At 66.8% G+C, this 55,825-nt stretch carries 53 protein-coding genes (2 of these 53 cut by a window edge); 29 read left to right on the top strand and 24 right to left on the bottom strand.

Annotation, left to right across the window (positions count from 1 at the left end; translation table 11 throughout):
* Nucleotides 1-541, top strand: partial view of a ShlB/FhaC/HecB family hemolysin secretion/activation protein gene (locus RXV90_RS00555; RefSeq protein ID WP_316646277.1) — the 3' end only. The gene continues 635 nt to the left of window position 1, outside the view; the window shows 541 of its 1,176 coding nt (coding positions 636-1,176); its start codon lies off the left edge, out of view; the stop codon is at nt 539-541.
* A 363-nt stretch (nt 542-904) separates the two neighbouring features.
* On the opposite strand, the gene RXV90_RS00550 is transcribed toward RXV90_RS00555, so the two are convergent.
* Nucleotides 905-2,458 (bottom strand): winged helix-turn-helix domain-containing protein, encoded by a 1,554-nt coding sequence (locus RXV90_RS00550; protein ID WP_316646276.1) that lies wholly within the window; start codon nt 2,456-2,458, stop codon nt 905-907.
* A 75-nt stretch (nt 2,459-2,533) separates the two neighbouring features.
* Complete coding sequence (locus tag RXV90_RS00545) at nt 2,534-3,463, bottom strand: aminotransferase class IV (protein ID WP_316646275.1); 930 nt, start codon at nt 3,461-3,463, stop codon at nt 2,534-2,536.
* Nucleotides 3,464-3,615: 152 nt separating this feature from the next.
* On the opposite strand from RXV90_RS00545, the gene RXV90_RS00540 reads away from it, so the two are divergent.
* The 5 genes from RXV90_RS00540 (at nt 3,616) to RXV90_RS00520 (ending at nt 9,182) form a co-directional block, all read left to right on the top strand.
* The gene (locus RXV90_RS00540) at nt 3,616-5,286 is read left to right on the top strand and encodes a cytochrome D1 domain-containing protein (RefSeq protein ID WP_316646274.1); all 1,671 of its coding nucleotides are present in this window, start codon (nt 3,616-3,618) and stop codon (nt 5,284-5,286) included.
* Between the two features lie 82 nt (nt 5,287-5,368).
* Nucleotides 5,369-7,177: a NapC/NirT family cytochrome c gene (locus tag RXV90_RS00535; protein WP_316646273.1), complete on the top strand. Its 1,809-nt coding sequence runs from the start codon at nt 5,369-5,371 to the stop codon at nt 7,175-7,177.
* Between the two features lies 1 nt (nt 7,178).
* Complete coding sequence (locus RXV90_RS00530; protein ID WP_316646272.1) at nt 7,179-7,583, top strand: cupredoxin domain-containing protein; 405 nt, start codon at nt 7,179-7,181, stop codon at nt 7,581-7,583.
* A gap of 316 nt (nt 7,584-7,899) precedes the next feature.
* Nucleotides 7,900-8,613, top strand: coding sequence for a Crp/Fnr family transcriptional regulator (locus tag RXV90_RS00525; protein WP_316646271.1), 714 nt, complete (start codon nt 7,900-7,902; stop codon nt 8,611-8,613).
* Nucleotides 8,598-9,182, top strand: a complete 585-nt coding sequence (locus RXV90_RS00520) for a DUF4202 domain-containing protein (protein ID WP_316646270.1) — start codon at nt 8,598-8,600, stop codon at nt 9,180-9,182. Before RXV90_RS00525 ends, RXV90_RS00520 begins: the two co-directional genes overlap by 16 nt.
* On the opposite strand, the gene RXV90_RS00515 is transcribed toward RXV90_RS00520, so the two are convergent.
* The 6 genes from RXV90_RS00515 to RXV90_RS00490 are packed head-to-tail and all read right to left on the bottom strand — an operon-like array spanning nt 9,183 to nt 14,544.
* The gene (locus RXV90_RS00515) at nt 9,183-9,428 is read right to left on the bottom strand and encodes a cytochrome C oxidase subunit IV family protein (RefSeq protein ID WP_316646269.1); all 246 of its coding nucleotides are present in this window, start codon (nt 9,426-9,428) and stop codon (nt 9,183-9,185) included.
* A complete protein-coding gene (locus tag RXV90_RS00510) occupies nt 9,425-9,952 on the bottom strand; it encodes a cytochrome c oxidase subunit 3 (protein WP_316646268.1) in 528 nt (175 codons plus the stop codon). Before RXV90_RS00510 ends, RXV90_RS00515 begins: the two co-directional genes overlap by 4 nt.
* Entirely contained in the window at nt 9,949-11,892 is a 1,944-nt protein-coding gene (locus RXV90_RS00505) for a VWA domain-containing protein (protein ID WP_316646267.1), read from the bottom strand. Before RXV90_RS00505 ends, RXV90_RS00510 begins: the two co-directional genes overlap by 4 nt.
* Nucleotides 11,893-11,896: 4 nt before the next feature.
* Nucleotides 11,897-12,709, bottom strand: coding sequence for a CbbQ/NirQ/NorQ/GpvN family protein (locus RXV90_RS00500; protein ID WP_316646266.1), 813 nt, complete (start codon nt 12,707-12,709; stop codon nt 11,897-11,899).
* Nucleotides 12,706-14,079 (bottom strand): cbb3-type cytochrome c oxidase subunit I, encoded by a 1,374-nt coding sequence (locus RXV90_RS00495; RefSeq protein ID WP_316646265.1) that lies wholly within the window; start codon nt 14,077-14,079, stop codon nt 12,706-12,708. The genes RXV90_RS00500 and RXV90_RS00495 overlap by 4 nt, the downstream gene beginning before the upstream one ends.
* Nucleotides 14,080-14,091: 12 nt before the next feature.
* Nucleotides 14,092-14,544, bottom strand: a complete 453-nt coding sequence (locus tag RXV90_RS00490) for a c-type cytochrome (protein ID WP_316646264.1) — start codon at nt 14,542-14,544, stop codon at nt 14,092-14,094.
* 361 nt (nt 14,545-14,905) lie between these two features.
* Here RXV90_RS00490 and cobA point away from each other — a divergent pair, with 361 nt between their 5' ends.
* The 12 genes from cobA to RXV90_RS00430 all read left to right on the top strand — a co-directional run bounded on the left by cobA (nt 14,906) and on the right by RXV90_RS00430 (nt 24,792).
* Complete coding sequence (gene cobA, locus RXV90_RS00485; protein WP_316646263.1) at nt 14,906-15,691, top strand: uroporphyrinogen-III C-methyltransferase; 786 nt, start codon at nt 14,906-14,908, stop codon at nt 15,689-15,691.
* Nucleotides 15,684-16,001, top strand: a complete 318-nt coding sequence (locus RXV90_RS00480) for a c-type cytochrome (protein WP_316646262.1) — start codon at nt 15,684-15,686, stop codon at nt 15,999-16,001. The genes cobA and RXV90_RS00480 overlap by 8 nt, the downstream gene beginning before the upstream one ends.
* On the top strand, nt 15,998-17,146 hold the full coding sequence (locus tag RXV90_RS00475; RefSeq protein ID WP_316646261.1) for a cytochrome D1 domain-containing protein: 1,149 nt from the start codon (nt 15,998-16,000) through the stop codon (nt 17,144-17,146). Before RXV90_RS00480 ends, RXV90_RS00475 begins: the two co-directional genes overlap by 4 nt.
* Before the next feature lie 9 nt (nt 17,147-17,155).
* A complete protein-coding gene (ahbB, locus tag RXV90_RS00470; RefSeq protein WP_316646260.1) occupies nt 17,156-18,136 on the top strand; it encodes a siroheme decarboxylase subunit beta in 981 nt (326 codons plus the stop codon).
* Complete coding sequence (locus tag RXV90_RS00465; RefSeq protein ID WP_316646259.1) at nt 18,133-18,582, top strand: Lrp/AsnC family transcriptional regulator; 450 nt, start codon at nt 18,133-18,135, stop codon at nt 18,580-18,582. The genes ahbB (RXV90_RS00470) and RXV90_RS00465 overlap by 4 nt, the downstream gene beginning before the upstream one ends.
* Complete coding sequence (ahbB, locus tag RXV90_RS00460; protein WP_316646258.1) at nt 18,579-19,067, top strand: siroheme decarboxylase subunit beta; 489 nt, start codon at nt 18,579-18,581, stop codon at nt 19,065-19,067. Before RXV90_RS00465 ends, ahbB (RXV90_RS00460) begins: the two co-directional genes overlap by 4 nt.
* Nucleotides 19,067-20,281: a heme d1 biosynthesis radical SAM protein NirJ gene (gene nirJ / locus RXV90_RS00455; protein ID WP_316646257.1), complete on the top strand. Its 1,215-nt coding sequence runs from the start codon at nt 19,067-19,069 to the stop codon at nt 20,279-20,281. Before ahbB (RXV90_RS00460) ends, nirJ begins: the two co-directional genes overlap by 1 nt.
* Nucleotides 20,256-21,791: a cytochrome D1 domain-containing protein gene (locus RXV90_RS00450; RefSeq protein ID WP_316646256.1), complete on the top strand. Its 1,536-nt coding sequence runs from the start codon at nt 20,256-20,258 to the stop codon at nt 21,789-21,791. The genes nirJ and RXV90_RS00450 overlap by 26 nt, the downstream gene beginning before the upstream one ends.
* The gene (locus RXV90_RS00445) at nt 21,748-22,482 is read left to right on the top strand and encodes a CbiX/SirB N-terminal domain-containing protein (RefSeq protein WP_316646255.1); all 735 of its coding nucleotides are present in this window, start codon (nt 21,748-21,750) and stop codon (nt 22,480-22,482) included. The genes RXV90_RS00450 and RXV90_RS00445 overlap by 44 nt, the downstream gene beginning before the upstream one ends.
* On the top strand, nt 22,479-22,706 hold the full coding sequence (locus RXV90_RS00440) for a hypothetical protein (RefSeq protein WP_316646254.1): 228 nt from the start codon (nt 22,479-22,481) through the stop codon (nt 22,704-22,706). The genes RXV90_RS00445 and RXV90_RS00440 overlap by 4 nt, the downstream gene beginning before the upstream one ends.
* A gap of 72 nt (nt 22,707-22,778) precedes the next feature.
* Entirely contained in the window at nt 22,779-23,993 is a 1,215-nt protein-coding gene (gene hemA / locus RXV90_RS00435) for a 5-aminolevulinate synthase (RefSeq protein ID WP_316646253.1), read from the top strand.
* 118 nt (nt 23,994-24,111) lie between these two features.
* Nucleotides 24,112-24,792: a Crp/Fnr family transcriptional regulator gene (locus RXV90_RS00430; protein WP_316646252.1), complete on the top strand. Its 681-nt coding sequence runs from the start codon at nt 24,112-24,114 to the stop codon at nt 24,790-24,792.
* Between the two features lie 7 nt (nt 24,793-24,799).
* Here RXV90_RS00430 and RXV90_RS00425 read toward each other — a convergent pair whose 3' ends face one another.
* From RXV90_RS00425 to chvE, 15 genes are all read right to left on the bottom strand, one after another.
* Nucleotides 24,800-25,975 (bottom strand): NnrS family protein, encoded by a 1,176-nt coding sequence (locus RXV90_RS00425; RefSeq protein ID WP_316646251.1) that lies wholly within the window; start codon nt 25,973-25,975, stop codon nt 24,800-24,802.
* A gap of 9 nt (nt 25,976-25,984) precedes the next feature.
* Entirely contained in the window at nt 25,985-26,362 is a 378-nt protein-coding gene (locus tag RXV90_RS00420) for a c-type cytochrome (protein ID WP_316646250.1), read from the bottom strand.
* A gap of 26 nt (nt 26,363-26,388) precedes the next feature.
* Nucleotides 26,389-27,303, bottom strand: a complete 915-nt coding sequence (locus RXV90_RS00415) for an FAD:protein FMN transferase (protein ID WP_316646249.1) — start codon at nt 27,301-27,303, stop codon at nt 26,389-26,391.
* Complete coding sequence (locus tag RXV90_RS00410; protein WP_316646248.1) at nt 27,300-27,821, bottom strand: nitrous oxide reductase accessory protein NosL; 522 nt, start codon at nt 27,819-27,821, stop codon at nt 27,300-27,302. The genes RXV90_RS00415 and RXV90_RS00410 overlap by 4 nt, the downstream gene beginning before the upstream one ends.
* A complete protein-coding gene (locus RXV90_RS00405; protein WP_316646247.1) occupies nt 27,818-28,648 on the bottom strand; it encodes an ABC transporter permease in 831 nt (276 codons plus the stop codon). Before RXV90_RS00405 ends, RXV90_RS00410 begins: the two co-directional genes overlap by 4 nt.
* Nucleotides 28,645-29,541, bottom strand: a complete 897-nt coding sequence (locus RXV90_RS00400) for an ABC transporter ATP-binding protein (RefSeq protein WP_316646246.1) — start codon at nt 29,539-29,541, stop codon at nt 28,645-28,647. Before RXV90_RS00400 ends, RXV90_RS00405 begins: the two co-directional genes overlap by 4 nt.
* Nucleotides 29,538-30,779 carry a nitrous oxide reductase family maturation protein NosD gene (locus RXV90_RS00395; RefSeq protein WP_316646245.1) on the bottom strand — a complete coding sequence of 414 codons (1,242 nt, stop codon included), beginning with the start codon at nt 30,777-30,779 and terminating at the stop codon, nt 29,538-29,540. Before RXV90_RS00395 ends, RXV90_RS00400 begins: the two co-directional genes overlap by 4 nt.
* Before the next feature lie 3 nt (nt 30,780-30,782).
* On the bottom strand, nt 30,783-32,672 hold the full coding sequence (nosZ, locus tag RXV90_RS00390; protein WP_316646244.1) for a TAT-dependent nitrous-oxide reductase: 1,890 nt from the start codon (nt 32,670-32,672) through the stop codon (nt 30,783-30,785).
* On the bottom strand, nt 32,669-34,864 hold the full coding sequence (locus tag RXV90_RS00385) for a 4Fe-4S binding protein (protein WP_410482328.1): 2,196 nt from the start codon (nt 34,862-34,864) through the stop codon (nt 32,669-32,671). Before RXV90_RS00385 ends, nosZ begins: the two co-directional genes overlap by 4 nt.
* Nucleotides 34,865-35,034: 170 nt before the next feature.
* Nucleotides 35,035-36,165, bottom strand: coding sequence for a fumarylacetoacetate hydrolase family protein (locus RXV90_RS00380; RefSeq protein ID WP_316646243.1), 1,131 nt, complete (start codon nt 36,163-36,165; stop codon nt 35,035-35,037).
* A gap of 26 nt (nt 36,166-36,191) precedes the next feature.
* Nucleotides 36,192-37,106, bottom strand: coding sequence for a dihydrodipicolinate synthase family protein (locus RXV90_RS00375; RefSeq protein ID WP_316646242.1), 915 nt, complete (start codon nt 37,104-37,106; stop codon nt 36,192-36,194).
* Between the two features lie 24 nt (nt 37,107-37,130).
* Complete coding sequence (gene araD, locus RXV90_RS00370) at nt 37,131-38,873, bottom strand: L-arabinonate dehydratase (protein ID WP_316646241.1); 1,743 nt, start codon at nt 38,871-38,873, stop codon at nt 37,131-37,133.
* Nucleotides 38,873-40,036 (bottom strand): multiple monosaccharide ABC transporter permease, encoded by a 1,164-nt coding sequence (gene mmsB / locus RXV90_RS00365; protein WP_316646753.1) that lies wholly within the window; start codon nt 40,034-40,036, stop codon nt 38,873-38,875. Before mmsB ends, araD begins: the two co-directional genes overlap by 1 nt.
* Before the next feature lie 91 nt (nt 40,037-40,127).
* Nucleotides 40,128-41,648, bottom strand: coding sequence for a multiple monosaccharide ABC transporter ATP-binding protein (gene mmsA / locus RXV90_RS00360; protein ID WP_316646240.1), 1,521 nt, complete (start codon nt 41,646-41,648; stop codon nt 40,128-40,130).
* Nucleotides 41,649-41,715: 67 nt separating this feature from the next.
* Nucleotides 41,716-42,783 (bottom strand): multiple monosaccharide ABC transporter substrate-binding protein, encoded by a 1,068-nt coding sequence (chvE, locus tag RXV90_RS00355; protein ID WP_316646239.1) that lies wholly within the window; start codon nt 42,781-42,783, stop codon nt 41,716-41,718.
* Between the two features lie 140 nt (nt 42,784-42,923).
* On the opposite strand from chvE, the gene RXV90_RS00350 reads away from it, so the two are divergent.
* From RXV90_RS00350 to RXV90_RS00305, 10 genes are all read left to right on the top strand, one after another.
* Entirely contained in the window at nt 42,924-43,850 is a 927-nt protein-coding gene (locus RXV90_RS00350) for a LysR family transcriptional regulator (protein ID WP_316646238.1), read from the top strand.
* An 80-nt stretch (nt 43,851-43,930) separates the two neighbouring features.
* Nucleotides 43,931-45,004, top strand: a complete 1,074-nt coding sequence (locus tag RXV90_RS00345) for a C45 family peptidase (protein ID WP_316646237.1) — start codon at nt 43,931-43,933, stop codon at nt 45,002-45,004.
* A gap of 44 nt (nt 45,005-45,048) precedes the next feature.
* Nucleotides 45,049-46,023, top strand: a complete 975-nt coding sequence (locus RXV90_RS00340) for a sigma-54 dependent transcriptional regulator (protein ID WP_316646236.1) — start codon at nt 45,049-45,051, stop codon at nt 46,021-46,023.
* A gap of 150 nt (nt 46,024-46,173) precedes the next feature.
* Complete coding sequence (locus RXV90_RS00335) at nt 46,174-47,547, top strand: acyclic terpene utilization AtuA family protein (protein ID WP_316646235.1); 1,374 nt, start codon at nt 46,174-46,176, stop codon at nt 47,545-47,547.
* Nucleotides 47,547-47,867: a DUF4387 domain-containing protein gene (locus RXV90_RS00330; protein WP_316646234.1), complete on the top strand. Its 321-nt coding sequence runs from the start codon at nt 47,547-47,549 to the stop codon at nt 47,865-47,867. Before RXV90_RS00335 ends, RXV90_RS00330 begins: the two co-directional genes overlap by 1 nt.
* 85 nt (nt 47,868-47,952) lie before the next feature.
* Nucleotides 47,953-49,485 (top strand): ABC transporter substrate-binding protein, encoded by a 1,533-nt coding sequence (locus tag RXV90_RS00325; protein WP_316646233.1) that lies wholly within the window; start codon nt 47,953-47,955, stop codon nt 49,483-49,485.
* Nucleotides 49,486-49,565: 80 nt separating this feature from the next.
* Entirely contained in the window at nt 49,566-50,573 is a 1,008-nt protein-coding gene (locus RXV90_RS00320) for an ABC transporter permease (RefSeq protein WP_316646232.1), read from the top strand.
* Nucleotides 50,570-51,475 (top strand): ABC transporter permease, encoded by a 906-nt coding sequence (locus RXV90_RS00315; protein WP_316646231.1) that lies wholly within the window; start codon nt 50,570-50,572, stop codon nt 51,473-51,475. Before RXV90_RS00320 ends, RXV90_RS00315 begins: the two co-directional genes overlap by 4 nt.
* A gap of 8 nt (nt 51,476-51,483) precedes the next feature.
* Entirely contained in the window at nt 51,484-52,482 is a 999-nt protein-coding gene (locus tag RXV90_RS00310) for an ABC transporter ATP-binding protein (RefSeq protein ID WP_316646230.1), read from the top strand.
* Nucleotides 52,475-53,464: an ABC transporter ATP-binding protein gene (locus tag RXV90_RS00305; protein WP_316646229.1), complete on the top strand. Its 990-nt coding sequence runs from the start codon at nt 52,475-52,477 to the stop codon at nt 53,462-53,464. Before RXV90_RS00310 ends, RXV90_RS00305 begins: the two co-directional genes overlap by 8 nt.
* 9 nt (nt 53,465-53,473) lie before the next feature.
* On the opposite strand, the gene RXV90_RS00300 is transcribed toward RXV90_RS00305, so the two are convergent.
* Nucleotides 53,474-55,081, bottom strand: a complete 1,608-nt coding sequence (locus RXV90_RS00300) for an FAD-dependent monooxygenase (protein ID WP_316646228.1) — start codon at nt 55,079-55,081, stop codon at nt 53,474-53,476.
* 160 nt (nt 55,082-55,241) lie between these two features.
* Here RXV90_RS00300 and RXV90_RS00295 point away from each other — a divergent pair, with 160 nt between their 5' ends.
* Nucleotides 55,242-55,825, top strand: the 5' portion of a protein-coding gene (locus RXV90_RS00295) for a class II aldolase/adducin family protein (RefSeq protein WP_316646227.1). It continues 151 nt past the right edge of the window; only the first 584 of its 735 coding nucleotides appear in the window; its start codon is at nt 55,242-55,244; its stop codon lies beyond the right edge, outside the window.

Below are 55,825 nucleotides of genomic sequence, written 5' to 3'. Positions count from 1 at the left end.
GGGGGTGGACGGGTTCGGCGCCTCGCCTGCGGGCAACCTGCAGGGATCGGTGCCGGGGGCGGAGACCGGGTTTCTGCGCCTGTCTTTCGCCGCCGAAGCCTCGGTTCCGCTGTCGCGGGACTGGGTGGTGAACGCGGGCGTGATCGGGCAGTGGACGGAGGACAGCCTGCCCGCCTCGCAGCGGTGCGGGTTCGAGACCAACAGCTATGCGCGGGGCTTCGATTACGCGGTGGTGAGCGGGGACCGGTGCCTGGGATCGCGGGTGGAGATCGCGCGGAACCTCGAACTGCCGGTGCCGGGGGCGGAGCGGATGGTGTTCACCCAGGCCTTTGCGGGGATCGATGGCGGGCAGATCGACAATGTGGGGAACGCGGTGACGCCGGGCGGGCGGGACGGCTGGTCGAGCCTGTCGGCGGGGGTGCGGACGCTGAGGGGGAATTTCCTGGGCGAGGTCGCGGTGACGCGGATCCTAGACCGGCCGGCGGTGGCGGCAGGGCAGGATCAGACGCGGCTGTGGTTCCGCGCCGCTGTTCAGTTCTGAGGCGGAGTAGCGGATAAAAACGGGGCGCGGCTGACCTTGCGGTCATCGGCTGGCCAGGACAGTGGCACGTTCGCCCTATAGCCAGGCCGACCGGGGTAAAAGCCCCGAACCGACAGCCCCTAGTGGAGAAATAGAAAGCCCCAGGATGAGGCGACACCCCCGGACGGTCCGGGCGCGACCGGCCCGCCGGAGATCTCTTGAAATCGCAGGGCAACGGGGGTGGCGCCGTGATGCCGGGGATATCCGGTATGTGTGGTGGGAGTGGACATTGAACCGGCGACGCCTTTGACCCTCGTTTGACCCTGCGTCAAATGTCGCGCGGAAATGTTGCACGAATATTTGCGCAGGCCGGGTTTTCTAGCGTCAGAGGCGGAGGCCGGGCACGCCCTCGGCGATCTCGGGCGGCACCACGTCGCGCCCGAAGCGGCGGACCGCTAGGGTGACCGGGGCGCGGAGCGCGTTTGCGCGGTGTTCTGGGGCCTCGTAGAGCCGGGCCCAGGCGTAATGCAGGTGGCTGAGAAGCGCGTTGGCCCTGGCCCTCGGCGTCACCAGCATCGCCCCCTTGGCGCGCATCGAGGGGCGTTCGGGATCGGTGAACATCGGTTCCAGAAACAGCCGCAGAAGCGGGTGCACGCCGTAGAGGCGGGTGCGGTAGGGATCAAGCTCGTCCCGCCGGTCGGTTGCGATCAGGGCCTGGCAGAGCAGGACGAGCACGTAGCGTTCGAAATTGCTGTCGGGTTCGGCGAGATCGAGCGCCTGCTTGAGATAGTGGATGCCGGTTTCGACATCGCCCACGAAGGTCTGGAGCTGGCCGAGGATGGCGAGCGAGGAACTGACGGAGGTGCCCGCCGCATGGGCGTCTTCGGCGAGTTCGAGGGCGAGGGTCTTGTAGCCCGCATCGACGAAATGCAGGAGCTTCGCCGCCATGAGGGCGAGGTGGGGCCGGGTCTGGGCGTAATCGATGGCGTCGAGGACGAGGCGCTCGATCTCGGCGGCATCGGCGGCGCGGCGGTCGCGGGCCGTCTGGGCGAGTTCCGGCCCGAGGATCACGTATTCGCTGTGGATGTGGGTGGCGTAGATCAGCTTGATATGCGGATCGTCGGGGTAGCGGTCGCGGTAGTCACGCAGCTTCGGCGCCATGGAGCGGACGAAGGCGCGGCTGTCCTCGCGTTCGACCGCCGCGTCCATCATGGCGACGGGCAAGGGCGTGTCGGCGACGAGGTGATCGACGTCGTTGCGCCACTGGTCGTTCAGGATGCGCCGGGCGAGATCGCGCAGCGCGGCGGCGCCGGGCAGGCGCAGGGCCGCGCCGCTGGCCCCGAGTTGCAGCCGTTCGGCGAGGAACACCCGGCGCGACACGCCGGAGCGGCAGGAGACCACGCATTCGGTGCCCGTGCGGTCCTGGAAGAAGACGAGATCGATGCGGACGGGCGGCAGCGGCCCGTCGCGGGCGGGCGCGCTCGAGGCGGGGAGGATGCGGACCTCGCGGCCCGGCCCCAGATCGGCCACGAGCGCGCGTTTCAGCCCCTCGGCGAGCCCGGTGGCGATCCCGGTCTCCGCGCCCAGAAGATCGGTGCCGCGGAAGCCGCCGATCACGACGTAGCTGTCTTCCACCTCGGGTTCGGGTGGGGGGGCGGCTGGGGCGACCCAGACGTAGCCGCCGCCGTAGCGGGTGGCGATGAAGCGGGGATCCTTCGGATCGTCGCCCAGCTTGCGGCGGATCCGGTTGATCAGGAAATCGACCGAGCGGTCGGTGCGGTCGGAGCCGGGATCGGAGACCGCATCGAGGATCTGGCTGCGCGAGAGCACCTGGCCCGGGTGACGGGCGAGGTATTCGATCACGCGGCTTTCGGCCTGCGTGAAGGTCACCACCTCCTCCGCGTTCAGCCGCGCGGCCGTATAGTCCCGTTCGAACACCAGAAATTCCGCCCCAAAGTCGTGCCTTGTCAGGAGTCTAACGCCCCCGGCGGGCGCGTCCAGCGGAGAGTGCGTTCAGCGGCGCGCGGCGACGTATTCGGCCACATCGGCCTTGTAGAGATCGCGGATCCGGGTGGTGACGGGCCGCGTGCCGTCGCCGATCGGCTTGCCGTCGATCGAGGCGACCGGCGTTTGCGCCCCGAAGGTGCCGGTGAGGAAGGCCTCGTCGGCGCCATAGGCCTCGTAGAGTGAATAGTTCCTTTCGAAGACCGGGATGCCGTCGGCGCGGCAGAGATCGATCACCTTCTGCCGGGTGACGCCGTTCATGCAATAATCGCCCGTCGACGTCCAAACCTCGCCCCGGCGGACGATGAAGAAGTTGCAGGCGTTCGTCGTGTTCACGAAGCCATGGGGATCGAGCATCAGCGCCTCGTCGGCGCCCGCCTGTTCGGCCTGGAGGCAGGCGATGACGCAGTTGAGCTTGGAGTGGCTGTTGTACTTGGCGTCCTGGCTCATCGGGAGGCCGCGGACCTGGGGCACGGTGGCGAGGCGGATGCCCGCGGATTGAAGCCGGTCGACCGGTTTCGAATGCTCCATGATGATGACGAGGGTGGGGCCGGAGCGCGAGAGGGACGGGTGTTGGAAGGGCCGCACCTTGACGCCGCGGGTGAGCATGAGGCGGCAGTGAACATCGGTTTCCATGCCGTTCGCGGCGCGCGTCTTTTCCAGCGCGTCGAATATCCCGTCTGCATCCATCCCGACATCGAGGCTGACCGCCTTGCAGGAGTTGAAGAAGCGATCCATGTGCTCTTCGAAGAACGCCCAGACGCCATCGTAGAGGCGCATCCCTTCCCACATTCCGTCGCCCAGCATGAAGCCGCTGTCATAGACCGAGACCATGGCCTCGCTGCGGTGCTTCAGCGCGCCGTTCACGTAGATCTTGATGTCGGCGTTCCGGGGATCTTCGAGGGCGTCGTGGGTTGTGTGGCTGTCGGCTGTGGTCACGGGATGTTCTGCCTTGGATGAGGAGCCTTCGCCGCTTCATAGCAACCCCGCGAGGGCCTGGTCCAGCGCGCCGGAACCTAACGAAAGTCAAGGACCGGGCTTCGGGCCCGCCGCCATAAGGGGCGCGTCTCACCAGCAAACGGAGAGTGGAGATGTCCCTTGGATCAACCTTCTCAGCTTCGGGCCGCGGGCTCGGCGTTGGTGCTGCGATGCTGCTTGCCGGCCTCGCGACGCCCGCCGCCGCGCAGGAGCTGAGCGAAGAGGCCTTCGAGGCCTCGAAGCAATTGTATTTCGAACGCTGCGCGGGGTGCCACGGCGTGCTGCGCAAGGGTGCCACCGGCAAGAGCCTTCTGCCGGTGACCAAGACGAAGGCCGCCGACGGCACGGTGGCCGAGGGCGGAACGCTGAAGCTTGGCCAGGAGCGGCTTGAGCGCATCATCGCCTGGGGCACCGAGGGCGGGATGAACAACTTCTCGGACGTGATGACCGAGGACGAGATTCGCGACATGGCGACCTACATCATGATGGAGCCGCCGAAGCCGCCCGAGATGTCGCTTGAACAGATGATGGCGACCCGGAAGGTCTATGTCGAACCCGAGGATTACCCGACCGAGCCCCTGCATGGCCGGAACTGGGAGAACTTCTTCGTTGTGATCGAGCGCGATGTGGGCAAGGTGGCCGTCGTTGACGGCGACACCAAGGAGGTGCTGGCGCATATCCCGACCGGATACGCCGTGCACGTGCTGAAGGCGTCGGAACACCATTCGATCTCGGAACCCGAGAACCCGGGCCGGTTCTGGTACACCATGGGCCGCGACGGCAAGATGACGAAGATCGACCTCTGGCAGAACCCGGAAAACATGCTCGTGGCCGAGGTGAAGATCGCCTATGACGCCCGCGACGTGGCCGTGTCGGGTGATGGCAAATACGTCATCGGCGGAGGTTACTGGCCGCCGCATTTCGCGATCGTCGATGCCGAGACGATGGAACCCCGGAAAGTCGTGTCGACCCGCGGTGTGAACGTGGATGGCGAATACGTGGAAGAAAGCCGCGTGGCCGCGATCTATACCACCCCGCACGAACCGACCTGGATCGTCGCGGTGAAGGAATTGGGCCAGCTCTGGCAGGTGGACTACACCGATATCGAGAACCTGAGCATCACCAAGATCGACAGCGCGAAGTTCCTGCATGACGGGTTCTTCGATCCCACGGGCCGGTATTTCCAGATCGCCGCCAACGCGTCGAACGCGATGGTTGTGGTCGACAGCGAAACCCAGAAGCTGGAAGCGATCATCGAAACCGATGCGCTGCCGCATCCGGGGCCGGGCGCGAACTGGAACGACCCGAATTGCGGGCCGGTGGCGGGCACGACGCACCTTGGCGTTGGCCTCGTGACGGTCTGGGGCAACGACCCGGCGGGCCATCCCGATAACGCCTGGAAGATCTGTTACGAGGTGGAAACCGACGGGGCGGGCCTGTTCATCCGGACCCATCCGACGAGCGACTACATCTGGGCCGACCAGACGAAGCACCCCGAGCCCGAGATCCAGCAATCGATCCAGGTGATCTCGAAAGAAACCGGTGAGATCGTGAAGACGATCCAGATCACCGAAGAGGAAGGCAACGTGGCCGTCCACTTCGAGTTCAACCAGGCCGGTGACGAGGTTTGGGTGTCGATGTGGAACCGCTCCACCTCGAAGGAGCCCAATGGCGAGATCGTGATCTTCGACGCCAAGACGCTGGAAGAGAAGGCGCGGGTGAAGGGGCTTTATGCGCCCACCGGCAAGTTCAACGTCTACAACCGGTCGAACCACGTGACCTGACGGCAGGGCCGTCCGACAGAAGACGCGAGGGGGCGGGCCGGAACGCCCGCCCCCTCTTCCTTCCCTCCCCGGAGAGTGCGTGATGTCTGAGGCAGAAACCCCCAAAGCGAAATCGTCGTTCTGGAAGCGGACGCTTATCTTCGGAATGCCGCTTCTGGGGGCGACAGGCGCCTTTGCCGCCGGCATCATCTTCTGGGGCGGGTTCAACACCGCGATGGAGGCCACGAACAAGGAGGCCTTCTGCATCGGCTGCCACGAAATGCGGGATTTCGTTTATGCCGAGTACACCGGCACGATCCATGATGTGAACCGGTCGGGCGTGGGGGCGACCTGTTCGGATTGCCACGTGCCGAAGGACTGGACGCACAAGGTGATCCGCAAGATCAAGGCAAGCCGGGAGCTTTACGGAAAGGTCACGGGCTCGATCTCGACCAAGGAGAAGTTCGAGGAAAAGCGGCTTCACCTGGCGATGAACGAATGGACCCGGATGAAGGCCACCGACAGCCGGGAATGCCGGAACTGTCATGACTTTTCGTCGATGATGCCGGAGTTCCAGAAGCCAAGGGCGCGCCAGCAGCACCTGAACGCGATGGAGGCGGGGCAGACCTGTATCGACTGTCACAAGGGGATCGCGCATTCGGATCTGCGCGACCGGGCCGACCCGGATTTCCTGGAGGAGCTGGAGGCGCCGAACCCGGACTTCGCGCGCCCCGTGCCGGCGGAATACCTGGCGAGCCTGGAGCGGATCACCGCGCTCGAGGCCGAGGAGAGCGCCGTGCGCAAGGAGGCGGAGGCGGCCGAGCGGGCGCAGCGGCTGGCCGAGCTTGAGGCGGCGGTGGAGGCCGCCCGCGCCGACGAGCGTGCGAAGATCGACAGCGCGGGGAGCGTGGTTGTCGCCGCATCGGATGGCAGCGGCGCCGGGGGCGGCGCGGATGTGGCGCCCGGGATCGACTGGTCGGCCGCGGCCAGCACCGACCTCACGCTGTTCTACCCCGGCCAGGCGAGTTTCGAATGGGTGCAGAACGGGCGCCAGCACGGCGGCGCGCGCCCGCTGACCAAGGGCGGCGATGCCTGCACCACGTGCCATGCCGCCGAGCTTGAGACGATCGGGGCGAAGATCGTGGCCGGGACGGAAGAGACCGAGCCCACGCCGATCCCCGGCAAGCGCGGCGTGATCAACGCCACCGTGCAGGCGGCCCATGACGGGGAAACCGCCTATTTCCGCATCTCCTGGCCCGATGGCCCCCATGCGCCGGTGCCCTTCGTCGACGGCGGCAAGCTTTACCCCGAGAACCAGATCAAGGTGGCGATGATGATCACCGGCACCGGCATCGAGATGGGCGAGCAGGTGGGATGCTGGGCGTCGTGCCATGCCGACAACGCCTATATGCCCTTCGATCCGGGCGCGGAGGGGATTGCCGCGAACCCCGAGGTGGCCGGGCGGCTGGAGACGGTGGAGATGATCACCAAGTACCTTTCGGAAAGCCGCACGGAGATCGAGATTCGCGGCCGGTCGGGACCGCAGGGCGGCTGGGACAAGCTGAAATCGGAAGACGAGATCGCAGCACTTCTGGAAAACGGCACGTTCCTCGATCTTCTGCGGGTCTATGCGGACGGGTCGTCTTCGAACGGATACCTCCTGGAACGCCGGGTGCAGAACGGCGGCGAGATGGCGGCCTCGGTGGATCTGACCGCCGGGCTCTGGACCGTCACATTCTCGCGCCCGCTTGCGGGCGGGGTGGGCGACGTGCCGCTGGAGCCGGGGCGCACCTATACGGTGGGCTTCGCGATCCACGACGACTATGCCGCCGCGCGGTTCCATCACGTGACGCTGGATACGCGCATGGCGCTCGACGATCCCGAGGCCGCAATCAACATCGTGGGGCAATAGGATGAGACGCTGGATTGCAGGAGCGGTGATCGCCCTCGGGGCCGCGGGCCCCGCACTGGCGGAAGGGGAGGAGGCCGCGGTCTGCGCCGAAGCGGAAGAGCGCTATGTCGAGATGTTCGGCGCGCCGTCCTCCGAGGCCGACGGGGTGCGCGTGGTGAAGATGTACGAATACACCTTCTGCCCGCGCGAGATCACCGTGAAGGTCGGCGAGACCGTGCGCTGGGTGAATGTCGACAAGCGCACGAGCCATTCGGTGATCGTGAAGGGCGAGCCGGAATCGGACCGGGCCTTTCCAGAGGAGCATATCGAGTTCACCTTCATGGTGCCCGGACCGCCCGAGGATTACCTCTGCGGCCCGCACTGGGAACGGCGCGGCATGATCGGTGTCGTGACGGTGGTGGAGTAGCGATTCGAGCAGGCCCGCGCCCGGCCCGCCGCCCGCCCGGCCATTCCGGCGCCGGGCCCTTGCCCGTGGGTTCGGGGCGGCCACTTGTTAAAAATTCTTAACGACAGATTGTCGCAGTTTTACATGTTTTTAACGCCTCTCCGGAGGTCGGTTGACGTTAGTCAAGTACATGCATGAGATGAATCAATACGCTGATCCACAAGGGTAGGTATTTTAAACCCACTGAGAACATATGAGGATTAACCTCACAAAGACAGGGGCTTAGGCCCTCTTGGAAGGGGAGCATCCCTGCGCCTGCGGGGATCATGGAGGCCAAATGACATTGATGACGGAGATTGCGCTCAAGGCGCCGGTCTTTCGATCTGTGCCTGAGGATCACGCCAAGGACTTGCTTTCGAAAGGGCATATGAAAGAGGCCGGAAGGGGAGCGTCGATCCACCTTCAGGGCGAACGCGCGCACAGCATGTTCATCGTTCTGGACGGGTGGGTGAAGCTTTACCGCATGTCGCCCTGCGGGACGGAGGCCGTGGTGGGCGTTCTGACCAAGGGCGACTGTTTCGGAGAGGCGGCGGCGATACGGGGCGAGGTGTATTCGACCGGGGCCGAGGCGGTGACGCAGGCGCATATGCTGCAGCTTGACTGTCACGACCTGTGGTATGCGGTGGAAAACGACGTGGTGCTGTGCCGGTCGATGCTGAACTCCTTCGTGAAGGGCAACACCGCCCTCGTCCACCAGCTTGAACAGCTGAAATCCCATTCCGGTGCGCAGCGGATCGCGGATTTCCTTCTGGGCCTCTGCAAGGACGAGGTGGGGGAAAGTACGGTGGTGCTGCCCTATGACAAGGTGCTGATCGCGGCATGGCTGGGGATGAAGCCCGAGTCGCTGTCGCGTTCGTTCCGGCGGCTCGAGGGCTGCGGGGTGAAGATCGTGAAGGACCGCGCGATCATCCGGTCGGTCGAACGCCTGATGGAGTTCGCCGATGAGGATGCATCCGCCTCGTGGAGTGCCAAGGCATGTCGGATGAACTGAGCGCCGCGCTGGCGGCGATCGACGTGGCGAATGCCGGGGATCCCAACCCAGACCGTGATGCAGACGGCCGCGAGGTGCCCGAGGCGCTTCTTTACGGGCAGCGGATGAGCGCGGAACTGAGCCGGCTGTTCGGCGACGAGGTATCGGACGTTCTGAAGATCGCCGCGCGGGGCCAGCATATCGAGCGCTGGAAGATCCCGCGGGCGGGCTATCCCGAGGGGCGCACGGGATACCTGACATGGCGGCGCGATCAGGGCCGGGCGCATGCCGAGCGGCTGGCCGGGATCATGGCGGCGGCGGGCTACGACGCAGACGCCTGTGCACGCGTCGGGGTTCTTCTGAGGAAAGAGGGCCTGAAGCGCGATGCCGAGGTGCAGATGCTGGAAGACACGATCTGCATGGTGTTCCTGAAGCATTACTTCGCGGCCTTTGCCGAAAAGCATCCGTTCCCGAAGGTCGTGGATATCGTGGCCAAGACCGCGCGGAAGCTTTCGGAAGGCGGGCGGAACCGGGTGTTGATGGAGTTCGACCTGCCCGAGGATCTGGCGAACGCGGTGCGGACGGCCTGATCAGGCGGCGGCGTAGAGGACCATCAGCAAAACGACGAAAAGCGCGAGGCCGAACTGGATGCCGCCGCGCCAGCCCGGGACGTCGTGAAGATCGAGATACCACAGGAAGATGAGCCGGGCCTTGGCCCAGGCGAGCGCCAGGACGAGGAGCCCGCTTATGGGCGCGGGGAGCGCGCCGAGCGCCACCGCCGTCGAGGCGGCGGTGAGAAGCGCGAGGCCGATCCAGGCACGATCCAGCGCCGTCATAGGAGATAGACCACCGGGAAGAGCAGGATCCACACCAGATCGACCATGTGCCAGAAGGCGGCGCCGGTCTGGATATGGGCGGGCACCCGCGTCCAGGCCACGAGCACAAGGATGATGATCCCGGCCACCACATGCGCCGCGTGAAAGCCGGTGAGCAGATAGTAGAACATGAAGAAATCATGCGTCTCGAAGGTGATGCCGAGATCGGCCTTGTGGCGGAACTCGATGCCCTTGAGGACGAGGAACAGAACGCCCAGAAGTGCGGCGGGGATCAGGAAGGCGCGGGCCTTCGCCGTGTCGCGGGTGGCGCGGGCGGCGAGGTAGCCCGAGGTGATCAGGACGACGGTGTTGGTGCCTGCAAGCGCGGGCAGAAGCGCCGTCTGCGCCTCGGCGAAGCCGCCCGGGTCGAAGAGGCGGAGCACGAGGAAGATCGCAAGCCCCGCCCCGAAGACCGCGAGTTCCGAGAAGATCAGAACCCACATCATCAGCTCGCCGGGGAGGCCCTTTGCGGCGGTGGCCGTCATCCGCCCGCGCCGACGAGTTGCCGGTAGATCTGGGGGAGCGCGGCGGTGAGCTTGTCGGGATCGGCGATCACCGCGTAATGGCCGGTGCCGAAAAGGCGGGGGAACCAGCTTTGCCCCTTCGGGTCGATGGCGATGCCGAAGACGGACTGGCCCTGGCGGCGCGCCTCGCGGATCGCCATGCGGGTGTCTTCGATGCCGTGGCGGCCTTCGTAATGGTCGAGGTCGTTGGGCTTGCCGTCGGTCAGCACGATCAGCAGGCGGCGGGATTGCGCGCGATCCTGGAGCCGGGCGGAGACATGGCGGATCGCCGCGCCGAGCCGGGTGTAGAAGCCCGGGCGGAGCGCGGCGAGGCGGCGTTCTATGAGCCCGCCCATGGGGGTGTCGAAGGCCTTGATTTCCTGCACGTAAACGCGCTCGCGCCGGAGCGAGGAAAAGCCGTGGATGGCAAGAGCGTCGCCGCAGGCCTCAAGCCCCCAGGCGAGTGCCGTCAGCGCCTCGCGTTCGATATCGAGGACGGGGCGGCCCGTCACCGCGCTTTCGGTGGAGCGCGAGGTGTCGAGCAGGATCGAGATCGCGAGATCGCGGGCCTGCGCCTCGGTCCGGCACCAGAGCGTGTCGCGGGGATCGCCCGTGGCCCTGAGATCGGCCCGGGCGCGCATCACCGCGTCGAGATCGAGCGTGTCGCCGTCGACCTGCCCGGTGATGGTCAGGGGGCGGGGGCGGAACGCCTCGAACTGGCGGCGGACGCGGCGGATGCGGCGCTGGGCGGCTGGATCGAAGGCGGTGGGCTCTGGGGCCGGTTCCACCGTGTTTTCGAACACAGCGCAGTGATCCGGAAGGTAGCGGCGCTGGCGGATATCCCATTCGGGATAGGTGAACTGGCCCGCCACGGCCTCGCGGTTGACGTCCTCGGCGGAGAGATCGAGGTGAAGTTTGAAGCGGGTTTTCGGGGTCTTCGAGACATCCGTGAGCGCCAGTTCGTCGAGATCGTCCATCGCCTTCTTGGCCGCGTCCGGGTCGTCATCGTCGACGCGGCGGTTGAGGTTGAGGAATTCGGCGAAGCTTAGGATCGCCTCGAATTTGTGGAGGATCAGGCTGTCGCGGCTTTCGGCCTGGTCGGATTGCTGGCGTTTGCCCTTGAAGGATTTCTCGATCTGTTCGGCGGGGTCTTCGCCTGACGGCGGCTCGGGTTCGGCCGCGCCGTCGCGGGTGGCGGTTTCGGGGGGCAGGAAGACCGGCCAGAACGGGACGGGGCGAAGGGGCTTGTAGCGCCGGGGCGCGGTGAGCCCGGCAAGCATCGGATCGCCCGTGCGGAGCGCTTCGGCGAGCGCGGTGACGGCGGGCGTGGGCGACGGCGCGCCCAGAAGCGTGCGGACGGCGCCTTCAAGCGTCGCCTCGGCGCGGGGCAGGCGGTTCACCGGGCGGCGGGGGAGATAGGCCCCGGCGAGGCGGCGGGAAAGCGGCAGGAGCCCGGGGCAGTGTCGGGCCGCGCGGGCCTCGGCGCGCTGGAGGGCTGTGAGGCGGGCGAGATCGGTCTGGAGCGCGTAGTCGGATGCGTTGGGGAAGCGGTCGGCCATGGCCGCGAGTGCCGTCAGCCAGGTGAAGGCTGCGCGGTTCAGGGCCGGGTCGGGGAAGGTGGCGATGGCCTTGGGCAGGCGGAGGATTTCACCGTCGAAACTGGCGATGTCGACCTCTTCGGCCATGGTGCCGAGTTTGCGGCGGAAGCTGAGCCGGTGCGCCGACTGCGTGCGCGTGGCGGGCCGGATCTCGACCGAGGCCGCGCCGCCCAGCCCCCGGAACAGGACGGCGAGGCGGCCCACCTCGTCTTCGAGCCGGACCGCCGCCTGTGGCGAGACCTCGGGCGCGTCGAACCCGGCCGCCCAGTGGTGCCAGAGCGTGCCGACGGTTGTTTCCGGCTCCCATGGTTCGAAATGGTCCATGGCCCTAGCCGAAGACCGCCGTCACGATGTCACGCAGCCCGTCCTTCACGTCGTCGTCGTCGGTCAGAGGCTCGATCATCGCGGTTTCGATCGCCTGATCCACCGGCGTACCGTGAGCGATGAGCGAGGCCGCGTAGATCACGAGGCGGGTGGAGACGCCTTCTTCGAGATCCTGGCCCTTCAGGCCGCGAAGCTTGCCTGCGAGCCGGACGAGGCCCTTGGCGCGGGCGTCGTCGAGCCCCGATTCCTGGGTGACGATCTTCACCTCGTGATCCGGGGGCGGGAAATCGAAGGTGATCGACAGGAAGCGCTGGCGGGTGGAGGGTTTCAGCGTCTTCAGGATGTTCTGGTAGCCCGGGTTGTAGGAGGCCACCAGCATGAAGCCGGGCCCGGCCTCCAGCGTCTCGCCCGTCCGGTCGATGGGGAGGATGCGGCGGTCGTCCGTCAGCGGGTGAAGGACGACGGTGACGTCCTTGCGGGCCTCCACCACCTCGTCGAGATAGCAGATCGCGCCTTCGCGGACCGCGCGGGTCAATGGCCCGTCCGACCAGACCGTATCGCCGCCCTTCAGGAGATAGCGGCCGATCAGATCGGCCGCCGTCAGATCGTCGTGGCAGGCGACCGTGTAGAGCGGACGCCCGAGCCGGGCCGCCATATGCGCCACGAAGCGCGTCTTCCCGCAGCCCGTGGGGCCCTTGAGGAGAAGCGGCATCTGTTGGCGGTAGGCGGTTTCGAACAGGGCGCATTCCGGGCCCTGTTCGAGGTAGAAAGGGGCGTCTGCCGCCCCTTTCACCGGTGCTGTGCTGACCATGTTCATTCGGCCGGCACCGAGGCGTCTTCATCCGCGGGCTCGATGATCTCTTTCCGGGGAACGAGGATCGCGTAGATGAAGACCAGCGCGCCGAGGACCACGATCACGCCCGCGCCGAAGCGCATCCAGTAGAAGATCGCGAGCTGATCCTGGACGTCCATGTAATAGTCGCCCTGCACGCGCTGGAGATGGGTCTGGACCGTGCCCGCGAAGGTGAGGACGAAGGTCATGAACGTCATGCCGCCGGCCATCAGCCAGAACGAGGCCATGTTGAGCACCTGGTTGTAGGGATCGCGGTTCCTGAGCACCGGGAAGGCGTAGGTGAAGATCGCGAGGTTCAGCGAGACATAGGCCCCGAAGAAGGCGAGGTGCCCGTGGGCGGCCGTGATCTGGGTGCCGTGGGTGTAGTAGTTCACCCCGTGGAGCGTGTGAAGGAAGCCCCAGACGCCCGCGCCGAAGAAGGCCAGCGTCGCGCAGCCCAGTGCCCAGAGCAGTGCCGCCTTGTTCGGGTGATCGCGGCGGCCCTTCCAGACCATCACGAAGGCGAAGGCCATCATCCCGAAGAAAGGGATCACCTCGAGCGAGGAGAAGACCGAGCCGATCCACTGCCAGTAGCCCGGCGTGCCGATCCAGTAGTAGTGGTGGCCGGTGCCGAGAATGCCCGAGAAGAGCGCCGTGGCGACGATGATGTAGAGCCATTTCTCGACGATCTCGCGATCGACGCCGGTGAGCTTCAGCATCAGGAAGGCCAGGACCGAGGCCATCACAAGTTCCCAGCTGCCCTCGACCCAGAGGTGGACGATGTACCACCAGTACTGTTTGTCGAGCGACAGGTTTTCGGGGTTGTAGAAGGCGAAGAGGAAGAGCAGCGACAGGATCCAGAGCCCCAGGAGCAGGACGTTGGTGATCGCCGTCTTGCGCCCTTTGAGGGAGGTCATCGTCACGTTGTAGAGGAACATGAGCGCCGCCACGACGATGCCGACCTTGACCCAGACGGGCTGTTCGATGAATTCGCGCCCTTCCTTGCCTAGAAGCCAGTGGCCTTCGAAGAGGTTGAAGACATAGGTCACAACCACGCCCAGCGTGCCGAGCACGAGAATGCCCAGTTGCAGGTAGGCGATGGTGGGGGAGTGGATTTCGGTTTCAGCCTCTTCGGGCAGGATGAAGTAGGTCGCACCCATGAAGCCGAGGAGGAGCCACACCACTAGAGAGTTGGTGTGCAGCATCCGGATGATGTTGAACGGCAGGAGTTCTGCCAGCGTGTTCGGTGCCACATAGACCCAGCCGGCGAGAAGACCGCCGAGGACCTGGACCGCGAAGAGCGCCATGGCCACGACGAAGTAGACCAGCGCGATTTGTTGGGTTTGGTATTTCATGGTTGCCCCCTCTCAGCCCGCGTCGTTCGGCGGCCAGTCCTGCGTCTTGATCTGGTTCGTCCAGCGCAGGAATTCAGCAAGGTTTCTGGTGTCTTCCTCGCTGAGGTTGAAGTTCGGCATCTGCCGGCGGCCCTCGATTCCCGAGGGTTGCGATTGCATCCAGGCGTCGAGCATCTCGTAGGCGGCCTCGGGATCGTCGAGGACGCCCCAGCGTTGCATGACGTTGGCGAGTTCGGGCGCGAAGTAGGCGCCCTCGCCGAGGATCGTGTGGCAGTTGATGCAGGCGTGGCGTTCCCAGACCCGTTTGCCGGCCGCCACCTCTTCGGACAGCGGCGCGGCCGTTGTCGAGGTGGTGACGATATACCGGTGGCTGTGGATCGACAGCCCGACGAAGATCACGACGAACGCAATCGACCCGCCGTAGAAGATGTTCCGGGCCATGGATTTGGTCAGGACTTCGCTCATCCGGGACTCCTTTCTCAGATGATTGCGACTGCCGCAAAACTGGGCGCTGACCGGAAAATCACCTTAACGAAAGTCAAGACATGGGCGCGAAGCCGGGCGGCGGTGGCGCGGGGGCCGGGCCGCTTAACAAAAGTCAAGGCAGCCCCGGGGCACGGGGGCCTACGACTTAAACCATAGCGAGCACGAAAGGAGCGCGCCCCGTGCAGGCTTCCGATCAGAGCATCCTTGGTTGGACAGACCGGCACCCGTTCCGTCGTGTTTTCAGCGCTTTGGCGGCCTCGCTTCCCGGGCCGCGGGCGCCAGACTGTCGCGCTCTGCCCCAGGGGCAGGGCGCGATTTTTCGGTGAGTGAGGAGACGGCGATGTCGGCATTGCACGTACAAGGCCATGTTTACCTGATCGGCGCAGGGCCGGGCGATCCCGACCTGCTGACGGTGCGGGCGCTGAGGCTGATCGAGCAGGCGGAGGTCGTGGTGCATGACCGGCTGGTCTCGCCGGAGATCATGGCACTGGTGCCGGAGGGGGCGCAGCGGATCGACGTGGGCAAGGCGCCCGATCACCACCCGTTTCCGCAGGCGAATATCAATGCGCTTCTGGTGTCGCTGGCGTCACGCGGAAGCAAGGTGGTGCGGCTGAAGGGCGGCGACCCCTACATGTTCGGGCGCGGATCGGAAGAGGTGGCCGAGCTTCGAACGGCCGGGATCAGCTATACGGTGGTGCCCGGCATCACCTCGGCCCAGGGGATCGCGAGCGCGACGGGCGTGCCGCTGACCCACCGGGGGCTGGCGACCGGCGTGCGCTTCGTGACCGGCCATTGCCGGGCGGGCCACGAGCTTGACCTCGCCTGGGCGGGGCTCGCTGACCCCGAAACGACGCTGGCCGTCTATATGGGGCGGGGCCATGCCGCAGAGATCGCGGCACGGCTGATCGGTGCCGGCCTGCCCGCCGATATGCCCGCGATGCTTGTCGTCGACGGCACGCGGGCGTCGGAGGAGCAGCATTTCACGACACTTGACCATCTGGGTGAGGTGGCGGCCGGGCTTGATGCCAAGCGGCCTGTCCTGATGATGATCGGCCAGGTCGTGACGCTGGCCGACGCCCTGGCCGTGCGGGAGGCCGCCGCGCTCGAGCGGGTGGGCCATGGCTAGGATCGCCGCGCTTTGCCTGGGCCTGATGGCCGCCGCCACGCCCGTTGCCGCGAGCGAGGTTGAAGGCGCGCGGGCGGCGGAGCTTAAGCACCTGGTGATCCAGGATTGCGGATCGTGCCACGGGCTGACGATGAAGGGCGGGCTGGGGCGGCCGATCACGCGGGACCTGATGCAGCATTACGACCGCGAGATCCTGCGCGACATCATCCTCGACGGCATTCCGGGCACCGCGATGCCGCCCTGGCGCCCGCTGATGAGCGAGGCCGATGCGATGTGGATCGCCGATTACCTGCGGGGAGTGGACCAATGAGAGTTCTGCTTGTTCTTCTGGCGCTTCTGGCCGGGGGCCTGGCCTCTGCCGAGCCGCGGATCGTGGCGACGGGCGATCTGGGCGTGGTGGTGGAGCGGTCGACCGGATCGGTGCTGATCGTGGACCAGTCGGAGCTGGGCGTGATCGCCCGGGTCGAGGGGTTCGGCGACCTCAGCCATGCGAGCATCGTCTTCTCGCCCGACCAGCGGTTCGCCTATGTGTTCGGGCGGGACGGGGGGCTGACGAAGCTGGACCTGACCACGCAGGCGATCGCGGCACGGGTGATCCAGGCGGGCAATGCCATTGGCGGGGCGATCTCGGATGACGGGACGCTGGTGGCGGTGTCGAATTACGAGCCGGGCGGCGTGCGGATCTTCGATGCCGACACGCTGGAGATGGTGGCCGATATCCCCACCGGGTCGAAGACCATCGGCCTTGTGGACGCGCCCGGCCGGCGCTTCGTCTTCTCGCTTTGGGATGACGGGGAGACCTGGATTGCCGATCTGTCGGGCGCGGCGCTTGAGGTGACCCGTTTCGGGGATGTGGGCGCGAACCCCTATGACGCGCTGATCACGGCGGATGGGCGGCGCTATATAGTGGGGCTTTTCGGAGAGGACGGGCTGACGGCTTTCGACCTCTGGTCGGACTCGCCGCTGCAGCAGAAGATCCTGTCGGGCTATGGCCGGGGCGAAGAAGACCTGCCGGTTTACAAGATGCCGCATCTCGAAGGCTGGGCGCTGGCCGGAGACCGGTTCGCCCTGCCGGCGGTGGGCCATCACCAGGTTCTGTGGGTCGATGCCCGCACCCTTGAAGAGATCGGGCGGACCGAGACCCATGGCCAGCCCGTCTTCGCCGTGGCGCGGCCCGACGGGCGGCATGTCTGGGTGAACTATGCCCATCCCGACAATGACACGATCGAGGTGATCGACACGCTGTCGGGCGAGATCATCCGGACGCTGAAACCGGGGCCTGCCGTCCTGCACATGGAATTCGCGCCGCGCGGGCACCGGGTGTGGCTGTCGGTCAGGGATGCCGACCGGATCGACGTCTACGACACGCGCACCTTCGAGAAGCTTGCCGAGATCCCCGCCGACACGCCGTCGGGCATCTTCTTCACCGCGCGGGCGCACAAGTCGGGGCTGTGAGGACGGGCGATGGATCTCGATAACCTCGACTGGCGGATGATGAATGCGTGGCAGCGGGGCCTGCCGCTGGAGCCGTGCCCGTTCCGGGATATCGCGGGGGCGATGAAGATCCCCGAGGAAGAGGTGCTGACGCGGCTGAGGGCGCTTCAGGCGGGCGGGGCGATCAGCCGGGTGGGCGGGACCTGCCGGCCGAACACGCTGGCGGCGAGCACGCTGGCCGCCGTGGCCGCGCCCGCGGGATCGGTGGAGGAGGTGGCGGCGATCATCAACTCTGTCGAAGGGGTGAACCATTCCTACGAGCGGGAAAACCCGTGGAACATCTGGTTCGTGGCGACCGGGCCGACGCGGGCCTTCGTGGATGCCGCGCTCGAGCGGATCGGGGCGCTGACGGGTTTGCAGGTTCTGGACCTCAGGCTGGTGCGGCCGTTCAACGTGGACCTGGGCTTTGCGCTTGACGGGACGGGGCGGATGCCGCCGCCGCGCGCGATCGACGAGACCGTGCCGCTGGAGGAGGGCGACCGGGCGCTGATGCAGGCGCTGTCCGAAGGGTTGGATCTGGTGGACCGGCCCTTCGCCGCGCTGGGCGCGCGGCTGGGCCGGAGCGAGGAGGATGTGCTTTCCCGGGTGCGGGCGCTGAAGCGGTCGGGCGTTCTGTCGCGGATCGGGCTGATCGTGCGGCACCGGGCGCTGGGCTGGCGATCGAACGCGATGTGCGTCTTCGAGGTGCCGCCCGAGGAGATCGAGGAGAAGGGCCGCGCGCTGACCGAGGTGCAGGGGGTGACGCTCTGCTACGAGCGGCGGCCGGTGCCCGGGATCTGGCCCTATACGCTTTACTGCATGATCCACGGGCGGAGCCGGGCGGAGGCGCTGGATGTGCTGTCGCTCGCGCGGGTCAGGGCGAAGCTTACCGAATACGATTACCGGGTTCTGTTCAGCACGCGCTGCTTCAAGCAGACCGGCGCGCTGATCGATGTGAAGGAGAAGACATGACACTCGACGAAACCGACCGGCGGATCATCAATGCGCTGCAGGGCGGGTTCCCGCTGGAGGCGCGGCCCTATGCGGCGGCGGCCGCCACCCTGGGGCTGGACGAGGCGGAGCTGATCGCGCGGCTTCAGGCGATGCGGGAGGCCGGGGTGATCACGCGGTTCGGCCCGTTCTTCGACGTGGCCGCCATGGGGGGCGCGTTCTGCCTGTGCGCGATCGCGGTGCCGGAGGACCGGTTCGACGAGATCTGCGCGGCGGTGAACGCCTTTCCGGAGGTGGCGCACAACTATCGGCGGACCCACGAGTTGAACATGTGGTTCGTGCTGGCGACCGAGACGGAGGCCGGGATCGGCACGGCGGCGGATGCGATCGAGGCGGCGACGGGGCTGACAGTCTATCGCTTCCCGAAGCTGAAGGAGTTCTTCGTGGGCTTCCGGGTGGCGGCATGAGCATCGCGCCCGAGACCCGCAGGCTGATCGAGGCCTGCCAGGCCGGTCTGCCCTTCGTGCCCCGGCCCTATGCGGCGCTGGCCGAGGATCTGGGCCTGAGCGAGGCGGAGGTGATCGAGCGGCTGGGGGCGCTGAAGGCCAAAGGCGTGATCCGGCGGATCGGGATCGCCCCCAATCACTACAAGCTGGGGATGGTGGCGAACGGAATGTCGGTCTGGGACGTGGATGACGCGGTGGCCGAGGAACTGGGCCAGCGGATCGGCGCGCTCGACGACGTGACCCATTGCTACCTGAGGCCCCGGGCGCTGCCGATCTGGCCCTACAACCTGTTCGCGATGCTGCACGGGGAGACCCGTGACGAAGTGGAGCGGAAGCGCGTGCGGCTTCGCGAGATGCTGGGCGATGCCTGCCGGGGTTCCGACATCCTTTATTCCACCGCCATTCTGAAGAAGACCGGCCTGCGCCTGAAGAAGGGAGCCGCGTGATGTTTCGCCTGACGCAATACATGGAGCAACTTCTGAACCCGACGCCCGTGCGAAAGCGGCGCGGCGGCCCGGTGAGGCCCGTGGTGATCTGGAACCTGACGCGGCGGTGCAACCTGCAATGCCGGCACTGCTACACCACCTCGGCCGACCTGGCCTTTCCGGGCGAGCTTTCGACGGAGCAGGCGATGGGGGTGATCGACGATCTGGCCGGATTTGGGCTGCCCGCGCTGATCCTGTCGGGCGGGGAGCCCCTGTCGCGGGCGGATTTCTTCGAGCTTGCGGATTATGCGCGGCCGAAGTTCCGCTATCTCGCGCTGTCGACCAACGGCACGAAGATCGAAGGCGAGGCGGCAGACCGGGTGGCCGCGATCGGGTTCGATTACGTCGGTATCTCGATCGACGGGGTGGGGCGGACGAATGACTGGTTCCGGGGTAAGGCGGGCGCCTTCGAGGAGGCGCTGTCCGGGGTCAGGACCTGCAAGGCGCTGGGGATCAAGGTGGGGCTGCGGTTCACGCCGACCGGCGAGAATGCCGATCAGCTTCCCGAGATCCTCGATCTTTGCGAGCGTGAGGGGATCGACAAGTTCTATATGTCGCATCTCGTCTATGCGGGCCGGGGCAACAAGAACCGGGGCGAGGATGCGGGCCACCGGCGGGCGCGGGATGCCGTGAAGCTTCTGATCGAGCGGGCGTGGCGGGCTCTGCGGGAGGGCCGGCATTTCGAGGTCGTGACCGGCAACAACGATGCCGACGCGGTTCTGTTCCTGAACTGGGTGCGGGAGAATTTCAGCACCGATCAGGCCGCCCATGTGGAGGCGCATCTGGAGGCTTGGGGCGGGAACTCTTCCGGCATCGGCGTGGCGAATATCGACCCCACCGGCAAGGTGCATCCCGATACCTACTGGTCGGATTACACGATCGGGAACGTGAAGGAGCGGAAGTTTTCCGAACTCTGGACAGGGGATGACCGGATGCTCGCGCTGCTTCGGACGCGGCCGAGGCCGCTTGAGGGCCGCTGCGGGGCCTGCGCGCATCAGGCGGTCTGCAGGGGCAACACGCGGATCCGGGCATTGCAGCTGACAGGGAACCCCTGGGCGGAGGACCCGGCCTGTTACCTGAGTGAAGCCGAGATCGGGGTGGAGGCTGCGGCGCCGCGCCTCGAGGTCTCCACCTTCCGAGGAAAGCGACATGACCCGGAACATCGTTTTTACTAGTCTTCTCTGCGTCTTGGCGGGGCCTCTTCAGGCAGCGGAACCGGAAGTTCTGTTCGCGACCCATTATGCGGTCTGCCATGGGGACGACCGGCTGGGCGGGGCGGGCCCCGCGCTGATCCCCGAGGCGCTGAGCCGGCTCAGGGGCGAGAAGCTTCAGGCCGTGATCGCCGAGGGCCGTGCGGCGACGCAGATGCCCGCGTTCGGCGATCAGCTTTCGGCGGAAGATATCGCGGTGCTGGCGGCCTATCTGCACCAGCCGCTGCCGGAGATCCCGCTTTGGGACAAGGCGAAGATCGAGAGCACGCGGGTTCTGAACGCGGATTACACCGCCCCCGATGCGCCGCAGCATGGGGCGGATCCTATGAATCTCTTCGTCGTGGTCGAGACCGGGGATCATCACATCAGCATCCTCGACGGCGACAGGATGGAGGTGATGGCCCGGCTGGAGACGCCCCTGGCCGTGCATGGCGGGCCGAAGTTTTCGCCCGACGGGCGGTTCGTCTTCGTGATGTCGCGGGACGGATGGGTGCAGAAGGTGGATCTGTGGTCGATGCAGGAAGTCGGGCGGATCCGCGCTGGCGTCAATTCGCGCAACATCGCGATGAGCCAGGACGGCAAGTGGCTGGCGGTGGCGAATTACCTGCCGATGACGCTGACGATCCTGGCGACCGGGGATCTGAGCGTGGCGGAGGTGAAGGACATCGCCGGCAAGGACGGGACCGCGAGCCGGGTGTCCGCCGTCTATCAGGCGCCGCCGCGGGAAAGCTTCGTTCTGGCGCTGAAGGACGTGCCGGAGATCTGGGAGGTGTTCTATGGCGAGAACCCGCCCTTCCACGGCTTTGTTCACGATTACCGCGACGAGGGGCCCCTGGGCTATGACGAGCCGTTTCCGGTGCGGCGGATCACGCTGAAGGAGATTCTCGACGATTTCTTCTTCAGCCAGGATTACGAATACGTGATGGGTGCCTCGCGCGATGGCGAGGGCGGGCAGGTTGTCGATCTGGTGATCGGCCATACCATTGCCGAACTGGAGTTGCCGGGGATGCCGCATCTGGGATCGGGGATCACCTGGGAGCGCGGCGGGCAGACGGTGATGGCGACGCCGCACCTGAGGGACGGGGTGATTTCCGTGATCGACATGAAGACATGGGAGACGGTGAAGACGATCGGGACGGAGGGCCCCGGCTTCTTCCTGCGAAGCCACGAGGAAACGCCCTATCTGTGGGCCGACGTGTTCTTCGGCCCCAATCGCGACGTGATGCATGTTATCGACAAGGAGAGCCTGGAGATCGTGAAGACGCTGCGCCCCGCGCCGGGGCGGACGGCGGCGCATGTGGAGTTCGACCGGTATGGCAGATATGCTCTGGTCAGCCTCTGGGAGCAGGACGGCGCGGTGATCGTCTATGACGCCGCCACCTTGCAGGAGGTGAAGCGGCTGCCGATGGTGAAACCCTCTGGAAAATACAATGTACATAACAAGATCACCTTTTCGGCCGGGACGAGCCACTGAGGTTCTGATCGTCGCCCATGGTTCGCCGTCCGACCCCGAGCCGCAGGAGCGGTTCGTGGCGCGGCTGGCGGAGCGGGTGGGGGCACGTACCGGTGCGATGGTTCGGGGCGCGACGCTGGCGAAGCCGGGATCTCTGGAGGCGGCGGTGGCGGGGATGCGCGCGCCGCAGGTGTTTCCGCATTTCATGACCGACGGGTGGTTTGTCTCGACGCACCTTCAGACCCGGCTTGAGACGGCCGGGCTGGCGGACTGGGTGACGCTGACGCCTTTGGGCATGAGCGCGGCCCTGCCGGAGCTGGCCGCGCGCCGGCTTCGGGCGGAGATGGCGGAGGCGGAGCTGCCGGAGAGCCGGACGACGCTTGTGGTGGCCGCCCACGGATCGCCGAAGGACCCGAGGCCGGCGCGGGCGACGGAGGCCTTTGCCAAGGCGCTGAAGGCCACGCGCCTGTTTCGCGAGGTGCGTGCGGGCTATGTGGACGAGGCGCCGTCGCTTGAAGAGGTGGCGACGGTGGAGGGCCCCGCGATCGTGCTGCCGTTCTTCGCGGCGCGGGCGGGCCATGTGCTGATGGATCTGCCCGAGGCGCTGGAGGCCGCCGCTTTCGAAGGCGTCGTACTGCCGCCGATCGGGACGTGGGATAACGTGCCGCTTCTGATCTGCGAGACGCTGGCCCGTGCGGAGGCCGCGCCGTGAGCGAGGCGCGCTGGCCCGTCTGGAAGCTGAGCCTGCTTCTGTATCCCTTCGTAGCGGGGACGGTGGCGATCAACCTGTTCCTGCTGTTCCTGATGCTGCAGGTCGTGGGGATCGCGGCGCTGTCGCCCGAGGCGTCGATCCTCGGGGGGCTGATCCTCGGGGTGCCGGCGACCTGGGCCTCTGGCAAATGGGCGCGGCACCTGATGGACGAGGCTGACACTTGACGTTGGTTAAGGAATGAGGCCGCGCGGGATGCTTCCCTGACCGGGACGAGACCGGTGAAGAGGAGCCTCCTCATGGACTATCAGGGTTTTTTCGAGGATGCGCTGGCGGATCTTCGCTCCGAAGGAAATTACCGCGTGTTCACCGAACTGGAACGCCCCGTGGGCGAGGCGCCGCGGGCGCATCAGCATGTGGGCGGTGCCACGCGGCCGGTGACGGTGTGGTGTTCGAACGACTACCTCGGGATGGGCAAGAGCGCGCTGGTGCGCGAGGCGATCGCCCGGACGGTGATGGAGGACGGCGCGGGCGCGGGCGGGACGCGCAACATCTCGGGCACCGCGCATCTGCATGTGGAGCTTGAGCGGACCTTGGCGGAGCTTCACGGGAAGGAGGCCGCGCTTCTCTTCACCTCGGGCTACGTGTCGAACTGGGCGAGCCTGTCGACGCTGGGCGCCAAGCTTCCCGATTGCACGATCCTGTCGGACGCCAAGAACCATGCCTCGATGATCGAGGGCATCCGCCATTCGAAGGCGCGGAAGGTGATCTGGGGGCATAACGACGCCGAGGATCTTGACCGGAAGCTCAGCGCCTTGCCGAAGGAGGGCGCGAAGATCGTGGCCTTCGAAAGCGTCTATTCGATGGATGGCGATATCTCTCCCATTGCCGAGATCCTCGACGTGGCCGAGGCGCATGGGGCGATGACCTATCTCGATGAGGTGCACGCGGTCGGCCTTTACGGCCCGCGGGGCGGCGGGATCGCCGAACGCGAGGGGCTGGCCCACCGGGTGACGGTGATCGAAGGGACGCTGGCCAAGGCCTTCGGCGTGATGGGGGGCTATGTGGCGGCCTCTGCCGCCTTGTGTGATTTCATCCGGAGTTTCGCGAGCGGCTTCATCTTCACCACCGCGCTGCCGCCGGCGCTGGCGGCCGGGGCCAATGCCTCGATCCGGCACCTGATGGGATCGGACATGGAGCGAATGCGGCAGCGGCGGAACGTTGCGAAGCTGCGGGCGCTGCTGGACCAGCATCGGATTCCGCATCTGGCGAATCCGAGCCATATCGTGCCCGTCGTCGTGGGCGACCCGTTCAAGGCGAAGTACCTGAGCGACACGCTGTTGGAGCAGTACGGGATCTATGTGCAGCCGATCAACTACCCGACCGTTGCGAAGGGGACCGAGCGGCTGAGGATCACGCCTTCGCCGTTGCACAGCGATGCCGATATCGCGCATCTGGCCGGGGCGCTGAGCGCGCTCTGGTCGCAATGCGCGCTGAGCCGGGCGGTGGCCTGACCGCCCTGCTGCGGGAATTCCTTGACTGATATCAACGCGATCTGCTTCTTCTTGGGGTACTGTTCGCGCAGTTGAGCACCGGCTGTTCCGGGGTTCCGCGACAGGGAGGGCGCCGGTCATGCTCGCCGAGGGTTTCGTCAAGTGCATGCAAGGCTCGATTCTGTTCGGGGCCTTGCCGGAGGATGTATTCAACCGGATCGCACAACATGCACATGTCACCACCGCGCGTCAGGGCGACACGATCTGCCGCGAGGGCGAGGAGGCGTTTTCGGTGTTCTGCGTGGCCGAAGGCGCGGTGAAGCTGACCGTGGCGGGGCGGAACGGGCGCGAGGTGGTGGTGGATATCTTCCATCCCGGCACCTGCTTTGCAGAGGCGCTTCTGTTCCGGAAGGATGCCTATCCGGTTTCCGCCGTCGCGCTGACGGACAGCAAGGTGATCCTGGTGTCGAAATCGGTGATCGAGGCCGAGCTTCTGCGCGAGCCCGGGACGATCCCGACGCTTCTGTCGGCGACCTATGCGCATCTGCACCGGCTGTTGCGGCAGATCGAGCACCTGAAGGCCACGTCCGGCCTGCAGCGGGTGGCGGGGTATATCCTGGCGCTCGACGACCTCGACCGGAACACGAACTTCGTGCAGATCCCGTACGAGAAGCAGACGCTGGCCTCGATGCTGGGGATCAAGCCCGAGACGCTGTCGCGCTCGTTCCGGCGGCTGTCGGAGCACGGGGTGCGGGTCGACGGGCCGATCATCGAAGTGATGGACCGCAAGGCGCTGGAGGCGTTCCTGGGCGAGGCGTGAGCCGGCGTCAGGACGCCGCGCGGCGCATCAGGCGCGGGCCGTAAAGGAGCGCGAAGCCCAGGAAGGCCGCGATCCAGAGACCTCCCGACAGGGTGTAGAGAAGATCGGGCGCGGCGCCCAGAGCGGCGGCCGCGCGGCAGATCACGGCGGCCGGGATCGCGAGGTAGAGCGCCGTGGTGGCGGGGCCTGCGTGGAGGGCGGCGCCGGTATGGCCGAGGGTGGCGCGGGTCATCACCGCGAGCGTCATCATCCCGATCGCCCCCACCGTCCAGACATGGAGGCTGGCCGTGGCGAGGGGGGTGCTTTCCTGAAGAAGCGCCGTGCCGAGCCCGAGGGCGCCGAGCGGCACGAAGGCATAGGCGAGGTGGAGGACCCAGACCAGCGGCTCGGCGCGGGTGGTGATGCCTTGCCACCGGAGAAGGCGCCCGGCGTGAAGCGCCCCGGCCGCGAGGAGGGCAAGCCCGGCGATACGGGCCTCGGGCCGTGCGACCCAGAGAAGCAGGGCCGCGAGGAGCGCAAGAAGGGCGAGCCGGTCGAAACCCTGCATCGGCGGGGCGGGCCTGCGGGGATCGCCTTCGCGCACAAGCCAGTTGCGGGTGAAGGACGGTACCACGCGCCCGCCGATCACAGCGATCAGGAGGATCGCCGCGGCGAGCCCGAGGCGAAGCCCCGCAGCTGCAGCGGCGGCCAAGTGGAAGAGAGCGTTTGCCGCGAGGAGCGCGAGAAGAAGAGCGAGGACGACGAGGTTGCGCCAGTTGCGCCCCGTGGCGATCTCTCGCGCCAGAAAGAGCGCCATGGCGGCGAGGAAGGCGGTGTCTATCAGCCCGACCCAGACGGGCGGCCAGAGGGCGCCGAGCGCCATCGCGACGCGCCCCGCGCCCCAGAGGAGCGTCAGCGCCAGAAGCGGCCAGCCGACCACCGGCAGCCGCCCCGTCCAGTTCGGGACCGCCGTCAGAAGAAACCCGGCCACGACCGCGCCGAGATAGCCGAAGAGAAGCTCGTGCGCGTGCCAGGAGATCGGATCGACGGCGGGGGTGAGGACGGTAGATCCGCTCATCATCCCAAGCCAGAGCGCCATGGAGAGCGCGGCCCAGAGCCCGCCGGCGAGGAAGAAGGGGCGGAAGCCGTAACTCAGCACCGCCGGGCCCTGCCAGCGGCGCATCTGCTCCCGCGTCGTGGCCATGGCCTGCGTCTATTCGAAGGTTGCGAGGTAGGCGATGACGTCTTCGATCTCGTCTTCCTTGCGGAGGCCGGGGAAGGCCATCTTGGTGCGATCGATCACGTCCTTCGGCTTGGCGAGGAAGGCGCTGAGCGTTTCCTCGTCCCAGGTGAGGCCGCCTTCGGCCGCGGCGAGGAGCGCGTCGGAATATTTGAAATCCGCGTTCTGTCCCGCCGCCGCGCCGACGATGCCGTTGAGCGCCGGGCCGACCTTGTTCTTGGCGCCGTCGCCGACCGCGTGGCAGGCCTTGCACTTGTTGAAGACCCGTTCGCCCTTTGCGGCGTCGCCGTCGGCGAGGGCGGGCAGGGCAAGGGTTGCTGCGAGGGTGGCGACGGTCAGGGTTCTGAACATGGGTGAGACGCTCCTTCTTGGTTTGGTCAGAGTGTGAATTCTAGGCGCGCGCCGGGAAAGGCTGCAAGGGCCGCCGCGTGGCGGGCGTGGGGAAGGGCGCAGAGCGCGGTAGAGAGCCCGTCGGCCACCGCCGCGCGGGGGGCGGAGACGGAGACGAGGCTGGCGCGGCGGGCAGCCGCGCCGGTGGCGGGATCGAAGATGTGGGGCAGGTTGCCCGGAAGCGTGCCCGTGGGCGCGGAGGTGGCGAGGGCGCGATCGGCGAGCGTGAGGCGGTGAACGAGCCGGCCGTCGGGACGGGCGATGCCGGCCGTCCAGCCGCTGCCGTCGGGGGCGTGGCCGAGGGCCGCGATCTCGCCCGCGTCGACGAGGATATCGGTGAGGCCGCGCGCGCGCAGAAGCCCTGCGATCCGGTCGGTGATGTAGCCTTGGGCGATGCCGTTCAGGGTGAGAGCCGCGCCGGGGCGGACAAGGCGGATGCGGGTGGCATCGAAGGTGACGCCGTCCCAGCCGAGGGCGCGGCGGGCAGTGGCGATCTCTGCCGCCGTGGGGATGCGTGCCTCGCCCGCCGCAAGGGCGTGAAGGGCGAAGAGGGGCTGCACCGTGGGGTCGAAGGCGCCGTGCGTGGCGCGGTGCAGAGCGGCGGAGAGGGACAGCACTTCGAGGAGTTCGGGCGGCGGGGCGTCGAGCCTGCTATCTGCGTTGAGGCGGCGGAGGGCGGAGCCGTCGCGGTAAAGGCTGAAGATCGCTTCGAGGCGGTGAAGTTCGGCCTCGACCCCGGCGATCACGGGCCGCGCGTCTTCCGGCGCGAGCCCGGCGAGGCGCAGGCGAGCCGTCGCGCCGAGCGCGGTGCCCTGCCAGCGGGTTTCGGCACCCGCACGCGTGCCCATCGCACAGGCGGCGGCGCTGATCGCGAGGAAGCGGCGGCGGGTGGGGCGGATCATGACGGTGTCTCCAGAAACGCGCCGGGATCGACCGGGCCGAGGGCCGCGTCATCGGGGATGTCGGGCAGGCGGACCGTTCGCCCGCCGAAGCGCAGGATGAAGGCCTCTGCCGCGTCCGGTGCGGCGAAAGGCACGATCTCGGGCGCGCCCATGCCGCCCGCCGCGCGGGAGCCGATGACGAAATGGGCCTCTTCCGCGGGGATCCAGTTCCTCTCCCCCGGCGCGTTCCAGGACGGCGCGGCGCCCATGTCGCTGACATAGGTGGCGAGGATGCGGGCATCGCGTTCGGGGCTCTTGAGATAGGCCACGCCGTCGCGGACCTGGGCGAAGAAGAGCGGCGCGGGCAGGCCTTCGAGGTGGATCTGCGCCTTGGGACCGCCATGTTCCAGCACGTTCATCTGGCAGAAGAAGCTGACCGCTTCCTCGGTGAGCGGCAGGGGGGCGGGGGCTTCGGTCACCTCTTCCCTGCAGGCGGCGAGGAGGGTGGCGGCGAGGAGGAGGGCGAGGGGGAGCTTCATGGTTCGACCCTTCGGAAGGCGGCGCGGGCGAGGAGAAAGCCGAGCGCGGGCCAGACCGCGAGAGAGAGCGGCGCGGCCCAGCGTGGCAGGCTGTCGGCCACCCCGCCCATGCCGGCGGCGATGGCCACGGTTTCGGTGCCCGCGATGTTCCAGAGCCTGAAGGCATCGGCGGGGTTCGCCGTCATCACCCAGGGGAAGACCGAGCGGGTAAAGGCCCCGTCGCCATCCATCACCACGGCGGCGAGAAGCGCGAGATCGTAGAGCACGACGAAGACGAGCCAGAGCGCGGCGGAGAGGCCCGCGGCGGCGGCCGAGGAGCCGGCGAGAGCGGAGACGAGGTAACCCAGCGCCACGAAGCCCGCGCCGAGGAGGACGGAGGTGGCCATGAGCCGGGCGAGGGCGACGAGGCTTTCGGGCCCGACGCCGCCCAGCCCCGCCGCGATGGCGCCCGCGACGCCGAAGCCGATGACGCTTGCGATGGCGAGCGCGGCGACATGGGCGGCTGCCTTGCCGAGGAGGATCTCGGCCCGGCTGGCGGGGTAGGAGAGCACGAGGCCCAGCGTTCCGCGATCGCGTTCGCCCGCGATCGCATCGAAGGAGATGAGGAGGGCGAGAAGCGGGATCAGATAGACCGCGAGCGTCGTCATGGAGGCGACGGAGACGGTGAGCATGTCGACCCCGAGCGTGCCGGTGGGCGCGCTGCCCGCAAGCGACAGGGCGACGGCGAAGACGACCATCATGAGCGTCGCGACCAGAAGCCAGCGGTTCCGGCGAAGAACCAGCATTTCGGTGCGCGCGACGGCGAGGATGCGGGTGAGGGCGGTCATGTCAGGCCCCCCGAATAGTGGCGGTAAAGCTCTTCCAGCCCCGGCGGCGTGATGTCGATATCGGCGACGGCCTCGCCCAGCCCCGAGAGGCGGTGGAGGGCGGGCATCTTTTCTTCCGCCGGGCAGCGGATTTCGACGGACATGCCGTTGACCCGGGCGCCGCCGGTTTCGGAGGCGATGCGTTCGGCCATGGCGGTTTCCGACGCCCGCACACGCAGGACGATGGGCAGGCCCGCCGCGCGGGCGAGGTTTCCGAGTGTGTCGTCGGCCACGAGCCGGCCCTGGCGCAGGATGGCGATGCGATCGGTGCGGGCCTCGACCTCGGTGAGGGCGTGGCTGGCGATCAGGACGGCGGTGCCGGAGGCCGCGAGCTCGTCGATGATCGCGTAAAGCTCGTGCCGGGAGACGGGATCGAGCCCGCTGGCCGGTTCGTCGAGCAGCGCAAGGCGCGGGCGCCCGAGAAGCACCTGGGCGAGGCCGAGGCGCTGGCGCATGCCCTTCGAATAGGTGGCGATGCGGCGGTCGGCGGCGGGGCCGAGGCCCACCCGTTCGAGAAGCGGGCCGGTTTCGCGCGGCGAGAGGCCCGAGAGGCGGGCGAACATCGCCAGAAGCTCGCGCCCCGTGAGTGCGCCCTGGAAGGCCAGTGCCTCGGGAAGGTAGGCGGTGGCCCGCCGTGCCGCGTTGGAGCCGGGCGCGGCGCCACAGATCGAGATCTCGCCGCCATCGCGGGCGGTGAGCCCCAGGATCAGCTTGATGAGCGTGGATTTGCCCGCGCCGTTATGGCCGAGAAGCGCCACCCGCGTGCCTTCGGGAATCGAGAGCGATACGTCGTTGAGCACAGGCGTACCGCCGCGCCGCTTGCCGACATGGGCGCAGGTGAGGATGCCGGTCATGATCCCTTCTCCAGAGGCCCCGGCGGAGCCATGAGCGGGTGGCTGTCGATCACGCCGCCCGGCAGGAGCGCCGGGAAGGCCGATTGCGACCAGCGCACGAGCTGCACCGCGGGGGACCCCAGGAGGAGCTTGGCCGCGGGCTGTGTCCAGAGCACGTGATCGATGCTGTCGTTCGGCCGGTAGGGCGTATCGGCGATGCCGTCGCCATCGAGATCGTAGGCCGCGAAATCGGACCAGTAGTTGCCGCGATCCGCGTGGGACCACTCATCCCAGGTCGTAGAGACGTATTTCACCTGCGTGCGGTTGCCGATGAAGGCGTTGCCGGAGATCTCGTTCCGGTCGGAGCCGGCGGTGAAATGGATGCCGATGCCGCAATCCTCGAACTGGTTGTCGGTGAAGCTGTTCTTGTGGCTGTTGTAGAGGAAGGCGCATTTTTCGGTTCCGCCGGTGACGTGGTTGCCGGAGATGACCGAGTGGTTGGCGTAATTCAGCATCACGCCGTGATCGCGGTCGCCCATCGACAGGTTGCCGGTGACCTTCACGCGAGTGGAGAACATCACCGCGAAGCCCAGGTGATTGCCGATGGAGAGGTTATCGGACACCTCGCTTTCATTGGCGTACATGTAGTGAACTGCGAAGCGCAGATCCCTGAATTCATTGCCGGAAAAGCGGTTGCGCCTGGAGGAGTTGACGAAGATGCCGTCGCGCCCCCAGCGCACCGTATTGCCGGTGACTTCGGCACCGGGCGCGTTCCAGACATAGATGCCGTTGCCGCGGCGGTTCATGGCCGCGTCCTGCCGGCCCTCGATCGCGTTGCCGCTGACGCGGGCGTCTTTCGCGCCGTGGATGTCGATGCCGTAGAGGTTGCCGAGAAGGATGTTGTCCTCGATCACCGCGCCGGTGGCCGTGCGTTCGAGCTGGACGCCGGAATCGATGGTTTCGTGATCGCTGCCGGAGCCGGTGATGGTGAGGCCCCGGACGGTGATGCCGGGCGCGGTGACGGTGATGACCGACCCGTGCCCGCCGCCGTCGATATGGGCCGCCCCGCCGCCATCGAGCGTGAGCGGGCGGTCGAGACGGACGGGCCCGGCATATTGGCCGGGCGCGAGGCGCAGGACGTCGCCGTCCTGCGCGGTTTCAAGGGCGTCCGCCAGTTCGCCGGGCGCGACGCCGATCTCTCCGGCAAGGCCGGGCAGGGGCAGCGCGAGAAGCGCGAGAAGGGCGAACCGGCGGACCATTGCTCAGGCCCCCGTCGGTTCGACGAACATCCGGCCGCGCATCTCCATGTGAAGCGCGTGGCAGAACCACTGGCAGTAGTACCAGTGCACGCCGGGCCGGGTGGCCGTGAAGGTGACGGATGCCGTGGCCTGGGGCGCCACCTCCATCGCGATGCCGAAGTTCGACAGGCAGAAGCCGTGCGTCACGTCGTCGATATCGTCCATGTTGGTGACGTAGATCGTGACCTCGTCGCCCTGCTTCACGGTGAAGGTTTCGAGCGAGAAGTTCGGCGCGATCGAGTGCATGTAGACACGCACCTTATTGCCGTCGCGGATCGGTTCATCCGCGCCCCAGTCGAGATCCACCCCGTCGGCTTCGGCCTGGCGGCGCGCCTCTTCCCACATCGGGTCGCCGCGGTCCCAGACGTTCACCGGGTTCACGATATCGGCGCGCACGATGATCGAATCGTGCGGTTCCGCGAAGGTGGGCCCGTCATGGACAAGGGTCATGCCGCCGCCGGAGATGTCGATGAGCTGTTCGTTCTCGGCCTTGAGCGGCCCGGTGTTCAGGAACCGGTCTTTCGAGAACTTGTTCATCGACACGAGCCACTTGCCATCGGCGTCCTTTGTTTCGCCCATGGAGGTGGAGTTGTGGCCCGGCTGGTAGTGGACATCGACCTTTTCGAGTATCGGGTCTTCGCCGGCGAGCGCCTTGTCGATGTTCCACTTCACAACCTGGCTGTCGAGGAAGAGCGTTGTGAAGCAGTTGCCCTTGCCGTCGAAGGCGGTGTGAAGCGGCCCGAGGCCCAGTTCGGGTTCCGCCACGATGCAGTCGCGCGGTTCGATATTGCCCGCGAAGAGATCATCGAGCTTGGTGACATCCATCACCGAGACCGTGGGAGAGAGCTTGCCGTTAATCATCACGTGCCGCCCGTCGGGTGCGGTATTGATGCCGTGGGGCGAGTTCGGGATCGGGATGTAGCGGGTGTAGTTCTTGTTCTGCCCCTTGCGCCCGTCGATCACCTTGACGCCGTTCAGCTCCTGATAATCGCCTGCGGCGACGCCCGCCTCGATTTCCCTGAGGTTGAAGACCACGACGTGATCGAGCTCGTTCGCTGTCATGTCGGCGAGGTTCATGCCCATCTCGGAGTTGTAGGAGGTCGAGAAGGCGTATTTGCCCTGGTAGTCGCAGTCGGTGTTGTCGAGGTTGCCCGAGACGAGCACCTGCCAGGCGATCTCCATCGTGTCACCGTCGATGGCGGTGTAGACGTTCACGTACTGGCTGGGATCGTCGAGGATCTGGCCGTCGTTCACGAGCGGCGCCTCGTGTTCGCCATTGGCGAAGACGTAGCCCGTGCGCGGATATTTCTGCGGCCGGAGCCCGTGGATGTCGTGGGCGTTCGGGATCTCGATGATCTTGTCGCATTTCATGACGTCGCAGCGGACCCGCGCGACGCGCGTGTTGGCCTTGTCGTTCATGAAGATGTAGCGCCCGTCATAGGTGCCGTCGGTGAAGGACATATGCGGGTGGTGCAAATCGCCGTTGTCGTAGGTTTTCTTGCCGTGGGCGGCGAGATATTCCTTCGTTTCCGGCAGAAGCCCGTCGGTCAGGACCTTGAGGCTTTCATTGGTCTGCCCCCAGCCCGTCGCCGAGCAGCGGTTGAAGACCGGGACGCGCATGATCTCGCGCATCGACGGGACGCCGAGGATGCGCATTTCACCGGTCTGGCCCGAGGACCAGAAGCCGTAATACTCGTCGAGTTCGCCCGGGGCGAGGCTGGCGCCTGCCGCATGGGCCCGGGTGCCGGTGAAGAGCCCGGTTCCCGTTCCGGTGGCTGCGATCACAGCCCCCGCCGCCGTCGCCCCGAAGAGCCCGCGCCGCGAGACTTTCAGCTTGTCGTTGTCGTCTTTCATGGCACTTCCTTCCTTCTTTCGATGGTGGGGTTCCCGTGGCGCTGTTCCGCGGCCACGGTGGATTTGTCGGATGCCGGCGCGGCGCCCACCGCGGCGCGCCGTTTCAACTGCCGGATCACCACCGGACAGACCGTCTCGGACTGGTAGAGCACCTGGCAATGCAGGCAGTTGACGCATTCGTTGGGGTTGATTTCGCCGGTGGGGTGGATCGCATCCACCGGGCAGTCATTGGCGCATGTCTGGCAGGGCGAGCCGCAGGTCTGGTAGCGCTTCAGCCAGTCGAACATCCGCATCCGGGCCGGGATCGCGAGGGCCGCGCCCAGCGGGCAGAGATAGCGGCAGTAGAAGCGTTCGACGAAGAGCCCCGCGAACAGGACGGCGAGCGCGAAGACGACGAAGGGCCAGTCGCGGACGAATTTGAGGATGATCGCCGTCTTGAAGGGTTCGACCTCTGCCAGTTTCTCGGCCGCCGGGATCGAGGCGAGGGAGACGCCGAAAAGCCCCAGGAAGATCATGTATTTCAGCGCCCAGAGCCGTTCGTGAAGCCCCCAGGGCAGTTCGATCTGCGGGATGCGGGCGAGGCGGCCCAGGCGGTTCGTCAGCTCCTGCAGCGCGCCGAAGGGGCAGAGCCAGCCGCAATAGGCGCCGCGGCCCCAGAACAGCAGGGCGGCGGCGACCGCGAACCACTGGATGAAGACCAGGGGATCGAGGAGAAAGGCATCCCAGGTGAAACCCGAGCGCAGCGCACCCGCGAGCGCCATCAGGTTCACCACCGAAAGCTGGGCGTTCATCATCCAGCCGAGCCAGACGAGCGAGACGGTGAGAAACCCCATGCGGAACCAGAAGAAGGCGCGTTCATGCCGGGTGACCTGCATCTGGAAGAAGAAGACCCCGGTCAGCACGGCGAGCATGACGGCAAGACCCGCGATCTCGACCGTCTTGTCGCGCCAGATCCGTTGCCAGAGCGCGGCCTTGGCCTCGGCTTCCGATACCGTGTCTTCGGGGAGGACCGCGGGCGTGGCGGCGGGCAGGAGATAGGGATCGGGCAGGCGGTAGCCCAGATCGAAGGTGAGAAAGGTCTTTTCGACCGCGCCCACCGCGCGTTGGGCGAGAAGCTGGATACGGAACGGTTCGCCCGGTTCGAAGCCCGCATCGGCGGGGATCTTGAAAAGGTCGATCTCGGTGAAGCTCGGCGCATCGGCGGGTTCGAGCCTGAGGACGCGGCGGTTCTGGCGATCGAAGAAGCGGACGGCGACATCGCCCTGGATCAGCTGGAAGCGATCGAAGATGCCGCCCCGGACGAAGCCCGAGCCCTTGAAGGAATAGCTGCCCCGGCCCATGAGAAGGAGCGCGTGTTCGCCGGGTTCCAGCCAGTCGGTGAGGTTGGCGTAGACACGTTCGCCCAAGAGGGTTTGCCCGATGGTCGGCACGCTGACGAGGGCGGCGTGGAGATCGATATAGGTGTCGTCCTCGGCGCCCGGTTCGGGCCGGTCGATGGCGCGGGCGTCGCCCGTGGCGGCGAAGGCCGCGTTGATCTGGCCGATATCGAGGGTGAGGCGGCGGATCGAGCCGTCGCCCGAAAGCGTCGTCCAGTCGCTGATCCCGGTACGGTCCATGTCGACCGCGCGGGGCGGAGCGCCCGGGGCTTCCTCGGCAAGGCCGCCGAGCCTGAGGGCGCGGGCGACCTTGAGGCCCGCGCGGACAAGGGAATCGTCGATCACCATCACGGTGACGGTGGCGCCCGAGATGATATCGAGATCATGGGCGGAGCCGCCGGCAGCGGCCTCGGCCCTGAGATCGAGCCCCGCATAGCTTTCGGTGAGCGCGCGCATCTTGGCGTCGGGGATGCCGATCAGGACGATCGGTTCGGAATGTTCGACGAGGCGCGCCCCCGTTAGCACCGCGTCGGGGAAGATCGCGGCGACGACGTGGATCGGCTTGCCGGAATAGCCCGTGGTGCCGACGAAATCGGAGGTGAGGAAGGCCCAGGCGACGGTTTCCCCGCCCGAAAGGACCGGGGCCACGTCGAGATCGTCGCGGATCGGGCCGAAGCCGTCGGCATCGGGGGCGAGTTCGGACGGGTCGACTTTCGCGAGGAGGCGGTCGAGATCGCCCGCCGCCGCCATGCCGGCCAGGGCGGAGAGTGCGATGGCCTGAAGCAGAAGAATGAGGGCGCGGCGGAATCGGATCATGCGCAGAGGTAGACACCTGCCGCGCGCGATCCGCCTTAACAAAGGTCAAGATGGATCGGGATCGGGGATGGTAGGGGGCGGCGGGATCAAGGGGGGCTCTGCCCCCCCCCCGCCTCCCTCCGGTCGGACCCCCCGGGATATTTTCGGCCACATGAAGGGGCCGGCGTGCCCTAGATAAGCCTGCGGCCCGCGAGATTGCGCATCAGGGCGGCGGTGCCGAATGTCCAGGGCGGGCAGTCGGTGGAAAGGCGCACGGTGTTCCGGAGCTGGCCCAGGGCCGGTTCGGTGATCGTCACCACGTCGCCGACCTTGTGGGTGAAGCCCTGGCCCGGTGCGTCGCGATCCTGGATCGGGGCGAACAGCGTGCCGAGATAGAGCATGAAACCGTCGGGATACTGGTGGTGGGCGCCGATCGTCTGGGCCACGATATCGGCCGGGCGGCGGCTGATCCGGGTCATCGAGGAATGGCCGTCGAGGATGAAGCCATCCTCGCCCTCGACCCGGAGAGTGAGTTCCGCGGCCTCGACATCGCGCATCCCGTAACCGTCGTCGAAGAGGCGCAGGAAGGGCCCGAGGGCGGCGCTGGCGTTATTGTCCTTGGCCTTGCCGAGCAGGAGCGCCGAGCGGCCTTCGAAATCGCGCAGGTTGACGTCGTTGCCCAGCGTGGCGCCCTTGATCTCGCCCGCGGAATTGACCGCGAGCACGATTTCGGGCTCGGGATTGTTCCAGGCGGAGCGGGGGTGGAGCCCGACCTCGGCGCCCCAGCCGACGGCGGATAGCGGCTGGCCCTTGGTGAAGACCTCGGCGTCGGGGCCGATGCCGACCTCGAGATATTGCGACCAGAGCCCTTCGGATTGCAGGACGCGCCGGACCTCTTCGGAGGCGTCGCTGCCGGGCACGATCCCCGACAGGCTGTCGCCGATGCGGGCGGCGATGGTGCGGCGGATCTCGGCGGCGCGGTCGGGATCGCCGGCGGCCTGTTCCTCGATCACGCGTTCGACCATGCTTTCGGCGAAGGTGACGCCGGCGGCCTTCACCGCCTGCAGATCGCAGGGGGCGAGGCAGCGCAGGCCGCGCCCATGGGTGAGATCGTCGAGGGTGCCGATCTCCTCGCCCGGAGCGGCACGGAGCACGGCCGGGACGTCGGGCCGTTCGAGCAGGTCGCGCATGGTGGGCAGATCGCGCGAGGTGATGTCGACGAGCGTGTCGCCCCGGAGCGTGACGAGAGCGGGGCCGATGCCCTCGCGCCAGACGCGGCCTGCGAACGTTGCCTCGGGGGTTGGATTCCTGTGCGGCAGCATGGGCGGGTGTCCTTCCTGTCTTTCGGTCACGTGCCCCAGCGGAGCGCGCCGATATCGAGATCGCGGGCGAGGCCCAGAAGACGATCGCGGGTGCGGGGCGACATCGGCCGGAGCGGGTGGCGCACGTGATCGGAGCCGATGACGCCGCCTTCCTTGTAGACCGCCTTGCAGGCGCGGAGCCCGCATTGGCGGTTTTCGTGGTTGATGAGCGGCAGGCAGCGCTGCCAGTGATCGAGGGCCGCGGCGCTGTCGCCGGCGAGGTGGCTCGTGACGATGGGCCGGATCCTGTCGGGGAACATGCCCGAGGTCATGGTGCCCGTCGCGCCCGCGTCGAGATCGGCCAGAAGCGTTACCGCCTCTTCCCCGTCGAAAGGCCCGCGCACATGATCGCCCGCCGCCGCGAGGAGGGCGGCGAGCTTGTCGGCCGCAAAGGGGCATTCGATCTTGAAGTAGCTGACATGCTCGATCTCGCGGGCCATGCGCGCGAGAAGCGGCACCGGCAGGTCGACACCCGACAGCGGCGCGTCCTGCACCATGATCGGGATATCGATAGCGTCGGAGACGGCGGCGAAATGTTCCACGATGCCTTCGGGATCGGCACGGAGCCCGGTGCCGTGATAGGGCGGCATCATCATCACCATGGAGGCGTCCTGTTCGGCGGCGGAGCGCGCGCGGTCGACCGCGACGCCGGTGTGGAAATGGCTGGTCGTCACGATCACCGGCACCCGGCCCGCAACGTGTTCGAGGCTGAGGCGCTGGAGCGTGGCGCGTTCGGCGTCGGTCAGGAGAAACTGTTCGGAATAGTTGGCGAGGATGCATATCGCGTCGACGCCCAGATCAATCAGGCAATCGAGGACGCGGCGCATGCCGTCTTCGTCGACGCGCCCGTCGTCGTGGAACGGGGTGGGCGCAACGGGGAGGATGCCTGTCAGAGCGGTCATGTCAGCGTGTCCGGTGGTCTGGTGTCAGTGCGAATCCCGGGGCACCTCGTGGCCGCGGGCCCCGAGGAGGAAGTCGAAATCCGCGCCCGTGTCGGCGCCCTGGACGTGATCGTGGAACAGGCGGGCATAGCCGCCGGGCGGGGTGGCCTGGCCCCGGGTGAGGGCGGCCAGACGGGCCTGAAGCTCTGCCTCGGGGATGTCTAGCGTGAGGCGGCGGTTCGGGACATCGACGGTGATCATATCGCCGTTCCGGACCGCCGCGAGCGGCCCGCCCAGCGCCGCCTCGGGCGAGGTGTGGAGGATGACGGTGCCATAGGCGGTGCCCGACATGCGGGCGTCCGAGATGCGGATCATGTCCTTGATGCCCTTTTTCAGGACCTTGGGCGGGAGCCCCATATTGCCGACCTCGGGCATGCCCGGGTAGCCCTTCGGCCCGCACATCTTCAGGACGAGGATGCAGGTTTCGTCGACATCGAGCGCGTCGTCGCCGATGCGGGCCTTGTAGTCGTCGATATCCTCGAAGACGACGGCGCGGCCCGTGTGGGTGAGAAGGTCGGGTGACGCGGCGGACGGTTTCAGGACCGCGCCGTTCGGGGCGAGATTGCCCTTCAGAACGGCGATGCCGCCCGAGTTCGTCAGCGCGCGGCTGGCGGGGCGGATCACCTCTTCGTTCCAGTTCCGGGCGTCCTTCACCTCCTCGCCGATCGGCAGGCCCGACACGGTGAGCGCATCGGTCTGGAGGAGGCCTGCCTCGGCGAGGTGGCGAAGGACGACGGGGACGCCGCCGGCGTAGTAGAATTCCTCCATCAGGTACTCGCCCGAGGGCTGGAGGTTGACGATGGTGGGCACCTCGCGCCCGAGCCTGTCCCAGTCATCCAGCGTGATGTCGATGCCGGCGCGGCCTGCCAGCGCGAGGAGGTGGACGACCGCGTTGGTGGAGCCGCCGATGGCGCCGTTGAGGCGGATCGCGTTCTCGAAGGCCGGGCGGGTCAGGATGTGGCTGGGGCGGAGATCGTCCTTCACCATCTGGACGATGCGCCGCCCGGTGAGCTGGGCCATGACGCGGCGGCGGGCGTCGACCGCCGGGATCGCCGCGTTGCCCGAGAGCGCCATGCCGAGCGCCTCGGTCAGCGACGCCATGGTGGAGGCGGTGCCCATGGTGTTGCAGGTGCCGGAGGAGCGGGTGACGGCGGCCTCGGCCTCGATGAAATCCTCCTGCGTCATCTCGCCGGCCTTCACAGCTTCGGAGAAGCGCCAGAGATGGGTGCCCGCGCCCACACGCTCGCCCCGGAACCAGCCGTTGAGCATCGGCCCCGCGGTGACGACGATGGAGGGCAGATCGGTGGAGGCCGCGCCCATGAGAAGCGACGGCGTGGTCTTGTCGCAGCCCACCATCAAAACCGCGCCGTCGATCGGCTGGGCGCGCATGGTTTCCTCGACCGCCATGGCGGCGAGGTTGCGGTACATCATCGCCGTGGGGCGGAAGGTGTTTTCGGAGGCCGAGAAGACGGGCACCTCGACGGGGAAGCCGCCGGCCTCCCAGACGCCCGCCTTCACCTTTTCGGCCAGATCGCGGAGCGAGCCGTTGCAGGGTGTCAGCTCTGCCCAGGTGTTCAGGATGCCGATCACCGGGCGGCCGTCGAACAGATCGTGCGGGTGGCCCTGATTCTTGAGCCAGCCGCGGTGATAGATGTGATCGCGGCTGGTGCCGCCATACCATTCCTGCGAGCGGAGCTTGCGCGGCCAGGGGGCGGGGGTGAAGGCCATCAGCCCTGCTTCTGCTTGTTGTAGACGTCGAAGATGACGGCGGCGAGGAGGACGAGGCCCTTGATCATCTGCTGGTAATCGATGCCGATGCCCATGATCGACATGCCGTTGTTCATCACGCCCATGATAAAGGCGCCGACGACCGCGCCCACGATCTTGCCCACGCCGCCCGACATCGAGGCGCCGCCGATGAACACGGCCGCGATCACGTCGAGTTCGAGCGCGAAGCCCGCCTTGGGCGTCGCGGTGTTGAGGCGGGCGGCGAAGATCAGGCCCGCGAGCGCGGCGAGGATGCCCATGTTGACGAAGGTGAGGAAGGTGAGCCGTTCGGTCGCGATGCCTGAGAGCTTCGCGGCCTTGCGGTTGCCGCCCAGCGCATAGACGCGGCGGCCGATCGTCGTCTTCTCGGTCAGGAAGGCATAGGCGATCGTGAGGATCCCCATCGTCACCAGCACGTTCGGCAGGCCCCGGAAGGTGGAAAGCTTGTAGATCAGGAACAGGATAGCGCAGCCCACGATGGCGTTGCGGACGACGAAGAAGGCGGTGGGTTCATCCTCGATCCCGTAGGCGCGGTTGCGGGCGCGGGCGCGCAGCCCGTTCCAGACGATCACCGCGACGGCCACCGCACCGACGAGGATCGCGAGGCCGTTGACGCGTTTCGCCCCCGTCACCGCCTTCACCGCCTCGCCGAGCCAGGGCACCGCGTCGGGGACGAAGCCCGTGGACAGCATCTGGAATTCCATCGGGAAGGGGCCGACCGACTGCCCCTGCAGCAGGAGAAGCGAGGCGCCGCGGAAGACGAGCATCCCCGCCAGCGTCACGATGAAGGAGGGGATGTTCCAGTAGGCGACCCAGTAGCCCTGCGCCGCGCCGATCACCGCTCCGGCCAGAAGGCAGACGAGGATCGTGGACACGACCCCGAATTCCCATTGCACGATCATCACCGCCGCGAGCGCCCCGATGAAGCCCATGACGGAGCCCACGGAAAGATCGATGTTCCCGCCCACGATGACGATCAGCATGCCGAGCGCCATGATGATGATGTAGCTGTTCTGCAAAAACAGGTTGGTGATGTTGACCGGGCGCAGGAGCGTGCCGTCGGTCACGATCTGGAAGAACACCATGATGGCGATGAGCGCGAAGAGAAGCCCGTATTCGCGCATGTGCCGCCCGAGATAGCCGAGGATGCCCGTTCCTGAGCCCGTGCCGCCTTCCGCGTTCGCCTGTCCGGTGCTTGTGGTGTCGGCCATGGGGTTACTCCGTGACGATGAGCGACATGATGCGCTCCTGCGTGGCGTCTTCGGCGGCAAGTTCGCCGACGAAAGCGCCTTCGTTCATGACGTAGATCCGGTCGCAGAGCCCCAGAAGTTCGGGCATTTCCGACGAGATGAGGATCACGCCCTTATCCTCTGCCGAGAGATCGTTGATGATCTGGTAGATTTCGAACTTGGCGCCCACGTCGATGCCGCGGGTGGGTTCGTCGAGGATCAGCACGTCGGGTTCGGTGAAGAGCCATTTCGACAGCACGACCTTCTGCTGGTTGCCGCCCGAAAGGTTGACGACGCGCTGGAACACGCTGGGCGTGCGGATGTTCATGGCGCGGCGGAATTTCTCGGCGACCTGGGTTTCCTCCTGGCCCGAGAGGACGCCGCGTTCGGAGACCGCCTCGAGATTGGCCAGCGTGATGTTCTTCTGGATCGTTTCGTCGAGCACGAGGCCCAGGGCCTTTCGGTCTTCGGTGACGTAGGCGAGGCCCGCGCGGATCGCTCGCCCGACGGTGGAGACATCGGTTTCGGAGCCGCGAAGCCGAACGGTGCCCGACATCTTGCGCCCGTAGCTTTGGCCGAAAAGGCTCATGGCGAGTTCGGTGCGGCCCGCGCCCATGAGCCCCGCGATGCCCACGACCTCGCCCGCGCGGACGTGGAAGCCCACGTCGCGGACAACGCGGCGGTCGGCGTGCTCGGGGTGGTTGACCGACCAGTCCGCGACCTCGAACAGCATCTCGCCCGCCCGGCGTTCGCGGGCCGGGTAGCGGTTTTCCATGCTGCGGCCCACCATGTCGCGCACGATCTGATCCTCGGTGATCCGTTCGGCGCGGGCGTTGCGGGTGGCCACGGTCGCCCCGTCGCGGAGCGTCGTGACGGTATCGGCCACGCGGCGCACCTCGTTCAGCTTGTGGCTGATGATGATCGAGGTCACGCCCTGGGCCTTGAGTTCGAGGACGAGGTTCAGAAGCGCCTGGCTGTCTGTTTCGGACAGGGCCGCGGTGGGTTCGTCGAGGATGAGAAGGCGCACCTCCTTCGAGAGCGCCTTGGCGATTTCCACGAGTTGCTGTTTGCCGACGCCGAGCTTGTCGACCATCGTCTGGGGCGCCTCGCTGAGCCCCACCTTGCGCAGAAGTTCCTCGGTGCGCTTGAACGTCTCCTGCCAGGAGATCACGCCCCGGGTGGCGCGTTCGTTGCCGAGAAAGATGTTCTCGGCAATCGAGAGAAGCGGCACGAGGGCGAGTTCCTGGTGGATGATGATGATGCCCCGACGTTCGCTGTCATTGATGCCCGAGAAGGCCATGGGTTCGCCGTCGAAGACGATTTCGCCCTCGTAATCGCCATGCGGGTAGATGCCGGACAGCACCTTCATAAGGGTCGACTTGCCCGCGCCGTTTTCGCCCACGAGGGCGTGGATCTCGCCTTCCTCGACGGCGAAGGTGACGTTGTCGAGCGCGCGCACGCCCGGAAACGTCTTGGATATCTCGCGCATTTCGAGAAGGGTGGTCATGGCCCGGGCGCCCGATCGTAAGCGAATGGGCGCGGGGGGTGCCCCCGCGCCCCGGTTCAGGGTGAGCTTACTCGATCTGCGACTTTTCGTAATAGCCCGATCCGATCAGGATCTCTTCCCAGTTCGAGGCGTCGACGCTGACCGGCTCGAGCAGGTAGGAAGGCACGACGAGGACGCCGTTGTCGTAGGTGGAGGTGTCGTTGATCTCGGGCTCGCCGCCTTCGAGCAGCGCCTCGACCATGCCCACGGTCACGCGGGCCAGTTCGCGGGTGTCCTTGAAGACGGTCGAATACTGTTCGCCCGCGAGGATCGACTTGACCGAGGGCACCTCGGCGTCCTGGCCGGTGACGATGGGCATTTCGAGCCCGCCGGAGCCGTATCCCACGCCCTTCAGCGACGACAGGATACCGATGGAGAGCCCATCATAGGGGGCGAGGACGCCGTGCACCTGGGCGTCGGTGTAATGCGCCGACAAGAGGTTATCCATGCGGGCCTGGGCCACCGCGCCATCCCAGCGGAGGGTGCCGACCGTATCCATGCCCATCTGGCCCGACTTGATGTTGATCTTGCCGGAATCGATCAGGGGCTGCAGCACGCTCATCGCGCCGTCGTAGAAGAAGTAGGCGTTGTTGTCGTCGGGCGAGCCGCCGAACAGTTCGACGTTCCAGGGGCTGACATCGGGAAAGCGCGCCTCGAGCCCGCCGACGAGGGAGCTGGCCTGCTGAACGCCGACCTTGAAGTTGTCGAAGGTGGCGTAATAGCTGACATCGCCGGAATCGCGGATCAGACGGTCATAGGCGATGACGGGAATATCGAGGGCCGCGGCGTTTGCGAGCGCGTTCGACAGCGTCGTGCCGTCGATGGCGGCGATCACGAGCGCGTCGACTTCCTTGGTGATCATGTTCTCGATCTGGGCGAGCTGGTTCGGGATATCATCCTCGGCATATTGCAGATCGGTGGCGTAGCCTGCGGCCTCGAACTGTTCGACCATGGAATTGCCGTCCGAGATCCAGCGCGCGGAGGATTTCGTCGGCATGGCGATGCCGATGGTGCCCTTGTCTTGAGCGAAGGCGGGCGCGGCGAAGAGGCCGACGCCGATTGCGAGGGCGGAAAGCCCAGCGGTCAAAGTCTTCATGATGTCCTCCCAAAGGTGCGTGCGGCACCAAGTTATGGCTTTGGCGCCGCCATCGGCGCATCTCACATTCCGCCGAAATCAAGATACCAAGCAAATATCAATTTTGTGGATCGGCATAACATTGCGGGTATATTGCCGCGATGGAGCTTGATCTGACACGGCTGAACCTGCGCCACCTGCGACTGATCCACGGGATCGGGGAGACCGGGCAGATCTCGCTTGCCGCCGAGCGGATGGGGATTTCGCAGCCCGCCGCCTCGCGCAGCCTGTCGGATATCGAGCGGCTGATCGGCGCGCCGCTGTTCGAGCGGCGGGTGCGGGGGATGGTGCCGACGCGGATCGGGGAGTTGTTCCTGCATCACCTCGACACGATCGTGGGCGAGCTTGTGGGCACGATCGAAAGCCTGGACGCGTTCCAGAAGGGCCGGGCGGGGGGGGTGCGGATCGGGTCGGTCACCGGCCCCGCGATCGGATCGGTCGTGCCTGCGGTGCAGGCCCTGCAGCGGGAAGCGCCGATGGCGGAGATCAGCATCGACGTGGCGCCGAGCCGCGAGCTTGTGAATGGCCTGATCCGGGGCGATTACGACATCGTGCTGGGGCGGATCCCGCCCGAGACGGACCCACGGCAGTTCGACATCCGGCGCGGCCGGACCGAGGAGGTGCGGCTGGTGGTGCGGGCGGGGCATCCGCTTCTGGACCGGGGACCTGTCGGGCTTTCGGCGCTGCGGGAGTTCGTGTGGGTGACGCAGGGCACCGGATCGCCCATCCGGTCGACGGTGGAGAAGGCGTTTCTGATGGCCTCGCTGCCGCCGCCCGCGCGGGTGCTTGTCACCGCGTCGCTGGTGGTGACGGCCTCCTACATCCGGAATTCCGACGCGATCGCGAGCGTGACGGCGGAAGTGAGCGACCTGATCGTTTCGGCGACGGGCAGCCCGCTTCTGGAATTGCCGCTGGCCGAGAGCATCGTGCTGGATCCCTATCACCTGCTGGCCGCGAAGAACCGGGGCCTGACCCCGATCGGGCTGAGGATGCAGGAGCTTCTGGCGGAGCATCTGGGCGCCGTGTAAGCCGGGGCGGGGGCATTGTGTTCGCCGCGGGGGCGGAGTTGAATGCGCCGCGTCCGTCGTCGAGGGAAAGGGGCCCGCCGATGTCCTTGGTTGAGCTTTCAGGCTCGGCGTTTCAGCGCGGGCTGGCGCAGGGCGACGCGGCGCCGCGTGCCGCCGTGGAGGTGCGCGGGATGGTGCGGCAGCGGCTTGCCGACGAGGCGCAGCTTCTGTCGGGGGCACGGGCGCGGGACTTCCTGGAAGCGCAATGGGCGTTCACCGCGCGCCATGCCAACGATCACCTGCAGGAGGTGATCGGAATCGCGCAGGGGTTCGGCCTGCCGGCGCGCGATCTGTTTGCCTATCTGCACCTTGGGTTCATGGCGCCCTTGCGCCAGGCGCTGGACGGGTGCAGCACGGTGGCGCTTGCGGCCTCGGCCGACGGGCCGATGATCGCGAAGAACCGCGACTATCGCGGCGAGCATCAGGCGTTGCAGCGGGTGTTCCTGCAGCGTGATCCCGAAAAGCCGAATGTTTCCTGTATCTTCGTGGGATCTCTTGGAGCGCCCGGGGCCTATTCGAGCGGGATGAACAGCCATGGGCTGGCGCTGGCCGACACGCGGGTGGACTGGCCGGAGCCCGGGGTGGGATGGCTGCGCTATTTCCTGATGAGCGAGATCCTGTGGCGGGCGGAGGACGTGCCCCAGGCGCTTGCCCTGATCGGGGAGGCGGCGCATGTGGGGGGCGGATCGCTGGCGCTGGCGGATGCCGCCGGGCGTGTGGCTTCCGTCGAATTCGGATCGGAGGGCGCGGTGGCCCGGACCGGGGCGGCACAGTACGTGCACACGAACCACTTCCTTGCGCCGGAGCTTGCCGGGGTGGTGGAGAGGCTGGCCCCCGATAACACCTCGCAAAGTTCGATTGCGCGTCTTCAAAGCCTCAGCGCGGCCGAGGTTGGGTTCGGGCCGGACACGACGGCGGAGGATCTGTGCGCCCTTCTTGCGTCCCATGGCGAGGGGGAGGGGCGCTTGTGCCGCCATCCGAGCGCCGGGCTCGACAGCACGATCTCGGGCGCCGTCTTTCTGTGCCGGAGCCGGACGCTTCTTTTCGCCGCGGGAACACCCTGTGACGCAGGCTGGCAAAGGTTTTGTCTTCAGGGGGCTGGCGGGGGAACTTGACAAATTTCGGCGGCCCGCTTTCGATTTCATCCGGGAGCCCGGGAATGCAGCAAAGGGAATTTGTCGGCCAGTCGGAGGTGATCCGCGATCTGAGGACGCTGATCGCGCGCGTGGCGCGCAGCAAGGCCAGCGCGGTCTTGCTGTACGGCGAAACCGGCACCGGCAAGGGGCTGGTTGCGCAGGAGCTGCACCGCCAGTCGGACCGGGCGCGCAAGCCCTTCGTCGACGTGAACTGTGCCACGATCCCGGCGGAGCTGTTCGACCAGGAGCTGTTCGGGCAGGACAAGGGCACGCTGGCGGGCGCACTGATGCGCAAGAACGGCCTGATCAACGCCGCGAATGGCGGGAGCCTGTTTCTCGACGAGATCCGGCAGCTCGATCATCTGGCGCAGTCGAAGCTTCTGGGGCTTCTGGACCGGAAGAGTTTTCGCCGGACCGGGGCGGTCAGCGATGTGGAGGTGGACGTGCGTTATATCTGCGCCACCAACCAGATCCTGTTCGACCAGGTGAAGAAGGGGCTGTTCCGGGACGACCTGTATTACAGGCTTCAGGTGGTATCGATCAATCTGCCGCCCTTGCGGGAGCGGGGCGACGATTGCCTGATCCTGGCGGACTACTTCATCAAGCGGCTGAACCGGCGCTACGGGCGCACGATCCGGGGCTGGGAGACGGCGGTGGCGGACGTGTTCCGCGCCTATCACTGGCCGGGGAACGTGCGGGAGCTTGAGAACCTGCTGGAGCGGATCTTCGTTCTGGAAAGCGAGGACGTGATCAAGGTGCGGCATATCCCGCCGCGGATCATGCGCGAGGTGACGAGCGGCACGCCGCCCGCGCCGCGGAACGGGGCGGTGCCGGAATGGGACGGCAAATCGTTCCAGGCCGCGACCGATGCCTTCCAGATCCAGATGATCCGGCAGGCGCTTTCGGCCGCCGGCGGGCGGAAGGCCGATGCCGCCGCGACGCTGGGGTTGTCGCGCCACGCGCTGCGCCACCAGATGAACCGGCTGGGCGTGCGCTGATTCTGCGCATGGCCGTGTGAAACCCGCGCATTCGGGCGATTCGGGCGGAAAACGCGCGAATCACGCGCGTTGCCGGGGGTGGCCGGGCCGATCTAGCATTCTCGTCAGGGAACCGTCCCAGCCGGTGTCACCCATGCGATGAAGGATGCCATGAAGCCCGTGAGAATCATCTGTCCCAACGGTCATCTGGGCTTCGCGCCCCTGAAGACCGAAAGTTTCCGGGCCGGGGTGGCGGCCGGACCCGATTATATCGCTGCCGATTCCGGATCGGATGACGTGGGGCCGGTGCCTCTGGCCACCGACAGTTCCGCAAGCCCGAAGGCCTGGCAGGAGCATGACCTGGAACAGATGCTTCTGGCCGCGCGCGAGCTTGGCGTGCCGATGATCATCGGCAGCGCGGGCGATACCGGGACCAACAGCCGGGTCGACATGTACGTGGCGATGATTCTCGACATCGCGCGGCGGCATGACCTGGCGCCCTTCAAGCTGGGCTATTTCTATTCCGAACTCGACCCCGAGACCGTGCGCGCGCGCATCCGGGCGGGCGACGTGATCGAGGGGCTGGACGGGCGCGCGCCGCTGGACGAGGCCGAACTCGACGCGACCGACCACATCGTCGCCATGGCCGGGGCCGATCCTTACATGAAGCTTCTGGCCGAGGGCGCGGACGTGATCATCGGCGGGCGCAGTTCGGACAGCGCGATCTTCGCCGCCGCCGCGATGCACGAGGGCTATCCGCCGGATCAGGCCTTCATGGCAGGCAAGCTTCTGGAATGCGCGTCGTTCTGTGCCGAGCCCTATGGCGGCAAGGAAACCGTGATGGGCACCGTGTCATCCGACGGGGTGGACGTGACGGCGATGCATCCCGACCAGCGCTGCACCGTCGCCTCGGTCGCGGGCCATGCGATGTACGAGCGCGCCAACCCGTTCCACGAATTCGTGGCGGGCGGGCTTCTGGACATGACCCACTGCCATTACGAGCAGATCGACCCGCGCACGACGCGCGTCACGGGATCGGAATTCGTGCCCGCGCGGCAGATGCGCGTGAAACTCGAAGGTGCGGGCAAGGCGGGCGAGCGTTTCGTCGGCATCTGCGGCATCCGCGACCCGCATACCATCGCGCATGTGGACGAGGTGATCGACTGGGCGCGCGCCGAGGTGCGCCGCCGGTTCGGCGAGGACGGCTATGAACTTCACTATACCGTCTATGGCCGTGACGGCATCCTGGGCGCCATGGAGCCGATGCGGGACCATCTCGCGCACGAGCTTTGCATCACCGTTCAGGGTGTGGCGCCGACGCGGGAGATGGCCGAGGAGCTGGCGCTGACCGGCACGCGGCAGCTGTTCTATGCTCGCCTGCCCGATGTGAAGGGCACCGCGGGCGGCGTTTCCTTCCCGTTCGACGAGGTGATGCAGGCGAGCCCCGCCTGCCGCTGGACGATCAACCACACCATGGCGGTGAGCGACGGGCTTGAACTCTTTCCGACCCACATGGTCGACGTGAACGCGCTGGAGGACGCCTGATGGCCCGCACGCTGGTAGATATCGCCAAGACGATCCGCAGCAAGAATGCCGGCGTCGACAAGATCACCTTCGACGTGATCTTCCGCACCGGCGAGGAGTACCGGCTGGTGCGCGACAGCGGTGCGCTGACCCGCGAAAGCGTCGCGGCGCTTTACGGCATCTCGCAGAACCGCATCACCGATTTCGTGGCCTTCGACCCGGCCTTTGCGATCAAGTTCTCGATCCTGCGCGAGCGCCCGAGCGGCAGCGCGGGCGATCCCGACATCTTCGGCGCACAGCAATATGCCCCGCTGATGGGCATCGAGGTGCCCGACCCGTAACCCCACGCCGCCCGGCCTGGCGGCGAATGACATGGCGGAGCAAACCGCCGGACCCGATCCCGACATAGGACAAGGAGGATACCAAATGGCGTTGAAACAATCCCTGATCGCCCTCGGCCTGGCCGGGATGATGGCGGTTCCCGGCTTTGCCGCGGAACTGAAGGTGGGCTATTCGGCCGATGCGCTGACGCTCGACCCCGCGAACCACCGCAACCGCGAAACCGAGACGATCATCCGCAACATGTTCGACGGTCTGGTGACCCGCGACGCGCAGATGAACGTCGTCGCGGAACTGGCCGAGGACTGGACGGCGATAGACGCCACCACCTACGAGTTCAAGCTGCGGCAGGGCGTGACCTTCCATGACGGCAGCCCGTTCACCGCGGCGGACGTGAAGTTCAGCCTCGACCGGATCACGAAGGAGAACGCCATGGGCGGGCAGACGAGCCCGCGGCAGAGCCTTCTGAGCGAGCTGGCCGATGTCGAGGTCGTCGACGATCATACCGTGCGGCTGAAGCTGGCCAACCCCTGGCCGATCCTGCCTGCGATGCTGCCGTTCCAGGAGCTTGTGTCCGAGGCCCACGTGGCCGCCGTGGGCGAAGGCGCGATGGCCGATGCCGTGAACGGCACGGGCCCCTTCAAGCTGGTCGAATGGCGCAAGGGCCAGAGCGTGATCATGGAGCGCTATGACGGCTATTACGGCGGTGCGAGCGACATCGCGCCGGTCGGCCCGGCCTGCGTCGAGCGCGTGATCTTCCAGGTGATCCCGGAAAACGCCTCGCGCGTGGCCGCGCTTCTGGCGGGTGAGGTGCATATCATCGACAAGCTGCCCGCGCATATGGTGTCGCAGGTCGATGCCAACCCCGACACCAAGGTGATGGCGGTGAACGGCACGCGCACGAGCTATATCGCGCTCAACAACATGGAAGGTCCGTTTGCGGATATCCGGGTGCGGAAGGCGCTGGCCCATGCGATCGACCGGCAGCTTGTGGTCGACAAGATCCTGGGCGGTGCGGCGACGCTGACCAACGGGATCCTGAGCCCCGATGCCTTCGGCAAGAACCAGAACCTGCCGGCATACGAATACGATCCCGAGAAGGCGAAGGCGCTTCTGGCCGAGGCGGGCTATGCCGACGGGCTTGAGGTGACGCTGGACGTGGACGGCGCCAACAAGGAAATCGCCGAGGCGCTTTCGGCCGTTGCCGCCGCGGGCGGGTTCCGGATCAACGTGGTGGTGGGCGAGGCCTCGATGCTGTCGAGCCGGTTCCGCACCAAGGGCGAGCCGATCGACGGGCAGATGTGGCTGACTTCCTGGGGCAACGGATCGCTCGACCCGGTGGGCATCTTCGTGCCGACGCACCGGACGGCGGATCGCGGCAACTCGTCGGGCTATTCGAACCCCGACGTGGACGCGCTTCTTGACGAGGCCAATGCCGAGACCGACCGTGCGCGCCGGGCCGAGCTTTATTCCCAGGCCGAGGCGATCGTGAACCAGGATCTGCCCAAGGTGTATCTCTGGGTTGCGCAGGATCTTTACGGTGTCTCGACCAAGGTGACCGGCTGGCAGCCGAGCGCCGACGGACGGATCAACCTGCACGACGCGTGCCTGTCCGAGTAAGCTGACCAAGTGCCCCCCGGCCGGAGCTTTCCGGCCGGGTACCCCATCCCGCCCGCGGAAGCGCCCGGAGTGCCCGCCCCATGAGCCTCGGAAAACTCGTCGAACGGCTTTTGCAGCTGATCCCCGTGCTTCTGGGCGTCAGCGTCATCGTTTTCGTCATGATGCTGTTCACCCCGGGCGATCCGGTGGAGATCATGCTGGGCGACCAGCACGTGACCGAAGAGCTTGAACAGGCGATGCGGCGCGACATGGGGCTCGACCTGCCGCCGCACGAGCGGTTCTTCAAGTTCCTCGGCAACGCGCTTCAGGGCGATTTCGGCCTCAGCTATTACCACCGGCAGCCGGTGGCGGATGTGATCGCCTCGCGCCTGCCCGCCACGATCGAACTGAGCCTTGCGGCGCTGATCTTCGCGCTTTGCGTTTCGATCCCTCTGGGCGTTCTGGCGGCGGTGAAGAAGAATTCGATCCTCGACCGGATCGCCACGGTGACCTCGCTCTTCGGCGTGTCGATGCCCGGCTTCTGGTTCGGGATCCTGCTGATCCTGTTTTTCTCGGTGACGCTGCGATGGCTTCCGGTTTCGGGGAATGCCGGCTTTTCGTCGGAGGTGGAGCCGATCACCCATCTTCTGCTGGTCGACAGCCTTCTGCGGGGGCGCCCCGACGCGTTCTGGGATGCGCTGCGCCACATCATCCTGCCCGCGATCACGCTGGGGCTTCCCATGGCGTCGATCCTGATGCGGGTGACGCGGGCCTCGATGCTTGACGTGCTGGACCGCGATTACATCACCTTCGCCGAGGCGAAGGGGCTGCGCCGCACGAAGATCCTTGTGAAGCACGCGCTGAAGAATGCGCTGATCCCGACGGTGACGGTGGCGGCGATCGAGACCGGATCGCTTCTGGGCGGGAACATGGTGGTGGAAACCGTGTTCGGCTGGCCCGGGCTTGGCCGGCTGGTGGTGGAGAGCATCTTTGTCAGGAACTACCCGCTGATCCAGGCCGCTGTGCTGTTCTATGCCGTGACGTACGTGATGCTGAACTTCGCGGCGGATATCCTTTACACCGTTCTGAACCCGAGGGTGCGGCTGTGACGGCGGTGACCGATCCCGAAGCCCCGGCCATCGCGCCGAAGGGCGAGACGCTGTTTCGCCGCAACATGCGGCTTTTCGCGTCATCGAAGCTGTCGATGTTCTTTCTCGCGATCACGGTGGGGTTCGTCATCATGGCGATCTTCGCGCCGTGGATCGCGCCGCATGACCCGAACGCGCCCGACCTGTTCCGCCGCCTGATGCCGCCGGCCTGGATGGAGGGCGGCGACTGGACCTATCCGCTGGGCTGTGACGCGCTTGGGCGGGATATCCTGTCGCGGATCATCTATGGTTCGCGCGTGTCGATCTTCATCGGGGCGGCGGTGATCCTGGTGGCCACCACGATCGGCGTGCTTGCCGGGCTGGCGGCGGGATATCTGCGCGGCTGGGTGGATGTGGTGATCTCGCGGCTCGTCGATATCCTTCTGGGCTTTCCCTATCTGATCTTCGCGATCGCGCTGATCGCGATGACGGGGCCGGGGCTTCAGAACATCATCCTGGCCCTTGCCTACAAGGAATGGGTGATCCCCTGCCGGGTGGTGCGGGGCGAGACGCTGGCGACCTCGGAAATCGAATATGTCGAGGCGGCGCGGGCGCTTGGGGCGGGATCGCGCAACATCATGCTGCGGGAGATCCTGCCGAATATCCTGTCGCCCGTGCTGGTGGTGTCGACGGTGCGCATGGCCCATGTGATTATCCTGGAGGCGAGCCTGTCGTTCCTGGGCCTCGGGGTGCAGCCGCCCACGGCCTCCTGGGGATCGATGGTGGCCGACGGCCGGTCGTTCATGCTGAGCGAGTGGTGGCTGTCGACCTTTCCGGGGATCGCGATCCTGCTTCTCGTTCTGTCGATCAACGTGGTGAGCCAGGGGCTGCGCGATGCCTTCGACCCGCGGTTTCACGACTGAGGCGGGGCATGGCGGATACGGTTCTCGACATCACCGATCTGAAGACCTGCTTCGACACGCGCGACGGAATGGTCACGGCGGTGGAAGGGGTGAGCCTGTCGCTTGCGCGGCAGGAAAGCCTTGGCGTCGTCGGCGAAAGCGGATCGGGCAAGAGCGTGACCTTCGCGTCGGTCATGGGCCTGATCAAGCCGCCCGGCTTCATCGCGGCCGGATCGATCCGGTTCAACGGACGGGAGCTTGTGGGGCTCAACCCGGCCGAATACCGCGACCTGCGCGGCAAAGAGATCGCGATGACGATGCAGGATGCGCTGACCGCACTGAACCCGGCCTATACCGTGTCGGACCAGATCATCGAGGTGCTTCTGGCCCATGACGAAACGCTTGGCGGCACACGCCGCGCGCGGAAGCGGCAGGCGCGGGAAAAGGCGCTTGAGATGATGCGGCTTGTGGGCATTCCGGCGGCAGAGACGCGGCTTGACGACTATCCGCACCAGTTTTCGGGCGGGATGCGGCAGCGGATCATGATCGCGATCGCACTGGCCTGCCGACCCAAGGTGCTGATCGCGGACGAGCCGACCACAGCGCTGGACGTGACCATCCAGGCGCAGGTTCTGGAACTGATCGCCGATATCCGCGAGCGGCTGGGGATGAGCGTGGTGATCATAACCCATGATCTGGGCGTGGTGGCGGAATATTGTGACCGGGTGGCGGTGATGTATGCCGGGCAGGTGGTGGAGACGGGGCCCACGGCGGAGGTGATCGCCAACCCGCTGCACCCTTACACGCAAGGGCTGATCGCTTCGATCCCGCGGCTGTCGGATCTGAAGCGGCGGATCCGCCCGATCCTCGGCACCGTGCCTAACCTGATCGACCTGCCCGCGCAATGCCGGTTCATGGACCGCTGCGACCAGGCGCAATCGCGCTGCCGGTCGCTGATCGAGATGCGCGACATGGGGGGCGGGCGGCAGGTGCGCTGTGCCATGGCCCCGGGAGGCAGCGATGGCTGATCTCGTTTCCGTCAGGGGCCTCGTGAAGCATTACGACAGCCGGCGCGGGCTTCTGGGCCGTGTCACCGGCAATCCCGGTACGCTGGTGCAGGCCGTGAACGGGGTGGATCTGTCGATCGCGGAGGGCAGCACCACCGGGCTGATCGGGGAAAGCGGATGCGGTAAAAGCACGCTGGGCCGCGCGATCCTGCGGCTGCACGAGCCGACGGCGGGCGAGGTGCGGTTCGGGGACACCGATGTGATGGCGCTCGACCCCGGCGGGATGAAGGCGATGCGGCGGCGGATGCAGATCATCTTCCAGGATCCCTATGCCTCGCTCAACCCGCGCCGGACGGTGGGAGAGATCGTGTCGAACCCCCTGCGCCTGCACGGGCTGGTGAAAGGTCGGGAGTTGCAGGATCGCACGGTGGAGATCCTGGAACGGGTCGGGCTGAACGCGGGGCACCTCAACCGCTATCCGCATCAGTTTTCCGGCGGGCAGCGGCAGCGGATCGGGATCGCCCGCGCCCTGATCATGAAGCCCGAATTCGTGGTCTGTGACGAGCCGGTTTCGGCGCTCGACGTGTCGATCCAGGCGCAGATCATCGAACTTCTGGAGGAGCTGAAGCGGGAGTTCGGGCTGACTTACCTGTTCATATCGCACGATATCTCGGTGATCGGCTATGTGAGCGACCGGATCGCGGTGATGTATCTGGGCCGGATCGTGGAGGAGGGGCCGACCGAGGCGGTTCTGACCGCGCCCGCGCATCCCTATACGAAGGCGCTTCTCGCCTCCGTGCCGCATATCGAACATGCGGGCAGCCGCCGCGCGTCTGTCAAGCTGAAGGGCGATCTGCCCTCGCCGACGAACCCGCCTGCCGGGTGCAGTTTTCACACGCGCTGCCCGGTGGCGATGGCGGAATGCGCGCGCGCCTTTCCCGGGACGACGGATCTGGGCCGGGGGCACAGCGCCGCCTGCCACCTTTTGCCCGGGGCGGCCTGAGCCGGGGCGTCAGGGCAGGGCGTGGCCCGTGACGGTGCGGGCCAGGGCCGCGGGATCGGCGGGCAGGGCGTTGCCGCGCCAGGCGATGTGAAGATCGGGGCGGAGGAGGAAGAGGTCGCGCCCGTAGAGATCCCGGAGCCGGGGATCGGGGAGGGAAAGCACCTCTGCCGGTGCGCGGAACGCTTCCAGGGCGGCAGCGAGCGTGGCGGCGGCTTCCGCGTTTCCGCCGAGATCGAGCACCGTGAAGCCCGGCCCCGCCAGATCGAGGAGGGAGGTGCCGGGACGGACCCAGGCGTGGGGAAGGCGCACGCCCGTCCAGGCCGTCGGGTCGTAGCTGCGGAACAGCTGTTCGGGCCCGCCCGGTTCCTCCCAGATCACCGGGCTGCCGGTGTAGCGGTAGCCGAGTTCGGCGCCGATCATCTCGTTCGTCTTGCGCTGTTCGGCCTCTGCCGTGCGGGTGAAGCCTGCGAGCGCCGCGCTGTCCTCCAGTAGCCCCTCGTGCCACATGCCACGCCACTTGCGCCGTCCCGTCGAGGCATAGCGGGAGGCGCCGATGTTGCGGTCGCCAACCGGCCGACGCTCGGCCTCGTAAGAGGCAAGAAGCGCGGGCCCGGCCCAGCCGCGCAGGGTGGCCGCGAGTTTCCAGCCGAGATCGACGGCGTCGCCGATGCCGGTGTTCATCCCGAGACCGCCGGTCGGGATCACGAGATGAACGGCGTCGCCCGCGAGGAACACGCGGCCCGCACCGTAGCGGTCGGCCAGAAGCAGGTTCTGCTTCCATTCGCCGACATAGAGCATCTCGTAATCGACCGGCGCGCCGACGACCGTTTCGAACTGGCGGGCCATGGCGGCGTCATCCTCGACCACCGCGTGGAGCGTCCAGTGGCGGGTGGAATCCTGCATGATGAGGAAGGAGTGGCGGTCGTCGGTGATGTGGTAGTGCCGCCCGCGCCCCGGACCGTCGCCGATGGGGAGCCTGCCGAACAGATCGTCGCAGCGGTAGAGAGCCTGGCGGAGGCGCAGGAGATCGCCTTCCCCCCTGAGCCCGATCCCGAGGGCGCGGCGCACCGCGCTTGCCCCGCCATCGCATCCGACGAGATAGGCGGCGCGGATGTGCGTGTCGCCGTCGGGGCCGGTGAGCCTTGCGGTCACGCCCTCTGCATCCTGATCGAGCCCGGTGAAGGCGGTGTCATAGCATATCTCGACCCCCGGCAGGGCCTCGGCGGCGTCGCGCAGAAGCGGCTCAAGCGTGTATTGCGAGATGAGCTGGTAGGGTTCGGCGGGCAGCGAGGTATCCTCGCAGGCCGCGATTTCGGCGCGCGCGGCCCTCACCGAAGGGTAATCGAGATGCACGAAGGGCGCGTGGGTGAGCGAACGCGTGATGAAGACATCCATCGGCACATCGGCGTCGAGCCCCGCTGTGCGGATCTTTTCCGCCAGACCCATGCGGCGGAAGATTTCCATCGTGCGGGCGTTGCAGCGTTCCATCTTCGGCAGGAATTCGGGGCCCGGTTTCAGATCGATCACCCGGCACCTGATGCCGCGCTGGCCGAGATCGATCGCGAGCGTCAGGCCCACGGGGCCCGCACCGACGATCAGGACCTCGGTCTGTTCCATCTCTTCGCCCTCCCTTCGCGTTCAGGGCGCAGATTAGGCCGGCGGGGGGAGGCGTCAAAACGGTGACGACGAAGTTTCCGGTATATGGAACAACGTTCCGAATGGCTTGACAGAGGTCGCCACGCCCATAGCGTGACGCTTAAGAGGAGGAGGGCGCGGCATGGATGATCTCGAAACGCTTCTGTCCGATCTGGTGACGGCGAGCCGGATTCTGGCGCATGAGGGGATCTGCGATGCCTTCGGGCATATCAGCGTGCGGCACCCGAACGATCCCGGCCGGTTCTTTCAGGCCCGCGCCGTGGCGCCGGAACTGGTGACGCGGGACGACATCATGGAGTTCACGCTGGACGGCACGGCGGTGTCGGATGACCGGAAGCCGTTTCTGGAGCGCTTCATCCACGGCACGCTTTTCGAGGCGCGGCCGGATGTGAATTCGGTCGTCCATTCGCATTCGCGGGGTGTGATCCCGTTCGGGATCACGGATGTGCCGATCCGGCCGCTTCTGCATTCCTGCGGGGTGCTGGGGAAGGACATCCCCGTCTGGGACGCGGCGGATGGGTTCGGGGATACCAACCTTCTGATTTCAAGCAACGACATGGGCCGGGATTTCGCGGGCACCCTGGGCGCAGGGCGCGCGGCGCTGATGCGGGGGCACGGCTCGACCGTGGTCGGGCGGTCGATCCGCGAGGCCGTCTATACCGCCGTCTATCTCGACGTGAACGCGCAGCTTCAGGCGGCGGCGAT

The sequence above is a fragment of the Ovoidimarina sediminis genome, from assembly GCF_032586175.1.
In the GTDB taxonomy this organism is placed as follows: domain Bacteria; phylum Pseudomonadota; class Alphaproteobacteria; order Rhodobacterales; family Rhodobacteraceae; genus Ovoidimarina; species Ovoidimarina sediminis.
The sequence above is the reverse complement of the archived record's forward strand: the minus strand, read 5'-3'. Positions and strand labels throughout refer to the sequence as shown.

Excerpts from the sequence above, each read along its gene's own strand:
- RXV90_RS00310 (WP_316646230.1), top strand. The coding sequence starts at position 51,484 with ATGGCGGATACGGTTCTCGACATCACCGATCTGAAGACCTGCTTCGAC.
- RXV90_RS00500 (WP_316646266.1), bottom strand. The coding sequence starts at position 12,709 with ATGAACATGGTCAGCACAGCACCGGTGAAAGGGGCGGCAGACGCCCCT.
- chvE (WP_316646239.1), bottom strand. The coding sequence starts at position 42,783 with ATGAAGACTTTGACCGCTGGGCTTTCCGCCCTCGCAATCGGCGTCGGC.
- RXV90_RS00340 (WP_316646236.1), top strand. The coding sequence starts at position 45,049 with ATGCAGCAAAGGGAATTTGTCGGCCAGTCGGAGGTGATCCGCGATCTG.
- RXV90_RS00525 (WP_316646271.1), top strand. The coding sequence starts at position 7,900 with ATGACATTGATGACGGAGATTGCGCTCAAGGCGCCGGTCTTTCGATCT.
- RXV90_RS00330 (WP_316646234.1), top strand. The coding sequence starts at position 47,547 with ATGGCCCGCACGCTGGTAGATATCGCCAAGACGATCCGCAGCAAGAAT.
- RXV90_RS00445 (WP_316646255.1), top strand. The coding sequence starts at position 21,748 with ATGTACATAACAAGATCACCTTTTCGGCCGGGACGAGCCACTGAGGTT.
- cobA (WP_316646263.1), top strand. The coding sequence starts at position 14,906 with ATGTCGGCATTGCACGTACAAGGCCATGTTTACCTGATCGGCGCAGGG.
- RXV90_RS00400 (WP_316646246.1), bottom strand. The coding sequence starts at position 29,541 with ATGACCGGCATCCTCACCTGCGCCCATGTCGGCAAGCGGCGCGGCGGT.
- RXV90_RS00410 (WP_316646248.1), bottom strand. The coding sequence starts at position 27,821 with ATGAAGCTCCCCCTCGCCCTCCTCCTCGCCGCCACCCTCCTCGCCGCC.
- mmsB (WP_316646753.1), bottom strand. The coding sequence starts at position 40,036 with ATGCGCGAATACGGGCTTCTCTTCGCGCTCATCGCCATCATGGTGTTC.
- hemA (WP_316646253.1), top strand. The coding sequence starts at position 22,779 with ATGGACTATCAGGGTTTTTTCGAGGATGCGCTGGCGGATCTTCGCTCC.
- RXV90_RS00425 (WP_316646251.1), bottom strand. The coding sequence starts at position 25,975 with ATGGCCACGACGCGGGAGCAGATGCGCCGCTGGCAGGGCCCGGCGGTG.
- RXV90_RS00300 (WP_316646228.1), bottom strand. The coding sequence starts at position 55,081 with ATGGAACAGACCGAGGTCCTGATCGTCGGTGCGGGCCCCGTGGGCCTG.
- RXV90_RS00480 (WP_316646262.1), top strand. The coding sequence starts at position 15,684 with ATGGCTAGGATCGCCGCGCTTTGCCTGGGCCTGATGGCCGCCGCCACG.
- RXV90_RS00320 (WP_316646232.1), top strand. The coding sequence starts at position 49,566 with ATGAGCCTCGGAAAACTCGTCGAACGGCTTTTGCAGCTGATCCCCGTG.
- RXV90_RS00450 (WP_316646256.1), top strand. The coding sequence starts at position 20,256 with ATGACCCGGAACATCGTTTTTACTAGTCTTCTCTGCGTCTTGGCGGGG.
- RXV90_RS00520 (WP_316646270.1), top strand. The coding sequence starts at position 8,598 with ATGTCGGATGAACTGAGCGCCGCGCTGGCGGCGATCGACGTGGCGAAT.
- RXV90_RS00530 (WP_316646272.1), top strand. The coding sequence starts at position 7,179 with ATGAGACGCTGGATTGCAGGAGCGGTGATCGCCCTCGGGGCCGCGGGC.
- RXV90_RS00350 (WP_316646238.1), top strand. The coding sequence starts at position 42,924 with ATGGAGCTTGATCTGACACGGCTGAACCTGCGCCACCTGCGACTGATC.
- RXV90_RS00535 (WP_316646273.1), top strand. The coding sequence starts at position 5,369 with ATGTCTGAGGCAGAAACCCCCAAAGCGAAATCGTCGTTCTGGAAGCGG.
- RXV90_RS00465 (WP_316646259.1), top strand. The coding sequence starts at position 18,133 with ATGACACTCGACGAAACCGACCGGCGGATCATCAATGCGCTGCAGGGC.
- RXV90_RS00415 (WP_316646249.1), bottom strand. The coding sequence starts at position 27,303 with ATGATCCGCCCCACCCGCCGCCGCTTCCTCGCGATCAGCGCCGCCGCC.
- nirJ (WP_316646257.1), top strand. The coding sequence starts at position 19,067 with ATGTTTCGCCTGACGCAATACATGGAGCAACTTCTGAACCCGACGCCC.
- RXV90_RS00345 (WP_316646237.1), top strand. The coding sequence starts at position 43,931 with ATGTCCTTGGTTGAGCTTTCAGGCTCGGCGTTTCAGCGCGGGCTGGCG.
- RXV90_RS00430 (WP_316646252.1), top strand. The coding sequence starts at position 24,112 with ATGCTCGCCGAGGGTTTCGTCAAGTGCATGCAAGGCTCGATTCTGTTC.
- RXV90_RS00335 (WP_316646235.1), top strand. The coding sequence starts at position 46,174 with ATGAAGCCCGTGAGAATCATCTGTCCCAACGGTCATCTGGGCTTCGCG.
- RXV90_RS00420 (WP_316646250.1), bottom strand. The coding sequence starts at position 26,362 with ATGTTCAGAACCCTGACCGTCGCCACCCTCGCAGCAACCCTTGCCCTG.
- RXV90_RS00495 (WP_316646265.1), bottom strand. The coding sequence starts at position 14,079 with ATGAAATACCAAACCCAACAAATCGCGCTGGTCTACTTCGTCGTGGCC.
- RXV90_RS00325 (WP_316646233.1), top strand. The coding sequence starts at position 47,953 with ATGGCGTTGAAACAATCCCTGATCGCCCTCGGCCTGGCCGGGATGATG.
- RXV90_RS00510 (WP_316646268.1), bottom strand. The coding sequence starts at position 9,952 with ATGACGGCCACCGCCGCAAAGGGCCTCCCCGGCGAGCTGATGATGTGG.
- RXV90_RS00405 (WP_316646247.1), bottom strand. The coding sequence starts at position 28,648 with ATGACCGCCCTCACCCGCATCCTCGCCGTCGCGCGCACCGAAATGCTG.
- mmsA (WP_316646240.1), bottom strand. The coding sequence starts at position 41,648 with ATGACCACCCTTCTCGAAATGCGCGAGATATCCAAGACGTTTCCGGGC.
- RXV90_RS00515 (WP_316646269.1), bottom strand. The coding sequence starts at position 9,428 with ATGACGGCGCTGGATCGTGCCTGGATCGGCCTCGCGCTTCTCACCGCC.
- RXV90_RS00475 (WP_316646261.1), top strand. The coding sequence starts at position 15,998 with ATGAGAGTTCTGCTTGTTCTTCTGGCGCTTCTGGCCGGGGGCCTGGCC.
- araD (WP_316646241.1), bottom strand. The coding sequence starts at position 38,873 with ATGGCCTTCACCCCCGCCCCCTGGCCGCGCAAGCTCCGCTCGCAGGAA.
- RXV90_RS00380 (WP_316646243.1), bottom strand. The coding sequence starts at position 36,165 with ATGCTGCCGCACAGGAATCCAACCCCCGAGGCAACGTTCGCAGGCCGC.
- RXV90_RS00385 (WP_410482328.1), bottom strand. The coding sequence starts at position 34,864 with ATGATCCGATTCCGCCGCGCCCTCATTCTTCTGCTTCAGGCCATCGCA.
- RXV90_RS00505 (WP_316646267.1), bottom strand. The coding sequence starts at position 11,892 with ATGGACCATTTCGAACCATGGGAGCCGGAAACAACCGTCGGCACGCTC.
- RXV90_RS00395 (WP_316646245.1), bottom strand. The coding sequence starts at position 30,779 with ATGGTCCGCCGGTTCGCCCTTCTCGCGCTTCTCGCGCTGCCCCTGCCC.
- ahbB (WP_316646260.1), top strand. The coding sequence starts at position 17,156 with ATGGATCTCGATAACCTCGACTGGCGGATGATGAATGCGTGGCAGCGG.
- RXV90_RS00490 (WP_316646264.1), bottom strand. The coding sequence starts at position 14,544 with ATGAGCGAAGTCCTGACCAAATCCATGGCCCGGAACATCTTCTACGGC.
- ahbB (WP_316646258.1), top strand. The coding sequence starts at position 18,579 with ATGAGCATCGCGCCCGAGACCCGCAGGCTGATCGAGGCCTGCCAGGCC.
- RXV90_RS00375 (WP_316646242.1), bottom strand. The coding sequence starts at position 37,106 with ATGACCGCTCTGACAGGCATCCTCCCCGTTGCGCCCACCCCGTTCCAC.
- RXV90_RS00540 (WP_316646274.1), top strand. The coding sequence starts at position 3,616 with ATGTCCCTTGGATCAACCTTCTCAGCTTCGGGCCGCGGGCTCGGCGTT.
- nosZ (WP_316646244.1), bottom strand. The coding sequence starts at position 32,672 with ATGAAAGACGACAACGACAAGCTGAAAGTCTCGCGGCGCGGGCTCTTC.
- RXV90_RS00305 (WP_316646229.1), top strand. The coding sequence starts at position 52,475 with ATGGCTGATCTCGTTTCCGTCAGGGGCCTCGTGAAGCATTACGACAGC.